At 71.2% G+C, this 56415-nt stretch carries 53 protein-coding genes (2 of these 53 only partly in view); 31 read left to right on the plus strand and 22 right to left on the minus strand.

Translation table 11 applies throughout. The features are described 5' to 3' along the window. Positions 1-302, plus strand: the final stretch of a protein-coding gene (locus tag ACPPVT_RS01385) for a hypothetical protein (protein WP_426564752.1). 427 nt of this gene lie to the left of the window's left edge; the window shows 302 of its 729 coding nt (coding positions 428-729); the start codon falls outside the window, past its left edge; the stop codon is at positions 300-302. A 19-nt stretch (positions 303-321) separates the two neighbouring features. Here the strand turns inward: ACPPVT_RS01385 and ACPPVT_RS01390 are convergent, their stop codons facing one another. Together ACPPVT_RS01390 and ACPPVT_RS01395 are read right to left on the minus strand one after the other, a co-directional pair. Continuing rightward, positions 322-921 carry a class I SAM-dependent DNA methyltransferase gene (locus tag ACPPVT_RS01390; protein WP_426564754.1) on the minus strand — a complete coding sequence of 200 codons (600 nt, stop codon included), beginning with the start codon at positions 919-921 and terminating at the stop codon, positions 322-324. Positions 922-931: 10 nt separating this feature from the next. Continuing rightward, on the minus strand, positions 932-1414 hold the full coding sequence (locus ACPPVT_RS01395; RefSeq protein WP_426564756.1) for a hypothetical protein: 483 nt from the start codon (positions 1412-1414) through the stop codon (positions 932-934). A 326-nt stretch (positions 1415-1740) separates the two neighbouring features. Between ACPPVT_RS01395 and ACPPVT_RS01400 the strand changes: the two genes are divergently transcribed. Beyond that, the gene (locus ACPPVT_RS01400; RefSeq protein WP_426564758.1) at positions 1741-2148 is read left to right on the plus strand and encodes a hypothetical protein; all 408 of its coding nucleotides are present in this window, start codon (positions 1741-1743) and stop codon (positions 2146-2148) included. 120 nt (positions 2149-2268) lie between these two features. Continuing rightward, positions 2269-2892 carry a LemA family protein gene (locus ACPPVT_RS01405; protein ID WP_426564760.1) on the plus strand — a complete coding sequence of 208 codons (624 nt, stop codon included), beginning with the start codon at positions 2269-2271 and terminating at the stop codon, positions 2890-2892. Positions 2893-2896: 4 nt separating this feature from the next. Here the strand turns inward: ACPPVT_RS01405 and ACPPVT_RS01410 are convergent, their stop codons facing one another. Together ACPPVT_RS01410 and ACPPVT_RS01415 are read right to left on the minus strand one after the other, a co-directional pair. Beyond that, positions 2897-3538 (minus strand): DedA family protein, encoded by a 642-nt coding sequence (locus ACPPVT_RS01410; protein ID WP_426564762.1) that lies wholly within the window; start codon positions 3536-3538, stop codon positions 2897-2899. A 4-nt stretch (positions 3539-3542) separates the two neighbouring features. Further along, positions 3543-4139: an ArsR/SmtB family transcription factor gene (locus ACPPVT_RS01415; RefSeq protein ID WP_426564764.1), complete on the minus strand. Its 597-nt coding sequence runs from the start codon at positions 4137-4139 to the stop codon at positions 3543-3545. A gap of 53 nt (positions 4140-4192) precedes the next feature. Between ACPPVT_RS01415 and ACPPVT_RS01420 the strand changes: the two genes are divergently transcribed. Together ACPPVT_RS01420 and ACPPVT_RS01425 are read left to right on the plus strand one after the other, a co-directional pair. Beyond that, positions 4193-5473, plus strand: coding sequence for an MFS transporter (locus ACPPVT_RS01420; protein ID WP_426564766.1), 1281 nt, complete (start codon positions 4193-4195; stop codon positions 5471-5473). A 161-nt stretch (positions 5474-5634) separates the two neighbouring features. Then, entirely contained in the window at positions 5635-6834 is a 1200-nt protein-coding gene (locus ACPPVT_RS01425; protein ID WP_426564768.1) for an LCP family protein, read from the plus strand. Here ACPPVT_RS01425 and ACPPVT_RS01430 read toward each other — a convergent pair. Both ACPPVT_RS01430 and ACPPVT_RS01435 read right to left on the minus strand, forming a co-directional pair. Further along, positions 6831-6986 (minus strand): hypothetical protein, encoded by a 156-nt coding sequence (locus ACPPVT_RS01430; protein WP_426564770.1) that lies wholly within the window; start codon positions 6984-6986, stop codon positions 6831-6833. The two genes, ACPPVT_RS01425 and ACPPVT_RS01430, sit on opposite strands and share 4 nt — an antisense overlap. Positions 6987-7087: 101 nt before the next feature. Continuing rightward, complete coding sequence (locus ACPPVT_RS01435; RefSeq protein ID WP_426567024.1) at positions 7088-7714, minus strand: DedA family protein; 627 nt, start codon at positions 7712-7714, stop codon at positions 7088-7090. A gap of 50 nt (positions 7715-7764) precedes the next feature. Between ACPPVT_RS01435 and ACPPVT_RS01440 the strand changes: the two genes are divergently transcribed. Continuing rightward, a complete protein-coding gene (locus ACPPVT_RS01440; RefSeq protein WP_426564772.1) occupies positions 7765-8373 on the plus strand; it encodes a TrmH family RNA methyltransferase in 609 nt (202 codons plus the stop codon). Between the two features lie 105 nt (positions 8374-8478). On the opposite strand, the gene ACPPVT_RS01445 is transcribed toward ACPPVT_RS01440, so the two are convergent. From ACPPVT_RS01445 to ACPPVT_RS01460, 4 genes are read right to left on the minus strand one after another with little or no spacing between them, the layout of a single operon-like run. Further along, entirely contained in the window at positions 8479-9438 is a 960-nt protein-coding gene (locus ACPPVT_RS01445) for a lysophospholipid acyltransferase family protein (protein ID WP_426564774.1), read from the minus strand. Next, complete coding sequence (locus ACPPVT_RS01450) at positions 9435-11015, minus strand: lactate racemase domain-containing protein (RefSeq protein ID WP_426564776.1); 1581 nt, start codon at positions 11013-11015, stop codon at positions 9435-9437. The genes ACPPVT_RS01445 and ACPPVT_RS01450 overlap by 4 nt, the downstream gene beginning before the upstream one ends. A gap of 37 nt (positions 11016-11052) precedes the next feature. Continuing rightward, positions 11053-12258, minus strand: a complete 1206-nt coding sequence (locus ACPPVT_RS01455; RefSeq protein ID WP_426567025.1) for a zinc-dependent alcohol dehydrogenase — start codon at positions 12256-12258, stop codon at positions 11053-11055. Then, the gene (locus tag ACPPVT_RS01460; protein WP_426564778.1) at positions 12258-14594 is read right to left on the minus strand and encodes an SDR family oxidoreductase; all 2337 of its coding nucleotides are present in this window, start codon (positions 14592-14594) and stop codon (positions 12258-12260) included. Before ACPPVT_RS01460 ends, ACPPVT_RS01455 begins: the two co-directional genes overlap by 1 nt. A 109-nt stretch (positions 14595-14703) precedes the next feature. Here ACPPVT_RS01460 and ACPPVT_RS01465 point away from each other — a divergent pair, with 109 nt between their 5' ends. Beyond that, positions 14704-15339, plus strand: a complete 636-nt coding sequence (locus tag ACPPVT_RS01465) for a class I SAM-dependent methyltransferase (RefSeq protein WP_426564780.1) — start codon at positions 14704-14706, stop codon at positions 15337-15339. Between the two features lie 40 nt (positions 15340-15379). On the opposite strand, the gene ACPPVT_RS01470 is transcribed toward ACPPVT_RS01465, so the two are convergent. Next, positions 15380-16180 carry an HAD-IIA family hydrolase gene (locus tag ACPPVT_RS01470; RefSeq protein WP_426564782.1) on the minus strand — a complete coding sequence of 267 codons (801 nt, stop codon included), beginning with the start codon at positions 16178-16180 and terminating at the stop codon, positions 15380-15382. 38 nt (positions 16181-16218) lie between these two features. On the opposite strand from ACPPVT_RS01470, the gene ACPPVT_RS01475 reads away from it, so the two are divergent. The 12 genes from ACPPVT_RS01475 to ACPPVT_RS01530 all read left to right on the plus strand — a co-directional run bounded on the left by ACPPVT_RS01475 (position 16219) and on the right by ACPPVT_RS01530 (position 32473). Beyond that, the gene (locus ACPPVT_RS01475) at positions 16219-17595 is read left to right on the plus strand and encodes an FAD-dependent oxidoreductase (protein WP_426564784.1); all 1377 of its coding nucleotides are present in this window, start codon (positions 16219-16221) and stop codon (positions 17593-17595) included. A gap of 85 nt (positions 17596-17680) precedes the next feature. Beyond that, on the plus strand, positions 17681-18712 hold the full coding sequence (fbaA, locus tag ACPPVT_RS01480) for a class II fructose-bisphosphate aldolase (protein ID WP_426564786.1): 1032 nt from the start codon (positions 17681-17683) through the stop codon (positions 18710-18712). A 34-nt stretch (positions 18713-18746) separates the two neighbouring features. Further along, positions 18747-19433 (plus strand): GAP family protein, encoded by a 687-nt coding sequence (locus tag ACPPVT_RS01485; protein WP_426564788.1) that lies wholly within the window; start codon positions 18747-18749, stop codon positions 19431-19433. Between the two features lie 207 nt (positions 19434-19640). After that, entirely contained in the window at positions 19641-20609 is a 969-nt protein-coding gene (locus ACPPVT_RS01490) for a type IV toxin-antitoxin system AbiEi family antitoxin domain-containing protein (RefSeq protein WP_426564790.1), read from the plus strand. A 152-nt stretch (positions 20610-20761) separates the two neighbouring features. Then, positions 20762-21169 carry a DUF3151 domain-containing protein gene (locus ACPPVT_RS01495; RefSeq protein ID WP_426564792.1) on the plus strand — a complete coding sequence of 136 codons (408 nt, stop codon included), beginning with the start codon at positions 20762-20764 and terminating at the stop codon, positions 21167-21169. Positions 21170-21507: 338 nt separating this feature from the next. Next, positions 21508-22491: a hypothetical protein gene (locus ACPPVT_RS01500; RefSeq protein ID WP_426564794.1), complete on the plus strand. Its 984-nt coding sequence runs from the start codon at positions 21508-21510 to the stop codon at positions 22489-22491. A gap of 69 nt (positions 22492-22560) precedes the next feature. Beyond that, positions 22561-23850: an adenylosuccinate synthase gene (locus ACPPVT_RS01505; protein ID WP_426564796.1), complete on the plus strand. Its 1290-nt coding sequence runs from the start codon at positions 22561-22563 to the stop codon at positions 23848-23850. A 6-nt stretch (positions 23851-23856) separates the two neighbouring features. Next, complete coding sequence (locus tag ACPPVT_RS01510; protein WP_426564798.1) at positions 23857-25236, plus strand: FAD-dependent oxidoreductase; 1380 nt, start codon at positions 23857-23859, stop codon at positions 25234-25236. A gap of 80 nt (positions 25237-25316) precedes the next feature. Continuing rightward, the gene (locus ACPPVT_RS01515; RefSeq protein ID WP_426564800.1) at positions 25317-25958 is read left to right on the plus strand and encodes a hypothetical protein; all 642 of its coding nucleotides are present in this window, start codon (positions 25317-25319) and stop codon (positions 25956-25958) included. An 89-nt stretch (positions 25959-26047) separates the two neighbouring features. Beyond that, complete coding sequence (locus ACPPVT_RS01520; protein ID WP_426564802.1) at positions 26048-26686, plus strand: GNAT family N-acetyltransferase; 639 nt, start codon at positions 26048-26050, stop codon at positions 26684-26686. A gap of 129 nt (positions 26687-26815) precedes the next feature. Continuing rightward, positions 26816-30649 (plus strand): choice-of-anchor D domain-containing protein, encoded by a 3834-nt coding sequence (locus tag ACPPVT_RS01525; protein WP_426564803.1) that lies wholly within the window; start codon positions 26816-26818, stop codon positions 30647-30649. A 33-nt stretch (positions 30650-30682) separates the two neighbouring features. Continuing rightward, positions 30683-32473, plus strand: coding sequence for a DEAD/DEAH box helicase (locus tag ACPPVT_RS01530; protein ID WP_426564805.1), 1791 nt, complete (start codon positions 30683-30685; stop codon positions 32471-32473). On the opposite strand, the gene ACPPVT_RS01535 is transcribed toward ACPPVT_RS01530, so the two are convergent. Next, positions 32470-33201 (minus strand): flavodoxin family protein, encoded by a 732-nt coding sequence (locus ACPPVT_RS01535; protein WP_426564807.1) that lies wholly within the window; start codon positions 33199-33201, stop codon positions 32470-32472. The genes ACPPVT_RS01530 and ACPPVT_RS01535 overlap by 4 nt on opposite strands. A 206-nt stretch (positions 33202-33407) precedes the next feature. Between ACPPVT_RS01535 and ACPPVT_RS01540 the strand changes: the two genes are divergently transcribed. The 4 genes from ACPPVT_RS01540 to ACPPVT_RS01555 all read left to right on the plus strand — a co-directional run bounded on the left by ACPPVT_RS01540 (position 33408) and on the right by ACPPVT_RS01555 (position 38588). Then, the gene (locus ACPPVT_RS01540) at positions 33408-34580 is read left to right on the plus strand and encodes an acyl-CoA dehydrogenase family protein (protein ID WP_426564808.1); all 1173 of its coding nucleotides are present in this window, start codon (positions 33408-33410) and stop codon (positions 34578-34580) included. Positions 34581-34734: 154 nt separating this feature from the next. Next, positions 34735-36141, plus strand: coding sequence for an aspartate aminotransferase family protein (locus tag ACPPVT_RS01545; RefSeq protein WP_426564810.1), 1407 nt, complete (start codon positions 34735-34737; stop codon positions 36139-36141). A 279-nt stretch (positions 36142-36420) separates the two neighbouring features. After that, positions 36421-37698: a phosphoribosylamine--glycine ligase gene (purD, locus tag ACPPVT_RS01550; protein WP_426564812.1), complete on the plus strand. Its 1278-nt coding sequence runs from the start codon at positions 36421-36423 to the stop codon at positions 37696-37698. Further along, complete coding sequence (locus ACPPVT_RS01555) at positions 37695-38588, plus strand: phosphoribosylaminoimidazolesuccinocarboxamide synthase (protein WP_426564814.1); 894 nt, start codon at positions 37695-37697, stop codon at positions 38586-38588. Before purD ends, ACPPVT_RS01555 begins: the two co-directional genes overlap by 4 nt. Before the next feature lie 27 nt (positions 38589-38615). On the opposite strand, the gene ACPPVT_RS01560 is transcribed toward ACPPVT_RS01555, so the two are convergent. From ACPPVT_RS01560 to ACPPVT_RS01595, 8 genes are read right to left on the minus strand one after another with little or no spacing between them, the layout of a single operon-like run. After that, positions 38616-39284, minus strand: coding sequence for an MBL fold metallo-hydrolase (locus ACPPVT_RS01560; RefSeq protein WP_426564816.1), 669 nt, complete (start codon positions 39282-39284; stop codon positions 38616-38618). 39 nt (positions 39285-39323) lie between these two features. Then, positions 39324-40817: a YfcC family protein gene (locus tag ACPPVT_RS01565; RefSeq protein WP_426564818.1), complete on the minus strand. Its 1494-nt coding sequence runs from the start codon at positions 40815-40817 to the stop codon at positions 39324-39326. A 19-nt stretch (positions 40818-40836) separates the two neighbouring features. Continuing rightward, on the minus strand, positions 40837-42381 hold the full coding sequence (locus ACPPVT_RS01570; RefSeq protein WP_426564820.1) for a Na+/H+ antiporter NhaC family protein: 1545 nt from the start codon (positions 42379-42381) through the stop codon (positions 40837-40839). 10 nt (positions 42382-42391) lie between these two features. Then, positions 42392-42544, minus strand: a complete 153-nt coding sequence (locus tag ACPPVT_RS01575) for a hypothetical protein (RefSeq protein WP_426564822.1) — start codon at positions 42542-42544, stop codon at positions 42392-42394. A gap of 11 nt (positions 42545-42555) precedes the next feature. Further along, a complete protein-coding gene (locus ACPPVT_RS01580; RefSeq protein WP_426564824.1) occupies positions 42556-43818 on the minus strand; it encodes an arginine deiminase in 1263 nt (420 codons plus the stop codon). A gap of 22 nt (positions 43819-43840) precedes the next feature. After that, positions 43841-44755: a carbamate kinase gene (gene arcC / locus ACPPVT_RS01585; RefSeq protein ID WP_426564826.1), complete on the minus strand. Its 915-nt coding sequence runs from the start codon at positions 44753-44755 to the stop codon at positions 43841-43843. A gap of 11 nt (positions 44756-44766) precedes the next feature. Next, on the minus strand, positions 44767-45768 hold the full coding sequence (gene argF, locus ACPPVT_RS01590) for an ornithine carbamoyltransferase (protein WP_426564827.1): 1002 nt from the start codon (positions 45766-45768) through the stop codon (positions 44767-44769). Positions 45769-45792: 24 nt separating this feature from the next. Then, a complete protein-coding gene (locus tag ACPPVT_RS01595; RefSeq protein WP_426564829.1) occupies positions 45793-48540 on the minus strand; it encodes a cation-translocating P-type ATPase in 2748 nt (915 codons plus the stop codon). A gap of 363 nt (positions 48541-48903) precedes the next feature. Here ACPPVT_RS01595 and ACPPVT_RS01600 point away from each other — a divergent pair, with 363 nt between their 5' ends. From ACPPVT_RS01600 to ACPPVT_RS01630, 7 genes are all read left to right on the plus strand, one after another. Further along, positions 48904-49188: a hypothetical protein gene (locus ACPPVT_RS01600; RefSeq protein ID WP_426564831.1), complete on the plus strand. Its 285-nt coding sequence runs from the start codon at positions 48904-48906 to the stop codon at positions 49186-49188. An 84-nt stretch (positions 49189-49272) separates the two neighbouring features. Further along, the gene (locus tag ACPPVT_RS01605) at positions 49273-49641 is read left to right on the plus strand and encodes a YciI family protein (protein ID WP_426564833.1); all 369 of its coding nucleotides are present in this window, start codon (positions 49273-49275) and stop codon (positions 49639-49641) included. A gap of 3 nt (positions 49642-49644) precedes the next feature. Further along, positions 49645-50880, plus strand: coding sequence for an RNA polymerase sigma factor (locus tag ACPPVT_RS01610; protein ID WP_426564835.1), 1236 nt, complete (start codon positions 49645-49647; stop codon positions 50878-50880). Positions 50881-51138: 258 nt separating this feature from the next. After that, complete coding sequence (gene purS / locus ACPPVT_RS01615) at positions 51139-51441, plus strand: phosphoribosylformylglycinamidine synthase subunit PurS (protein ID WP_426564837.1); 303 nt, start codon at positions 51139-51141, stop codon at positions 51439-51441. Further along, positions 51441-52142, plus strand: a complete 702-nt coding sequence (gene purQ, locus ACPPVT_RS01620) for a phosphoribosylformylglycinamidine synthase subunit PurQ (protein ID WP_426564839.1) — start codon at positions 51441-51443, stop codon at positions 52140-52142. Before purS ends, purQ begins: the two co-directional genes overlap by 1 nt. Next, on the plus strand, positions 52139-54424 hold the full coding sequence (gene purL / locus ACPPVT_RS01625) for a phosphoribosylformylglycinamidine synthase subunit PurL (protein WP_426564840.1): 2286 nt from the start codon (positions 52139-52141) through the stop codon (positions 54422-54424). Before purQ ends, purL begins: the two co-directional genes overlap by 4 nt. Beyond that, positions 54424-54996 (plus strand): ribonuclease H family protein, encoded by a 573-nt coding sequence (locus ACPPVT_RS01630; RefSeq protein WP_426564842.1) that lies wholly within the window; start codon positions 54424-54426, stop codon positions 54994-54996. The genes purL and ACPPVT_RS01630 overlap by 1 nt, the downstream gene beginning before the upstream one ends. A 94-nt stretch (positions 54997-55090) precedes the next feature. Here ACPPVT_RS01630 and ACPPVT_RS01635 read toward each other — a convergent pair whose 3' ends face one another. After that, positions 55091-55381, minus strand: a complete 291-nt coding sequence (locus ACPPVT_RS01635) for a hypothetical protein (protein ID WP_426564844.1) — start codon at positions 55379-55381, stop codon at positions 55091-55093. A gap of 3 nt (positions 55382-55384) precedes the next feature. Beyond that, positions 55385-56248, minus strand: a complete 864-nt coding sequence (locus tag ACPPVT_RS01640) for a thioesterase family protein (protein WP_426564846.1) — start codon at positions 56246-56248, stop codon at positions 55385-55387. Positions 56249-56306: 58 nt separating this feature from the next. Here ACPPVT_RS01640 and ACPPVT_RS01645 point away from each other — a divergent pair, with 58 nt between their 5' ends. After that, positions 56307-56415: the start of a sterol carrier family protein gene (locus tag ACPPVT_RS01645; RefSeq protein WP_426564848.1), read on the plus strand. 263 nt of this gene lie beyond the right edge of the window; the window shows 109 of its 372 coding nt (coding positions 1-109); the start codon lies at positions 56307-56309; its stop codon lies off the right edge, out of view.

Genomic DNA, 56415 nt, shown 5'->3' on the forward strand with positions numbered 1-56415 from the left:
TCGTGCGTGCCTTCGGCGGCCAGGACATCGAGATCGAGCACGCCGACTTCAACCGCCGCTACCGGGTGACGGCGGACGAGGCGAAACTCGCGGTCGACCTGCTCAACCCCCGAACGGTGCAACGCCTGCTCGCCCACCCGGACGCGTCGCTGCGGCTTGCCGACGGTTGGGCGGTCGTGACCCGGCCCGGTCAGCTGGAGTCGGCCTTCGTCGACGAGGGCCTGCGGCTGGTCGCGGACCTGCTGGCGGGCGTGCCGAGGTTCGTCTGGCTCGACCGCGGCTTCGACCCGCAGCAGGTCTGACCAGCGTCGGTCGGCGCCGCTAGTCGCCGGGACGACGCAGCACGGTCACCGCGAAGTCGGACGTCGGCGCGAACGGGCGTAGGTCCCAGGTCGCGAACCGGTGCTCCAGCGTGAACCCGGCCGCCGCGAGATCGGTGTCGAACTGGTCGAGCTCGTAGCCGCGACCGGTTCCGAACCCGACGACTGCGAACCCGTCCGGCTTCAGGTGCGCGTGCAGCCCGGTCAGCACCGCCCGCTCGGTTCCCTCGCCCAGGAACGTCATGACGTTGCCGGCCATCACACAGGCGTCGAACGGCTGCGGCTGCCCGAGCTCGGCCAGGCCCAGCGCGGCGAGGTCCGCGACCAGCCAGGTCGGCCCAGGTCGATGCTCCCCGGCCGAGGCGATCAGCCGGGGGTCGGCGTCGACCCCGACGACGTCGTGCCCGCGCGCTGCGAGCTCGCCGCCCACCCGGCCTTCGCCGCAGCCGGCGTCCAGCACCCGCGATCCGCGGGGGAGCATCGCGTCGACCAGCCGCGCCTCGCCGGCCAGGTCGACGCCGTCCGCGGCGAGCTTGCGGAACCGCTCGATGTACCACTGCGAGTGCTCGGGGTCGTCGGGCCAGCGCGACGGGACGGTCATGGTGCTGACGCTAGCCGGTGTGGTCGATCAGGACGTTGTGGGCGGTCAGGGCGGTGGTGGTGTTGGTCGCGGTGGTGGTGATGGGTTGTAGGGGGACGTCCAGGATGTTCTGCAGGGTGAAGGTGACCTGCCAGGTCAGGGTCAGGGTGGTCTGTTTGGTGCCGGCGGTGCGGTAGATGGTGTGCAGGTAGTGCTCGGGGTGCTGGGTGGGGCTGATGGCGGGGTCGTAGGGGGTGCCGGGGCCGTGGGCGGTGCTGGCGTCGGGGAAGTGCCAGGTGTAGGTGGGGGTGGCGGTGATCTGGCCGGGGACCGGGGTGGTGATCGGCAAGGTGATGGGGTCCAGGTCGGCGGCGGAGTACAGGGTGGGGATGTTGACCAGGGTGCGTCCCCCGGGTGGGGCCACGGTGATGGTGGGGCGGGTCAGGTGGCGGCGCAGGTGCTGGGCGGCCACCGCCTGCACCGCGGACGCCGGGACCACCGTCTGCGGGTACACGCACTCCGTGGTGGTGATGTCCGCCGGTCCGGGTACGGGTTGGCCGTCTGCTCCAAGACGGCGGCCGATGACGAGGTAGCGGTACCCACGCTGCTTCCCGCGTGTGCAGGTCGAGGCCGCCGCCGGGCAGCTCGCGTCATCGCCACAGCGGCCCTGTCGCTCCCACAGGTAGCGCACCTTCGGCTCGGGCGCAGCGCGCGGGAAGGACTGGCCCGGGTGTGCCGATCTGGCACATCGGTGCCGATCTGGCACGGGCCACCCGACCTTTCCCGTTTCGCCGCGCGCACGGCAGGGAACGGCGTGACGATCGACCCATGGGAGTGGCGATGGAGCTTCGTGATCTGCCGGGCCGCGTGGCGACCGGCGCCTACATCCTGCACGCGGGCATCGAGAAGTGGGCTCCCGATCCGGACCGCGCAAAGGGACTGCACGGCATGGCGTCCGGCGCCTTCCCGTTCCTGCGCACGATGCCCGCCGACCGCTTCATGAAGGCCCTGTCCATCAGCGAGCTGTCGGTCGGCGGCCTTCTGCTGGCGCCGTTCATCAGGCGTCGGATCGCGGGCTTGGCGCTCACGGCGTTCTCCGGCGGGCTCGTCACGATGTACCTGCGCACCCCGGGAGTGCGACAGGAGGGAAGCGTGTGGCCGACCCGCGACGGCATCGCCCTGAGCAAGGACGTCTGGATGCTGGGGATCGGCCTCGGTCTGCTCGCCCCGACCGGCACCGACGACTGAACGGACCCGAGGTCTCGAAAACGGGCCCGCGGTCTCGAAAACCCGATCGGGAACCGTGGCGCCGCACCGAGCGTCGCAGTGACGGGTAGCATCGCGCTGCGCCTTCGGGAGGGAACTGTCATGTCGGGTCTTATCGTCGCGCTGGTCGTCATCGCGATCGTCGTCGTCCTCGTACTGGTCTTCGTCGGCCTCTACAACGGGCTGATCAAGCTACGCAACGTCGTCCAGGAGTCCTGGCGGCAGATCGACGTCGAGCTCAACCGGCGGCACGACCTGATCCCCAACCTGGTCGAGACCGTCAAGGGCTACGCCGCGCACGAGCGGGGCACCCTCGACGAGGTGACCGCGGCGCGCGCCGCGGCTGCAGCGCCCGGTGCGTCGCCCGCCCAACAGGCGCAGCAGGAGAACGTCCTGACCCAGGCCCTGGGACGGCTGTTCGCCGTCGCCGAGGCTTACCCGGACCTGAAGGCCAACCAGAACTTCCTGCAGCTGCAGCGCGACCTCAGCGATACCGAGGACCGCGTCGCGGCGTCCCGGCGGTTCTACAACGCCAACGTGCGCGCGCTGAACACCAAGGTCGAGACCGTGCCGTCCAACATCGTGGCCGGCATGTTCGGCATCAAGACGGCCGAGTACTTCGAGGTCGAGGACGGGCAGGTTCGCCAGGCCCCGCAGGTTTCGTTCGGCACCACGACCACGACCACGCCGCCCGCCGCGCCGCAGCAGACCCCGCCGACCGCCTGACGGCTCAGCTGCCCGGCGGCGCGGGGGCCGCCGCCGGCCGGGTCGAGCGTCGACGGCGGACGACGAGCGGCCCGATGATCGAGGTCAGGATCGACGCCAGCGCGATCGCGTAGGCCGCGTAGCGAACCCACGGCACCGAGTAGGCGACATAGCCGGTCAGGACCAGGCCGGACCCCCACAGCAGCGCGCCCACCACGTTCGCGCCCAGGAATCTCGGGTACGGCATCGCGGCGGTGCCGGCCACGATCGGGGTGAACGTGCGCAACCACGGGATGAACCGGGCGACCACCACGGCCGACCAGCCCCACCGCTCGAAGAACGCCTCGGTCTGTGGCAGGTGCCGCGCCAAGCGTCCGGCTCGGCGCTCGACCCAGGGTCGCCCGAGGCGACGTCCGCACAAGTACGCGACGGCGTCACCGAGCACGGCAGCGGCCGCGACCCCAACCACCAGCGCTGGCAGCGACAGCGGCGAGCCCGGGTGCGCTGCCAGCAGTCCGGCGGTGAACAGCACCGTGTCGCCGGGCAGGAAGAACCCGACCAGCAGGCCGGTCTCGATGAAGATCAGCCCGAACAGGACGACGTACAGCCCGAACGCTGTGTAGCCGGCCAGGTCGGGGTGAAAGAGCGCGCTGAGCCACTCGCTCACGCGCTCAGCCCTCGCCGTCCGGCTCGCCCTCGACCAGCGGCGCGGTGGCGAAGAAGTAGGCGACGCGACGGCTGCGCTCGGGGTGGTGTGTCAGGTCGCGGCGGAAGTACGGCTCCAGCACTGTCTCGACCGCCTTGTTCACCTCCCGAAGCTCGTCCTCGGTGAGCCACGGGAAGCCGCGGCTCACCTGCGAGGTGTCCGCCCACTCGCCCTGCGCGGGCTCGGCGCGCCGCCAGGCAGCGAGGTCGCGACCCAGGCGCTCCAGGTAGAGGCCGACGACGACGTCCGTAGCGGCCTGGCCGGCATCGGGTCCGGACAGCGAGAACCCCTTGGCGGCCGCCTTCCACGGACGCTCGCGACCGTCAACCGACTCGGCGCGGACGACGATGCCCCACTTCTCCAGAGCGCGCAGGTGGTAGCTCATGGCGCTCGGCGTCAGGCCGGTCAGCTCGGCCAGCTGGCTCGAGGTGCTCACCTTGCCCTGGTAGAGCTCGTCCAGGACGGCGGTGCGTGCCGGGTGCGCCAGGGCGCGCAGCGCTCGCGGATCGGTCAGGACGATGCGGTCGCCTTCGCGCACCGGTGCGTGCGGGTCAGTGTCCACGGCCCAAGCCTACGGGGTTGCGATCGACGATGTGAAGCAATACCTTCAAATATATGAAGCGACTCTTTCAGAACCTGAGCACCTCGGTCTGGCGGCACCGCGACCTGCGCATCGCGGCCCCGGCCCGGGCCCTGAGCATCCTCGGCGACGAGATCGCCCTGGTCGCCCTGATGCTGCACGTGCACGACCTCGGTGCCGGCGCTCGCGGCGTCATGCTGCTGCTGATCAGCGCCGCCGTCCCGACCGTGCTACTCGCCCCGGTCGCCGGCGGGCTGGCCGACCGGGTCGACTCCCGGTTGCTGCTGGTGTCTGCGTCGCTGCTCCAGGTCGTGGTCTGCGTCGGACTCGCCTTCACCGCGCCGCTGTGGGGCGTGTATCTGCTGGTCATGGCGCTGCAGGCCGGGCAGGCGGTGGTCAACCCAACCTGGCAGGCGCTGGTGCCGCGGATCGTCGGCGAGGCCGAGCTCGGGCAGGCCATCGGTGCCACCCAGGCGCTGGCCACCCTGGCCGCGGGCGCGGGCGCCCCCATCGGTGGTCTGCTCAGCGGGATCGGCGGTCAGCGGCTGCCCCTGCTGGTGGACGCCGCGAGCTTCGTCGCGCTCGTCGTCGCTGCCCTCCTGGTGCGCACCCGCCGGGCCGGCCGGCACGACGCCGCACTGCGCACTGCCGAGCCGGCTCGGGCGCTGGACGGTCTGCGGGTGATCCGCGCCGACCGCCTGCTCTGGCCGATCTTCGTCGCGCTGTTCGCCTACGTCGTGGTCGGTGAGGCCACGAATGTCGTCGAGGTCTTCCTGATCCGCGACCATCTGCGCGGCTCGTCCGTGCAGTACGGCCTGATCGGTGCGGTGACCACCGCCGGCATTGTTGTCGGCTCGCTGCTGGCCGGTCGCATCCGGCGCACGCCTCGGCGGGTCGTGGTGATCGTGGTCGCCGCCGCCGTGCAAAGTGTGGGGCTGCTGCTCGCCGGCCTGGTGCCCTCGGTGGTGCTGCTCGGTGTCGTCTACAGCACGCTCGGTGTCGCCAACGGGGCGCTGAACACCAGCACCGGGACGCTGGTCTTCACGCGGGTGCCGGACGCCGTCCGAGGCCGGGTCGGTGCTGCGCTCAACGGCGGGTCCCGGGCCTGCTCCATCGTGGCGCTCGCCCTCGGTGGACTGGCCGGTACCGCGCTGGGGGCGGCGCCGTCGTTCGTCCTGTTCGGCTCCCTGGCGCTCGCAGTCGTCGGGTGGCTCGCCCTGCGGGTGCTGCCGCTGCGGGACGTCGCAGCCCCGGCTGCCACCGGTATGGTCGAGCCCGCAGAGCGTGCGGCGATGGGTGCGGCGAGCGGGTCGTGATCACGACGCGCTGGCCGCGCCCACGCCCACGCCCGCACCCGCGCCCGCACCCGCGCCCGCACCCGCGCCCGCACCCGCGCCCGCAGGGTCACCCCCGAGTCACCACGCTGCCTTCACATCGCTACGCGGGCGCCTGCTGGCCGATCGCCTAGCCTGTCGACATGGCGGACCAGCGACCCGGCGACGACCCGACCCGGGTGATCCGCAGCTCACCGGGCACGAGTGGTTCGCGCGCCCCCGACGCGCCGCCCGGTCACGGCGTCCAGGCTCCCGGCGCGCGCCCGCCCAGCGACCCGCCGTACGTCCGCCCAACCGCGCCGCGCACTCCGCGCGAGCCAGACGGCGCAGGTTCCGGCCTGCAGCCGTCGCCCAGGACCGACCGCAAGCGCCGGCGTATCGGCTGGAAGCCGATCGTGCTGGTCGTGGTGCTCGCGCTGATCGTCTACCCGATCGCCCTGTTCTTCGTCGCGTGGCGGCACCTGGGCCGGGTCGACGCCCTGCCCGCCAACACCGCGGCGACGCCGGGACGCACCTATCTCGTGGTCGGCTCCGACTCGCGCAAGGGGCTGACCAAGGCCCAGCGCAGAGCCCTGCACACCGGCGGCGACTTCGGCCAGCGCACCGACACGATCATGCTGCTGCACCTGCCGGCCAACGGCGGGCCGAACGTCCTGATGAGCATCCCGCGGGACAGCTACGTCTCGATCCCCGGGCACGGCATGAACAAGATCAACGCGGCGTACGCGTTCGGCGGCCCCAAGCTGCTCGCCGAGACGATCGAGAAGGCGACCGGCGTGCAGATCGACGACTACGCCGAGATCGGCCTCGGCGGGTTCGCCTCGATCGTGGACGCCGTCGGCGGCGTGCAGATCTGCCCCAAGCGCGACATGAAGGACAAGGACGCCGGCCTGAACATCAAGAAGGGCTGCCAGCAGGCGAACGGCGCGGTCGCACTCGGCTACGCGCGGGCTCGGCACTCTGACCCCCGCGGCGACCTGGGCCGGGTGGAGCGTCAGCGCGAGGTGCTCGGCGCGATCGTCGCCAAGTCCAGCAAGCCGACGACGCTGGTGAATCCGTTCGCGGCCTTCCCACTGGCTTCCAGCGGTGCCGCGACGCTGACCATCGACAAGCACACCGGCCCGGTCGCGCTGCTGCGCTTCCTGCTCGGCATGAAGTCCGCCGCCGGTGGTGACGGCCTCTCGCTGACCGTGCCGATCTCGGGCACCGCGAACCGACCCGGCGCCGGCTCGGTCGTGCTGTGGGACCAGGACCAGGCGGACATCGTGTTCAAGGCGTTGCGCGACAGCGATACCCGACCGATCATCCCGATCGCGGCCGAGCAGAAGAAGCTGACCGGCTAGGGCCGTCCGTCGCTGCGGATGTTGTACGGCGCGCCCAAGGCGTTGTCACCGGTGATGTTTATCCGCGAGGCGATGTCCCTGTGCCGGCGCTGGATCCTGCGCTCGCGACGGGCCGCCCGCGACTTCTTCGAGAGAGGGTTGTGGAGATGCATGATGGCCTCACCTTCCCTGCCGATGCAGATCAAGATAGAACTGCGCGGCCGCCGCGCCTAGGGCGCAAATCAGGTCAGGTGTCCGATTCAGTTGACCAGGCTCAACTGGTCGAGCCTGACCGCTCGCCACGTCGGTGGCGCAGGTACTCGAGCCCGATCGGGACCACCGAGACCACCGCGATCAGCACGGCGATGGCCTCGATGTTGTTCGAGACGAAGTCGATGGTGCCCAGGAAGTACCCGGCCAACGTCATGATGACGACCCACAGTGCCGCGCCGATCGCGCTGTACGAGTAGAACTTTCGCCGGTCCAGCTGGCTGACCCCGGCGATCAGCGTGATGAAGGTGCGCACGATCGGCACGAACCGGCCGATGATCAGGGCCCGCGCGCCGTAGCGCTCGAAGAAGGCGTGCGTCTGGTCGACGTGTTTCTGCCTGATCAGCCGGGAGTTCTCCCCGACGATCCGCGGGCCGACGGCTCGGCCGATCTCGTACCCGCACATGCTGCCCGCGAAGGCCGCGACGAACAGCAGGGGCAGCACCACGACGAGCGACTTGTGCAGCGTGCCGTTGGAGATCAGCAGGCCGATGGTGAACAGCAGCGAGTCACCGGGCAGCAGGAAGAAGAAGAGCCCGCACTCGATGAACACCACCAGCAGCGTGCCGGGCAGGGCATAGGTGTCGATCAGGTGCTGGGGGTCGAGCCACGCCGGGCCGAGTGCATGCATCACGCGGACCAGCGTAGATGGCCGCACCCCGGCGCCCCTACGCTCACTGGGTGGAATCGGTGGAGATCGGGGTCGGACCCTGGGTGGGGCCGTGGCCGGACGACGAGCGGCTCGACCCTCAGCTGCTCACCGAGGGCGACGCCCGCAACGTCGTCGACCGCTACCGGTACTGGAAGGTCTCGGCGATCGTCGCGGACCTGGACTCGCGCCGGCACCCCTTCCACGTCGCGGTCGAGAACTGGCAGCATGACTTCAACATCGGCTCGGTGGTGCGCACCGCGAACGCGTTTCTGGCCGAGCAGGTGCACGTGGTCGGCCGTCGCCGCTGGAACCGGCGCGGCGCGATGGTCACCGACCGCTACCAGCACCTGACCCACCACGACGACGTCGCGGACCTGCTCGGCTGGGCGCACGAGCGGCGGCTGCCGTTGGTCGGCATCGACAACCTGCCCGGTGCCGTCCCGCTGGAGGGGTACCCCTTGCCCCGTGAGTGCGTGCTCCTGTTCGGTCAGGAAGGTCCCGGGCTGTCCGCGGCGGCTCACGCCGGCTGCGACGTCGTCCTGTCGATCGCGCAGTTCGGGTCCACCAGGTCGATCAACGCCGGGGCGGCGGCCGCGATCGCCATGCACACCTGGATCACCCGCCACGCAGTCGGCTGATGGCCACCCGTCACCTCCGAAAGGTGGCCCTGGGTGATGTCACGGCGTGCCGTTACTCCAATAGGTTCGTAGTGGCGTTGCGCCGCGACATAGAGCGCGGTCCAGTCAGCGGGACCAGACCTTGCGGTGCGAGCGGACGGCGGGTGCCGCGGTCTGCGTCCACACCCGGCGCCACCGGGCGGCGTCCGGACCGGAGGTGGCCGGCGACTCCCCGCGGGCCGCCCGCCGGGTGGCGTCCCACCAGGAGGTCTCGTCCTCGTCCATCAGCTGCGCCACGGCGCCTTCGATCCGAGCTCCGAGCTCACGGGGCCCCTCGCCGTCCACTGCGCGCAGCGGTGCGCCGAACCGCAGGGTCACCGGTGGTCGTCCTGGCACCGGCCACCCACGGCCGCGGGGCATCGCGGCGAACGAGCCGCGGATCGCGATGGGCACCACCGGCACCCGGTGCTGTACCGACAGGAACGCTGCGCCGTGCCGGAACTGGCGCGTCCAGCCGTCCGGTGAGCGGGTACCCTCGGGGAACACGACGACCGACCAGCCGTCGTCCAGCAGGTCGCCCGGCGTCGAGGACAGCGAGCCTGAGCGACGCTCGATCGGAAACGTGTTGAACACCATCGCCGAACTCGTTGCGCGCCACCACGTGTCGAAGAAGTAGTCGGCCGCCGCGGCCACCGCGGTGCGACGCCGCCAGCGGTCCGGCAGCGAGCAGAGGATCAGCGGGGTGTCCAGGTGGGAGGTGTGGTTGGCCACGAAGATCACCGGGCCAGCCATCCGGTCCAGCACGTCGAGCCCGTGCACGGTGGGGGTGATCTCGCGACGCAGCAGAGGTGCCAGGGCGAGCTTCTGGATGCCCTCTCGCGCAACGACTGCGGCCGGCGTCCGCGCCCATGCAGTCGGGAACGGCTCGCTCTGCTGCGGCGGTACGAACGGTTCGGCGGAGCGCGGCACCATCGAGCGTCGTCCCCACCGCCACCCGCGCGAGACCATCTTCAGGTCCTGCCGGGCGCCGCGCAGCAGCTGCCCGGACAGCACGTGCCGGGTGACGTGCAGCACCGGCCCGGTCATCGCACGTCCGCGATCAGGTGCGGTGGGTTGCGCAGGTAGGTGATGGACGGCGACCGGCCCACGGTGCCGGACGCCATCTCGAGCGCATCCTGCAGCGAGGACGCCGCCCGGAACCCCATCCGCTCGACGGCGCGCCGGTTGGCGCCGACCCAGATCACGTCGCCGACGTGGTCCATCGCGTGCGCCGCCCAGTACCACATGTAGAACGGGTGGACGCCGTGGTAGGCGTGCGAGGTTCGGTACAGGTGGATGTACCAGGGGTCGGTGGCGTACTGCTCCTCGAACTTCGCCTCGATCACCGACGGTTCGGTGGACGTGGTCAGCACCTCTTCGTAGAAGTCCACGTACGACGGGTGGTGGAGCTGGTTGAAGTCCTCTTCGACCGGGTGGTACAGGATCACCGCGCCGCCCTTGCGGACGACGGGCTGGCCCCGGTAGCTGTTGAAGTAGTAGCCGAGCCCCATGCAGGTGGCCAGGATCGGGTTCATGATCGAGTTCACGTTGTACGGGCCGAGGTAGGGCACGCCCAGCACGAGCACGTCGCTCTGGCCCTGCACCTCGACCATCTGCTGCTCGTGCACCCTCGCCACGGTCAGCTCGTGCACGGCCTCGGTCTCACCGGCGTTCACCCCGGTCAGCCCGTACGGCGCGCGCATTCCGTGGAACATGTTGTGCCGCACGCCCTTCGGGGCCACGGCCAAGCCACGTCGGGCGGCCAGCATCGAGGCCTGGTCCTTGATGCCCCATTCCCACTCGCGCTTCATCAGGAACTTGTAGCTGGAGGGGAAGACGTTGTTGTTCAGGGTGGTCTCGATGGTGAAGATCTTCAGGTGGTCGGCCAGCATCCGGCCCATTCGCCAGGCGCTGTGGTGCATCGCGGACTTGGTGTGGTCCATGAACGAGCGCGAGTGCACCATGGTGTGGCTGTTGTGGTGGTGCCGCAGCGACTTGTACGACGCCAGCCCGATCGGCACCGACTTGTGGCCGCCGTCCATCGCGACGAGGTTCACGTTGACGTAGATCAGCAGGTCCGACTCGGCCGCGCGGCGGTTGATCTCGACGTCCTCGCCGCGGTCGGTCTGCCCGACGTGCAGCAGGTTCGACTTGTCCTCGGCGTCGTGGTTGTACAGCGCGCCCTGCGGGAAGAACGAACGGAACACCCGCTCGCCGACGATGTCCTTCAGCTCGGCCGGGGTGAGCCTGCGGTGCAACGCGTTCGCCGAGATGATCTCGACGTCGTCCACGCCCGCCGCGGCGGCCATGGTGAGCACCTGCTCGATGATCCGTTGCCGGATGTCCGGCTTGACCATCGGCGGCAGCGGCAGCGAGATGTCGTCGAACGCGATGGTCAGCCGCATCCCGGCGTGCAGCAGCGTGGGCAGCGGGTCGCTGCCCACGGGCTCGAGCAGCGCGCGGCGGATCGCGCCGTCCACGTCCCGGATGCCCGGCATCGCCTCCGGCGGGTAGACGACGCGCGTACCGCGCGGGAAGGTCTCCAGCCGGAAGCCTTCTCCCTCGTGGACGACGAGCGGCGGGGTGCGGTCGTCGACCTCCAGGACGAAACCGGGGCGGGTCACGAGCTTCTCCTTGCCTGGGAACGGATCTGTCCAGAGCTCATGCGCGGCTCCGGACGTCGAAGCAGACCTTGACGGCACCGAGCCGGCCGGCCGACTGGGCGTGGTCCAGCGCCTCGCGCCAGCGGTGCAGCGGATACCGGCCCCCGACCACGCCGTCCATCGGTGCTCGGCCGGCCAGCCCGATGGCGACCTCGAACGCGTCACCGGCGGACGCGTACGTACCGGCCACCTCGAGCTCGCGGAACCACGCGGGGGACAGGTCCGCACCGGCCGGCATGCCGGACAGCACCACCCGCCCGCCGGCCTTGGTGGAGCGCAGCACGGTGTCCAAGGACGACGTCGACCCGACCGCGTCGATCGCGACGTCCACCCCGCCGAGCAGCATCTCGCTGGCGCTGCTGAGCCGCGCCGCAGGGGCCGGAAGTCCTTGCGGCGCAACGCGAAGCGCCCGTGTCGTGCGGCGGACTGCGCGCATCGCCTCGTCCGGCGCCGCGACGTCGCTGGCGCCGAACGCGCGCGCCAGCTCGGCCTGCCGACCGTGCTTGGCGATCACCGTGATCCGGCCCGCGTCGGTCAGCTCGCGCAGCGCCAGGACCGCGAACAGCCCCACCGCGCCCGCACCGGAGACCAGCACCGATCCACCGGCCGGCACCTGTGCCCGGCGGGCCAGCTGCACGGCGCAGGCCAGCGGCTCGACCAGCACCGCGCGCTCGTCGGACAGGGCGTCAGGCACGACGTGCAGCTGCGAGCGGTGCACGGTCAGCCGCTCACCCCAGCCGCCGCCGGTGTCCTGGCAGAAGCCGGTCTGCAGCCCGGGGGAGAGGTGGCCGACGGTCACGTGGTTGCACAGGTTCGTCCGGCCGGTCCGGCACGGCTCGCACGGCTCGACGCCGCGAGCCGCGCAGGCCAGCACCGGGTCGACGACCACCCGGGTCCCGCGGGGCAGGTCCTCGCAGTCCTGCGCGAGCTCGCCGACGATCTCGTGCCCGGGGACGAACGGCATCGAGACCAGCGCCGAGAAGTACAGCGAGGTCTGCCCGGTGATCGCGCCCAGGTCGGACCCGCAGATCCCGGACAGCAGCGGCCGCACCTGGGCCCACCCCGGACGTCGGACCGCCGGCTCGTCGCGGGTCACCAGCCGCAACGGCGCCATCGGCCCGACCAGCAGGCCGGGCATCCGTCCCCCGCTGACCTTGGCCGCCGCGAACCGCGGGATCGACCGGAACATCTCCAGCGCCAGCATCACGGCAGCCCCACCCCCGTCGTGTCGTGCTGGACGTCCGGCACCCGGCCGCGCGAGGTCGCGGACGGCGTCCGCCACGTCTCGACCGGCCAGCGCGCCGCCCGCGCGGCCCGGAACAGCGGGACGTCGGGCGAGACCGCCGTGGGACGCCCGACCGCGCGCAGCAACGGCAGGTCGGAGTGACTGTCCGCGTAGCCGAACGAGCGGGAGAGGTCGAAGCCGTTGACCTCGGCGTAGCGCACCAGCCAGGCCGCCCGGGACTCGCCGACCAGCGGTGGCGAGGCCAGGTAACCGGTCGCCCGCCCTCGCTCGTCCACCGCGAGCTCGGCGGCCACGATGTGGTCGAACAGCGGCGCCAACGGCCTGGTCAGCGGGCGGATCGCACCGGTGAGCAGCACCGTGTGGTGGCCGGCCGCCTGGTGCTCGCGAACGCGCCGTAGCGCCGCCCCGCTGACCCGCTCCAGCACGTGCGGCGCGATCACCTCGTCCACCAGGGAGTCCAGCTCGTGCAGGTCAGCGCCGGCGTACCTGCGGTAGACCGCGCGCAGGAAGCCGCCGCGGTCGCGGCGCTCGGCACCGACGTACGACGGCATCCGGCGCAGCAGCCGGCCGATCTCGCGAGCCCGCCCGGCGCCGTCCAGCTCGGGCAGCCGCAGCCACAGGTACGTCTCGATCACGTTGCTGGACAACAGGGTGCCGTCCATGTCGAAGACCGCGAGCACCCGCGCGCCCTCGACCCCGGCGTCGCCGTCGATCCGGCGGCGGCCGGGCTCGCCCTGCGCCTGCCGCTTGCGCCGGATCACGTCGTACTTGCGCATCGGCTCGGTGACGCTGGGGCAGTGCACGTCGCGGATGTAGTGCGTCCAGTCCACCACCGCGGTGTCGAAGCCGAACAGCTCCAGGTCGGCCGGGTCGAGCGCGCGGTGCAGCGCGAGCGTGCGGTCGTCGACGAACTGCAGCTCGACCTGGGTGTACGAGCGGTACAGGTCGAGGTAGCGGCGCAGGAACTCCAGCCGGCGCCGGGTGCGGTCCAGGTCGCGGGAGAACTCGCGCGCCCGGTCGCTGCGGGGCAGCAGTCCCAGCGCCCGGTCGGCCAGCCGGTGCACCGTCTCGCCCTGGCTGAGCAGCCGCTCCGCCTGGTGCGAGCCCGGGAAGCTCCAGGTGGCCAGCGGCACCGCGCCCCGCTCGCCGAGGTCGAACGGGTGCTTCTCGAAGTACTCGCGGACCAGCTCGTAGAGCCGGCGGAAGGTCAGCGGGTTGCGCGCGCCGGACGAGACGTGGAAGTACTCCGGCTTGCCCGGTTCCGGGTCGGTGGCGCAGACCGCGAGCAGCGCGTTGACCACGTGGTCGACCGGCACGATGTCGACGATCGAGTCCGGCGCGGCAGGGAGGTCGGGCAGCTCGCCACGGCCGTAGGCCAGGATGATCGGCTCGGCCATCTTGAAGCCCTCGATCCAGCCCGGGTGCGGCCAGACCAGCGCGGACTCGATGATCGAAGGCCGCACGATGCTCACCGGGATGGCCGGCGCGCCCGGCGCATCGACTGAGGCGCCGCTGGTCAGCTCCTCGACGACCCGCTCGCCCATCGCCTTGGTGAAGGTGTAGACGTCGGTCCAGCCCAGGCTGCGGGCGCGCTCGCCGCCGGCCTGCTGCTGGTGCTTCTTGACCCACTCGCGACGACGACGCTCGGCGTCCTGCGCGGCGGTGATCGGTCCGGCTCGGCCGTGCTCGGCCTCGGCCTCGCCGCTCAGCTTGCGCAGCACGCCGCCGCGACGGGAGTCGTCCTCGATCTGCTGGGCCAGCCGCAGCCCGGCGTCCCGCTCGGTCCGCCAGTCGACGTCGTGCGCGACCGAACGTTCGGGCACCGCGCCTCGGCGGCGGCCGCCCACGTAGGCGGTGGACACGTGCACGTAGTGCACCGGCTTGTCCGTGCTCGCCTCCAACACCCGCTGGAGCAGCGAATGGGTGCCGACCACGTTGGTGGTGAACGCCTCGTGGATCGGCGGGTCGAAGGAGACGTCGCCGGCGCAGTGCACGACCACGTCGAGGTCCTTGGGCAGGTCGGGCAAGTTGCGCAGGTCGCCCTCGATCACGCCGACCGTGTCGAGCAGGGCGTCGAGGCCGCCGGCGCGATCCACGGCGGCCTGGAAGGTCGGCTTGCCGAGCAGTGCCGCGATCCGGTCGCGTCCCGGCTGGCCTGCCTTGGGGCGGACCAGCACCACCGGGTGGGTCCCGGGCAGCTCGGTCAGCATCCGCTGGAGCAGCGCCTCACCGACGAAACCGGTCACACCGGTGATCAGGATCCGGCGGCCGTCGAGCTGGTCCTGCAGTCGCACTGACCCCTCCTCGCCCGGAACACCTCTCAACGTGGCATCCAACCACTTCGTTGCCCGGCGGCCCCGGATGGGTACGTATGGCGCAGGCGGGACGGCGTACGGTCGGCCGATGGATCCGAACGCGACGGACAGTGCCGACCTCGGCGACTGGTCGGGGTACGACTGGGGCGACTACTACGCCCGCCGCACCGACCGGCCGCCGCGCGAGCTTCTGCTGCGGGCGCACACGACCTACACGAAGGGTGGCCGCGGACCTGGTGAGGCTGTCGACCTGGGGTGCGGTGACGGCGCGGACACCGCCTGGCTGTTGCGCCACGGCTGGTCGGTGACGGCGGTCGACGCCTCAGCGGCGAGCGAGCGCCACGTGCGGGCCAACGCCGAGGGCTATCTCGACCGGCTCGACCTGATCATCGGGGACCTGGCGACGACGGAGCTGCCCGAGGCGGACCTGGTCGTGGCGTGCTTCAGCCTGCCGTACGTCCCGCCGGCCCGGTTCGGTGCGATGTGGGACGGCGTGCGCGCCGCGCTGCAGCCTGGGGCCGTGCTGGCGGTCACGCTGTTCGGCGAGCGCGACTCGTGGGCCGGCCGGTTCGCCGACATGACCTTCCACTCGCGGGCGCAGGTGGACGCGCGGTTCGCCGGGCTGGACGTCCTCGAGCTCACCGAGGACGAGCAGGACGGCACCAGCGACATCGGCCCGAAGCACTGGCACACGTTCGACGTGATCGCTCGCCGTCCTTGGTGAGCCTCTGGTGCGCGGTACCGGGTTGCGCCCCGCGGGCTGTTCAGTCGAGCGGCTGGAAGTGCTCCACCAACGCGACGACGTCCGCGATCGAGTCGACCACCCGCGTCGGCCGGTACGGGAACCGGTCCACCGCCTCGGCCTTGGTCGAGCCGGTCAGCACCAGGATCGTGCGGAGCCCGGCCTCCAGCCCGCTGACGACGTCGGTGTCCATCCGGTCGCCGATCATCACCGTGGACTCCGAGTGCGCGTCGATCCGGTTCAGCGCGCTGCGCATCATCAGCGGGTTCGGCTTGCCCACGTAGTACGGCTCGACGCCGGTCGCCCGGGTGATCAGTGCGGCGACCGAGCCGGTGGCCGGCAGCGAACCCTCGGTGGAGGGGCCGCTGGCGTCCGGGTTGGTGGCGATGAACCGGGCGCCGGCCTCGATCAGCCGGATCGCTCGGGTGATCCCCTCGAACGAGTAGGTGCGGGTCTCGCCGAGCACCACGTAGTCCGGGTCGCGCTCGGTCAGCGTGTACCCGATGTCGTGCAGCGCCGTGGTCAGTCCGGCCTCGCCGATCACGTACGCGCTGCCGCCCGGCCGCTGGCCGTCCAGGAACTGCGCGGTGGCCAGCGCCGACGTCCAGATGGACTCCTCGGGCAGGTCGATCCCGCTGCGTGACAACCGGGCCTTGAGGTCGCGGGGGGTGTAGATCGAGTTGTTCGTGAGCACCAGGAACCGCCGCCCGGACGCCTCCAACGCCGCGATGAACTCGGGTGCCCCGGGGATGACGTGCTCCTCGTGCACCAGCACGCCGTCCATGTCGGTGAGCCAGCACTCGACCGGCTTGGGGGTCGTCATGCGCCCATGGTGACAGCCCGGCCACTAGCGTCGCCTGCATGACGCGACGACTGGTGGTGATCGGTGCCGACGCCGCCGGGATGAGTGCCGCCAGCCAGGCGCTGCGGGTGGCCGCCCACCTCGGCCGCGACCTCGAGGTGATCGCCTTCGAGTCGACCGAGCACACCTCCTACAGCCAGTGCGGCATCCCCTACTGGGTGGCCGGAGACGTCGACGGTGCGGACGCGCTGGTCGCGCGGACGGCCGAGCAGCACCGCGCCAACGGCATCGACCTGCGGCTCGGCAGCGCGGTCACCTCGATAGACTTGGACGCCGGTCACGTGGTCGTCGACGGCGGGTCCGGCGAGCAGCGGGTCGGCTTCGACGAGCTGATGATCGGCACCGGCGCGGAGCCGATCCTGCCGGACTGGGCGCGCGAGGTCCCCAGTGTGCTGGCGATGAAGACGATGGACGACGGCGCCGCCTGGCGGCGGCTGCTCGCAGCCACCGACGGCCAGGCCCCCGAGTCGGTGCTGGTCGTCGGCGGTGGCTTCATCGGGGTCGAGGCGGCCGAGTCGTTCGCCAAGCGCGGCGTGCGCACCACCCTGGTGACCCGCAGCAGCGAGCCGATGGCGCACTCACTGGACCCGCAGATGGGCGCGCTGGTGCGGCGCGGGCTGGAAGACCTCGGGGTCGAGGTGGTCACCGGGGCCGAGGTGTCCGGGATCGAGTCCCGAGACGGCCTGATCGGCGCCGCGTGCGTGAGCGGCGTCGAGCACCGGGCCGACGCCGTGGCGCTCGCCATCGGCGTCCGGCCGCGGGTCGGCCTGGCGAGGGCGGCGGGCCTGCCGCTGGGTGACCACGGCGGTCTCGTGCCGGACGACCGGCAGCAGGTCGCCGACGGCATCTGGGCGGCCGGCGACTGCTGCGAGGTCTGGGACCGGTTGCTCGAGTCGCACTGGTACACCCCGCTCGGCACGCACGCGAACAAGGCCGGGAAGGTGGCCGGCACCAACATCGGCGGCGGGACGGCGCGGTTCGCAGGCTCGGTCGGCACCGCGATCACCCGTGCGGGCGCGGCCGAGGTCGCCCGCACCGGCCTGCTGCCGGCCTGGGCCGGCGAGCGCGGCCTGGACGCCGTCCAGGTGACCATCGAGTCCACCACCGCGGCCGGCTACATGCCCGAGGCGGACCCGGTGACGGTCAGCGTGGTCGGCGAGCGCGGGTCCGGCCGGCTGCTGGGCGGGCAGATCGTCGGCGGTCGCGGCGCGGGCAAGCGGATCGACGTCCTGGCCATGGCGCTCTGGTCCGGCCTGACGGCCGCTGACGTCGTGGACGCCGACCTGGCCTACTGCCCGCCGTTCTCACCGACGTGGGACCCGGTTCAGATCGCCTGCCGCAAGCTCGACACCGCTGTCCGGGATCCGGGCCGATGATGACGCCGTACCCCCCGCCCCCCTAGGTTTGGCACGCCGGACGTGCCACCCCGGCCACTACCAGCGACCGCTCCAGGAGTCATCGATGCCCATCGCAACGCCCGAGTCGTACGCCGACATGCTGGACCGCGCCAAGGCCGGCGCGTTCGCGTACCCGGCGATCAACGTGAGCTCGTCGCAGACGCTGATCGCGGCGATCCGCGGGTTCGCCGAGGCCGAGAGCGACGGGATCGTGCAGGTCTCCACCGGGGGAGCCGAGTACCTGTCGGGCTCGACGGTGAAGGACATGGTCACCGGCTCGGTGGCGCTCGCGCTGTACGCCCAGGAGGTCGCGAAGAACTACGACGTCCAGATCGCGCTGCACACCGACCACTGCCCGAAGGACAAGCTGGACGGCTTCGTCCGGCCGCTGCTGGCCATCTCCAAGGAGCGGGTGGACCGCGGCGAGCTGCCGCTGTTCCAGTCGCACATGTGGGACGGCTCGGCCGTCCCGGTGGAGGAGAACCTGCAGATCGCCCGCGAGCTGCTGCAGGCCTGCCACGCGGCGCGGGTTGTCCTGGAGATCGAGGTCGGTGTGGTCGGCGGCGAGGAGGACGGTGTCGTCGGCGCGATCGACGACAAGCTCTACTCGACCCCCGAGGACGCCATCGCGACCGTCGACGCGCTCGGGCTCGGCGAGCACGGCCGGTACCTGACGGCGCTGACCTTCGGCAACGTGCACGGCGTCTACAAGCCGGGCAACGTCAAGCTCCGCCCGGAGATCCTGCGCCAGGCGCAGGATGCGGTGGTGGCGGCCAAGGGGCTGGACGCCGGGTCCAAGCCGTTCGACCTGGTGTTCCACGGCGGATCGGGGTCGCTGCCGTCGGAGATCTCGGACGCCGTCGACTACGGCGTGGTGAAGATGAACGTGGACACCGACACCCAGTACGCCTTTACCCGCCCGGTCGCGGCGCACATGTTCGCCAACTACGACGGCGTGCTGAAGGTGGACGGCGAGGTCGGCAGCAAGAAGCTGTACGACCCGCGGGCGTGGGGCAAGGCGGGCGAGCAGGGCATGGCCGGACGCGTCCTGGAGGCGTGCCAGAACCTGCGCAGCGCCGGTCAGCGCGCTCGCTGAACCGGCCGGGCGGCGGGACGCGAGGGGAGGTGGCGTGTTCAGCCTGTGGAGCACACTGATCCCGCTGATCCTCGGCTGCGCGCTCGTCCCCGTGCAGAGTCTGGCGACGATCCTGCTGCTCCAGTCCGAGGACGGCCGGCGCAAGGCCACCGCCTGGGTGATCGGCATGACGTCGGCGCGGGTCGTGCAAGGCCTCCTGTTCGCGCTGCTGCTGCACACGAGTGCGGCGATCGCCCAGGACGTCGATGACGGGCCGGGCGCCGTGGCGTCGTTCGTGCTGCTGCTGGTCGCGATGACGATGCTGCTCTCCGCGCTCGGGGCGGCGCTCAGGCACGAGGACCCGGACGCCCCGCCACCGCGATGGCTCGGCGTGGTCGACCGCATCTCGCCAGCGAATGCGTTCGGCATCGGCACCGCCATGATCGTGCTGAGCGTGAAGTTCTGGGTGTTCACGGTCGGTGCGGTGACCGCAATCGCGGGCGCGGGCCTGCCGCTGCCCGAGCGAGTGCTCACGTTCGCGCTGTTCATCGTGCTGGGGGAGTCCACCCTGATCGCGCTGCTGGCGATCGGATTGGTCTCACCGGCGCGCGCCAAGCCGCTGCTCGATCGCATCGTGGCCTGGCTGACGGCCAAGAACCGGGTGCTGGTGATGACGCTCGGGACGGCGTTCGGAATCTGGTTCCTGGTCAAGGCCCTGCACGGTTTGGGCGTCCTGACCTGACCCCTCCGCCTCTGGCGGCCGCCCCGGCGTTGATCACGTTAAGTGTGTGGATGCCTGCATAACCAGGCGTAGAACCCTCGAGGAGTGGCTGTAAGCCTCGAGGTGCTGCGTGACGCGTCGGCCGTCCACAGGAGGACCGCCGGTCCCGTCGTCCACAGTTCCGGCCTGCGCCGCCCGCCAGGCGGCTGATAGCCGCACGGTTTCTGGATGACCGAACTCCTCGTCCCCCGACTCACCGGCCTCGTCAGCGCGCAACACGGCGTGTTCTCCACGGCTCAGGCTCTGGACGCCGGTGTACATCCTCGTGAGATCCAACGTGCAGTCACCACCGGTGAGTGGGTTCGGTTGCGCCGGGGGGTCTACGCCCCGGGCGGGATCGTCGCCCGGCTGGACGACGCGTCCCGGCACGTCCTGGATGCGCGCGCCGCGCAGCTCACGTTGCATGGTCCGAGGGTGTTCTCGCACATCACCGCGGCGATGGTGCATGGGCTCCCGGCGTACGACCTCGATCTCGGCGAGGTGCACGTCACGCGTCCGGGCCGATCGACGTCGGGGCGGCACGAGGCCGGCATCTGGCACCACGTCGGCGCTCTCCCGGAGGATCGCGTGACGGAGCTGGTTGGCCTGCCGGTATCGGACCTGTGCAGGACCGCGCTGGACGTGGCCCGGGTCGCCCAGCCGGCCAGCGCACTGGTCATCGCCGATGCCGCGTGCGCTCGCGGCGTCACGTCCGCGCAGCTCAGGTCGGACCTTGCCGCGTGCATGGACTGGCCCGGGGCACGCCGTGCCTCACGACTGCTGCCACTTGCCGATGGCCGAGCCGAGTCACCCGGCGAGAGCATCGCGCGCTGGGCCTTGCACGCGCTCGACCTGGCTCCCGACGAGCTTCAGCTGCCGGTGCGAACCGACTCGGGGGTCTTCCGGGTCGACTTCGCCTGGACGAGATGGCGACTGGTCGGTGAGTTCGACGGGAAGATCAAGTACGGGCGACTGGTCAAGTCCGGCGAGAGTCCCTCGGACGTCGCGTGGCGCGAACGGCAACGCGAGCTGGCGATCGAACGCAGCAGCTGGGGAATGGTGCGATTCGGTTGGGCCGACGTTCACGACCTCGGCCGGCTGCGTCACCTCGTCCTCGGCGCGAAGGCTCGCGTCGAGGTGCATCGACGGTCGGCCTAGCCTCACGTCTCGAGGCTTGTGCCCACTTCTCCAGGGTTATGCGCCCGGTTATGCAGGCGTAGACACACTTAACGTGATCAACAAGCGGGGGCGGGGCAGGGCCGGGCTGGGTGGGGCGACGGCGGCGGGACGTCGGCTGACAGGATGGCGGGATGGACAACCTGTTGGGCATCCCTGCGACGCGCCTCGCCGACGAGCCGGAGCTGACCGTGGCCCGCGAGCTGGCGGAGGGCAGGACGGCGACCGACCTGGCTGCCGAGCACCCGGCGTCCAGCCTGCCGTGGGCGGTGCTGGCCGAGCTGGCGCTCGCGGACGGGCGCACGATCGAGGGGTACGCGTACGCGCGCACCGGATACCACCGGGGGCTGGACGCGTTGCGCCGCAGCGGTTGGCGCGGGCAGGGCCCGGTGCCGTGGTCGCACGAGCCGAACCGTGGGTTCCTGCGCGCGCTGCACGCCCTCGGTGTGGCGTCCGGCCGGATCCACGAGGACCCCGAGCACGAGCGCTGCGTGAGCTTCCTGGCCGACTGCGACCCCGAGGCCGCGCGCGCACTCGCCTGACGCGCACTCGCCTGACGCGCGGAGCGCCGACCCCGGATATCCGGGGCCGGCGCTCCAGCGTCCCCAGATGGGACCCCTGACCGCGTCAGCCCCGGCGTCCCGGTCCCTGATGGTCGGCCCGGGACTGCCCGGTCCCGGCCGACCCCTAGGAGGCCTGCTGACTGCGATCCGAGTTCGCGGCCGACCCCTGCACCGGCCGCGCACTCGCCACGACGATGATGCATCCTCGGATGGCTTCTTGTCTGTCCCTTTCCTGCCAACGGCAGTAAGATGCCAAATATGACAATCGGTGGCTCGGGTGTCACGCCTAGCGATCATGTTGACCAGGGAGCGGCGCGATGAGCACCGTTCTGACGACGTTCGGCATCGGTGACGAGTCGGACCGGCTGTACCGCCGCGTGCTCAGGCAGGACGGTCTACGCGTCGAGCAGCACGCTGAGGCGCTCGACTGGCCGCTCGAAAGAGCCCGCTCGGCCCTGCTCCCGTTGATCGAGCTGAGGCTCGTCCGGCAGGACCTCGACGCCTCCCTGGTCGCCCCGCACCCGCGGGCGGCTCTCACCCGTCTGGTCGATCGGGAGAACGCCCGGCTCAACCTGCGCCGCCGCGAGCTGGAGGAGGTCGCCGCGGCCATGAGCGAGTTCTCCGCCGACCACCTGGCCGGACGCAGCGACATCCTCGACCCCACCTCGCTGGACGTCATCCCAGCCGACTCGCTGGCCGGCACCGTCGAGGAGATGCTGCGGACGACGACGGGTCCGATCCGCTCGTTCCACCTGGAGGTCGCCGCCGGCGCCGCCGCGGACTCCGGCGTCGACTCGCGGGCCCGCGAGGGCCTCGAGCACGGCCGTGAGCTGCGTTCGATCTACCCCGTCTCGGTGCTGGACGACCCGCAGCACCTGGCGTGGGTGCGCGAGTGGGCCGCACTCGGCGAGCGCCAGCGGGTGGTCGACAAGGTGCCCTCGGAGTACGCCGTGCTCGGCGACGCGTGCGTGATCTCGGCCCCGATCTGGGGCGGGTCCGCGTCGTCCGCCGTACTGATCCGGATGCCCCTGCTGGTCGCAGCGTTCACCGCGGTGTTCGACGACGCGTGGGCCAGCGGCATCGCCGTCCCGGACGAGGACATCGAGCAGGACGCCGACACCCGGCTGCTCTCCCTGCTGGCCAGCGGCTTCAAGGACGAGGCGATCGCGCGCTACCTCGGCATCGGGGTGCGCACGGTGCGCCGCCGGGTCGCCACCTTGATGGACGACCTGAGCGTGCACTCGCGGTTCCAGCTCGGCGTGGTGGCCGAGCGGCGCGGCCTGCTCGGCGGCCGCCGCTGACCTTCGGTAGCCTCGCTGCGTCCGTGCTGCCACCTCGCACGGGCGTCCCGTCAGGAAGTTGGTGTCAGCATGCCCGCGATCGTGCTCGTCGGTGCCCAGTGGGGCGACGAGGGCAAGGGCAAGGCCACGGACCTGCTCGGCAGCCGGGTCGACTACGTCGTCAAGTTCAACGGCGGGAACAACGCCGGCCACACCGTGGTCATCGACGACGAGAAGTACGCCCTGCACCTGCTCCCGTCCGGCATCCTCACGCCCAGCTGCACACCGGTAATCGGCAACGGTGTCGTGGTCGACCTGTCGGTGCTCTTCGACGAACTGGCCGGCCTGGACGCCCGCGGCATCGACACCAGCAAGCTGGTGATCAGCGCCGACGCCCACGTGATCGCGCCGTACAACCGGACGCTCGACAAGGTCACCGAGCGGTTCCTGGGCAGCCGGCGGATCGGCACCACCGGGCGCGGCATCGGCCCGACCTATGCGGACAAGATGAACCGGATCGGCATCCGCGTCCAGGACCTGTTCGACGAGGGCATCCTGCGGCAGAAGGTCGAGGGCGCACTGGAGCTGAAGAACCAGGTGCTGGCCAAGATCTACAACCGCCGCGCCGTCACCGTCGACGAGGTGGTCGAGGAGCTCATCGAGCACCGGGACGCGCTGCGCCCGATGGTCGCGGACACCGGCCTGCTGCTCAGCAAGGCGCTGGACGACGGCAAGACGGTGCTGCTCGAGGCCGGCCAGGCCACCCTGCTGGACGTCGACCACGGGACCTACCCGTTCGTCACGTCGTCCAGCGCGACCGCGGGCGGCGCGTGCACCGGCTCCGGCATCCCGCCGACCCGGATCGACCGGGTGGTCGCGATCCTCAAGGCGTACACCACGCGCGTCGGCGAGGGGCCGTTCCCGACCGAGCTGCTGGACGACATGGGCGAGCACCTGCGCAAGACCGGCGGCGAGTACGGCACGACCACCGGGCGTCCGCGCCGCTGCGGCTGGCTGGACGTGGTGATCGGGCGCTACGCGACCCGGGTCAACGGCGTCACCGACTTCGTGATCACCAAGCTGGACACCCTCAGCGGGCTGGACACGGTGAAGGTCTGCGTGGCCTACGATGTGGACGGCGTACGGCACGACGAGATGCCGATGACGCAGAGCGAGTTCCACCACGCCAAGCCGATCTACCAGGACCTGCCCGGCTGGTGGGAGGACATCAGCGGCTGCCGCACGTTCGAGGAGCTGCCGGTCAACGCGCAGCGCTACGTCGAGACCGTGGAGCAGATGATCGGTCAGCGGGTCTCCGCGGTCGGCGTCGGCCCGGGGCGCGACGAGATCATCAGCCGGCACGACCTGCTCGAGGAGTGACCCGCCATGGCGACGGTCGGCGCAGGCAGCAGCGCGGTCGTCGTCGGCGCGAGCGTCGCCGGGATGCTCGCCGCCCGCGCGCTCGCCGACCACGTCCAGGACGTGCTCGTCCTCGAGCGCGAGGTCCTGGACGACTCCGCCGAGCCGCGCGGCCACGTGCCGCAGGGACGCCACCTGCACCTCCTGCTGGCAGCCGGCCTGGACCGGCTCTGCGAGTGGTTCCCCGGCATCGACGCCGAGCTGGCGGCGGCCGGCGCGGTCCGGGTGGACGGCACCGGGGCCTGGGTCTTCCAGGCCGGCGCCTACCGGGCCCGCGGTGACTGGGGCGCCTCGGTGCTCAGCATGACCCGGCCGCTGCTGGAGCAGACGATCCGGCGACGGCTGCGCGCCCTGCCCAACGTGCGGATCGAGGACGGCGTCAAGGGCGAGCGGGTGCACCGCGACGGGCGGCGGGTGGTCGGCGTCGAGGTCGATGGCCAGGTCCGGGCGGCCGACCTGGTGGTGGACTGCTCGGGCCGCAGCTCGCGGATCGCCCACGAGCTGGAGGCGTCCGGGGTGCTGTCGCCGCCGGTCTCGCTGGTCAGCATCGACTGCGCCTATGCCTCTACCCTGCTGGCGCGTGCCCCGGACGACCTGGACGGCGGGTTCCTGGTCTGCGGGCCGACGCCGCCGACCAGCTTCCGGATCGGGGCAGTGCTGCCGGTCGAGGGTGGACGGTGGCAGGTGACGCTGGCCGGGGTGCACGGCGAGGTGCCGCCGACGGACGACGAGGGCTTCCTGGCGTTCGCCCGGAGCCTGCTCAGCCCAGCCGTCGCGCAGCTGGTCGAGCGATGCGAGCGGGTGGCGCCGATCGAGCACTACCGGTTCCCGGCCAGCCGCCGCCGGCACTACGAGAAGGTGCCCGCGCTGCTGCCCGGTCTGGTCGTGCTGGGCGACGCGGCCTGCAGCTTCGACCCGGTCTACGGCCAGGGCATGTCGTGCGCGGCGCTGCAGGCGGCGGCGCTGGGCGACCTGCTGGCGACGGTGCCCGCCGGTTCGCCGGACCTTCCCCGGCGGTTCCACCGGCGGGCAGCGACCATCCTGGACGCCCCGTGGTCGATCGCCGTCGGCGCGGACTTCCTGCACCCGATGACCGTCGGCCCGAAGGCGCGCGGCACCGACCTGGTCAACCGCTACGTCCTGCGCGTGCTGCAGGCCAGCCACACCGACGTCGCCGTCGCGCGGCGGTTCAACCTGGTGCTCCAGCTGGTCGACCCGACGTCCGCCCTGATGCGGCCGGCCACGATGGCTCGGGTGCTTCGTTCGGCCCGACGCTCGCCCGCCCGGACCGGTGCGGCGCTGGTCCACCCTCGGGTGGGCCCGGGGCAGCCTGCCGCCCAGCGCTGACTGCGACGTATCAGCGACCCCGGTCGGGCGCTCGGTTCAGGTGGAACACCGCCGACCCGAGCCGACCCGAGGAGCGCGCGATGCCTGTTCCGCCGATCCAGGTGGCCACGCCCGTGCAGACCGCGACGTATGCCGAGGGGGACCGTCCGCAGCAGTGGGCGCCGGGGGACTTCCTGCTCACCCGCGGGCACGGCCCCGTGAGCCGGATGATCCGGTTCGGCGAGCGGCTTCGGATCCACGGCGACGACCGGCACTACGCCTGGTTCAACCACGCGGCGCTGGTCGTCTCGACGGATGGCGACCTGGTCGAGGCGCTCGGCCGCGGCGTGGTCCGCAGCCACGCCGACAAGTACCTGGCCAAGGACTACGTGGTGGTCCGCACGCACGCCGCGCAGCACGACGTCCGACAGGTGCTGGCCTTCGCCGACTGGGTGGTCGAGCAGCGGGCCAAGTACGGGTTCCTCACCCTGCTCAGCCTCGCGATGACGATGCTCACCGGTTCGAAGCTGACGTTCTTCGTGGACGGCCGGTACATCTGCAGCGGTTTCGTCGCCCGCGCGATGGAGCGCACCGGCACCCTGTTCGACCGCGACCCGGTGCACATCACGCCCGCGGACCTCGCCAAGTGCTACGGCGCGTGCCCGCCGCCCCTGCAGGTCGTCGAGGCGGCCGAGCCCCGGCCGGACGGCGCGGCGGAGCTTCTCGACCGCCTGGCCTCCTAACCCGACTCGGGTCGAGCGTCCGTGAGGTACGCGAAGCCGGTGATCACCCCGGTCTCACGTACCCGATCGACACCCCTAGCGTGGGGCGCATGAGCGCGATCGCACCTGACGGCCGTCCCCTGGTCGGGCGCGTCGTCCGACTCGATCCCACCGTGCCGGACGACGACACCGCCCTGTTCGCAGCCCTGGACGACGAGCGCGTCTGGGCCGCGGGGTACGGCGGAGGGCCGGCCGGACGACCGGGCGACGCAGCCGGCATGCGGGTCACCACCGCCGCAGCGGTGCGCGATCGTGAGCTCGGGGCCGGCCACCCCTCGTACCGGATGGCGTACACGGTGCGGCTGGTCGCGGACTCCGAGCTGGGCACGGCCGGCACGGTGGTGGGGACGACGTCCGTCGGCGACATCTGGCTGGCCGACGAGAAGGCACACCTGGGCTGGACCGGCTACGGACCGCGCTGGTGGGCCACCGACGTGAACCCTGAGTGCAAGCTGCTGCTGCTCGGTCATGCCTTCGACGACTGCGGGCTGGGGCGGGTCAAGCTGCAGACCGACCTGATCAACACCCGGTCGCAGGCGGCCATCGCCAAGCTCGGCGCGACCCGCGAGGGCGTGCTGCGACGGCACAAGGCCCGCGCGGACGGCACGTTCCGGGACACCGTGGTGTTCTCGATCCTGCGCGAGGACTGGCCCGACGTGCGGGAGGGGCTGCTGGCCCGGCTGGGCTGAGCGTCCCGCGCGACAGCGGGCCGAGCCGGTCGTGTGGCACCGCTCACAGTCGGTCAAGGTTGCGCCCCTTGCGCCGATGTGACGACGGAAGGCTGCCCAGGTCTTCACCACGAAACGCCTGGAGTCTTCGTGCTTTCTGCTCGTCCCCGGCTAGCCCTGGCCGTCGTCACGGTGGTGGCGGTCACGACGCTGGTCCCGCTGTCGGCTGCTCCGACCGCCTCCGCCGCTGCCCTTCCGGCCGACACCGGCTTCAGTGTCGGCTCGACGGTGCGGAGTACGACGACGTCCAGCATCGACACGGTCTCCTTCGCGACGAACGGCCGCCTGGACATCTGGTCTAACGACGCCACCCGTCGAGGTCTGCAGCTCATGCCGCCCACCGGCAAGCGCTTCGCGGCCGGCGACGTCCTGCCCACCGCGTGGACCACCCCGACGGGCGACGCAGCCATGCTGCAGCTGGTGAACGGCGGATGCACGGGTCCCCAGCCCGGGCGGCTGATCGTGCAACGAGCCGACTACGCCGCGGACGGTTCGCTGGAGACGCTGGCCGCGACCTTCCGCGTCCCGTGCACCTTCCAGAGCACGGTCGTCGTCGGTGAGGTCCGGCTGCGCGACTCCGCCCCTATGGCGGCGGCAAAGCTGGTTCCGACGGATGGGGTGTCCACGCGCCCGCTGGACCTCGGTCAGAGCACGACGATGCCGATGACCCTGACCAACGTCGGAGGGGTCGACCTTCCGCTCACGACGGTGACCACCGTGGCGTCGCCGGGGTTGCACGTCTCGGTCCTGGACGACGGCTGCTCGGACACGGTCCTGGCCGTCGGTGCCTCCTGCGACGTCTCCCTGAGCGCGACTCCGTCGTCCCGGGGAACGTTGACAGCCGCTGTGACGCTCAGCTCGTCCGCGCTGCCCGGCAGCGCTGACGACGGCTACGGGGGGTCCGTCACGGGGAAGAGCTCGCTGTCCGTCGAGGCACGGCCCGCCGCGCCCACCGATCTCGACCTCAAGGCTGGCGTCGACGCTCTCGCACTCACCTTCGCGGCTGGCGCGGTCGATGCAGGGGCCGGCCCGGCGACGTCCTACGAGGTAGAGCGGATCGTCGACGGCGAGAGCCAGCGCACTTGGTCCGTCCAGCCCCCGGTGTCCGGCACCACCGCCTTCGTGATGGACTCCGACGCTCCGGTGGGCGGGTTGGTCACCTATCGCGTGCGCGGTACGAACCGGGTCGGCGCCGGGGACTGGTCACAGCCCTCCGCCGCGGTCACGCGGCCGCCATGGGAAGGTCCCTACGACCCAGCCAGGTTCGCGTTGAGCCTCGTCTGGGATGACGCGTCGTACGGGATCACGACCTGGGACACCGGAACGACCCAGCTGCTGGCGAGCTCCAACGCGACGAGTCAGACGTACGACGGGGACTACCGCAGCTACCTCTATCTACCGCGTGACCTGGCCGACGGCACCTACCAGGTCGGCACCGACGTCGGACAGCTGCCGGTGTCGGTGCGCTCCGGTGAGGTGTGCGAGAGCCCGACCGGCACCGCTGTCGTCAGCCGGTGGGCGCGGAGCGTGACCGGCGGCGTGGCGTCGCTGTCGGTGGACCTCGACCTCAGCTGCGCCAGCGGTCACCGCCTGCTCGGAGAACTGCGGGTCCGCACGCCGGACCCCGTCCACCGCCTGGACGTCCCGCCCCTCGACGACCTGGTGTTCGGTGCGATCACCGGGCACCAGCAGGACCGCGACATGACGGTCACGAACACCGGTGGGGCAACCGTGCGGGTCGTCGACGCGCGGGTGCTCGGCCGCGACAACCAGTCGTTCTCGGTCGTGGGCACGACGTGTGCGGACGCCACGCTGGAGGCGGGGCAGACCTGCACGGTCACCGTCCGCTACGCGCCGGTGACCTACGACTGGCGCAACGAGTACGCGGACGTCGTCATGGACACCGACGCCGGCCAGATGGTCGTCGGGCTGGTGGTCGGCCAGCAGATCTCAGCCTTCGCCGCGCCGACCTGGAACACGGTCACGGCCGGACCGGGCCGGGTCGACGTCAGCTGGTTCGACTCCTCGGGGACGGACGGCGAGCAGGTCGAGTACCGGGTCGAGCAGCGCGTCGCGGGTGGCAGCTGGACGACGGCCGCCGCCTCCTCGTCAGCACGGTCCGCCACCTTCACCCCAGCAGCAAGCACCCTCGACGTCCGGGTCGTGGCCAGGCTCGCCTCCGGCCGTGAGCTGGCAGGCGAGACGCGGACCGTCACGATGCCGACCCGATGGCTGGTCACCAGCGGCTACGGCGGACCGGAGGCAGCTGCCCCCGATGCGGACGGTACCGACGGCTCCGCGCTCAACGGCGTGCCCACCTACTCGGTGGCGGCGTCGCCGAGCCGCAGCCTGCTGGTCACCTCCGAGCAGGAGAGCGGGTACTTCCGCCTGGTCGTGCGCAGCCCCATGGGGGCACTGGTGCGCGTGCTGACCGACGGGGAAGCCGTCGACGACATCGAGCCGGCCGTGAGCCCGGACGGTCGGACGGTCATGTTCACCCGGTGGTCCGGGGAGACCAGCCACCTGATGACGGTGCCGGTGGCGGGTGGCCAGGTCTACGAGATGCCGGACAGCAGCGACCTCGGCCACCCCTCGTGGCTGCCGGACGGCACCGGTGTGGTGGCGGCCGACCAGCGGGTCGTGGTCAGCGGCCCGCAGTTCGGGCTCGTCCGCTGGACCACCGCCACGGGCCGGCGCTCGGCCATCGCCGGCACCGCTGGGGCCTACGCGCCGGTGGTGTCCCGGACCGGAACCCTGGTGTACCTGCTCACGAACGAGGTCAGCGGACGCGACGAGGTGCACAGCACCACGCTGTCCGGCGGCGCGGGGACGGTCATCGCCGGCTCGGACTGGCTGGACGACGTCGCCTGGGATCCCACCGGTCGGTGGCTGGCGCTCTCGTCGTTCGCGCCGTGGGCGGACCACGGGACGTCGCTGGTCTACGACACCGCTGCCACCCCGAAGTTCGTCCGGTCGGTGCACGGCGACCTGAGCGCGGCCTGGTACGTGGCGGCGTCCGCAGCGCCCACGGCCAGCCTCGAAGCGCCCGCCGTCTCGGGCAGTTCGGTAACGGCGACGATCGGTGCGGCCGACGTCGACGACGCGGCGGGCGGGCTGCAGCGTCAGTGCCGACTCGACGCCGGTCCGTGGCTCAACTGCGATGCGACCTGGGCTGCCACCGGACTGAGCGCGGGGACGCACACGCTGTCCGCTCGCGCGGTGGACCCCAGCGGCGCCACCAGCGCGACCGTGAGCCGCACGGTTGTCGTCGATCGCTCGGCGCCCACCGTGACGCTCGGTGCCCCGTCTGCCGTCCTGTCCTCGGCTTCGGTGACTCTGACCTGGTCCGGCAAGGACACCGGTGGCGCCGGTCTGCGCTCCTACGAGGTCCGTCGTCGGTATGCCTCGCCCTACGGTGCGCTGAACACCGCGAGCACCCCGAGCACGTGGTCCGCGCTGACCACCACGAAGCTCACCACGAGCCTCTCCGCCGGGCACGAGTACTGCTTCTCGGTCCGCGCCCGCGACGCCGTCGGCAACGTGGGCGCCTGGAGCACCGAACGCTGCACGACCGTCGTGCTGGACGACCGGTACCTGTCCGCGTCGTCCGGCTGGACCCGGGCGAAGTCGACCTCCGCGGCGTTCGGGACGTACACCTCGGCGAGCAGGACGGGGGTCAGCCTGACTCGTACCTCCGTGCAGGGCCGCAGGATCGCCGTGGTCGCCACGACGTGCTCCTCCTGCGGCAGCGTGGACGTGTACCAGGGCGGCGTGAAGCTCGGGCGGGTCAGCCTGGTCTCGGCCAGGACCACCTACCGGCACGTGCTCTGGCTGCCGCTGCGCAGCACGCACTCCGGCACGGTCGTCCTGAAGACGACCAGCAGTCGGTCGGTACGGGTCGACGGCATCGCCGTCCTGCACTGACCTCCGGGGCCGCCGGTAGGCCACGATGGGGGCGTGACCACCGACGACGCCAGCACCGACTCGAGCCCCCAGGACGGGAGCGAGGCCAGCAGCGACCCGGCCCGCACGTTCGCCGACCTCGGCCTGCGCCCCGAGCTGCTCGACGCGCTGGCCGGCCTCGGCTACGAGGAGCCGACGCCGATCCAGTGGGCCGCTGTGCCGAAGCTCGTCGAGGGCCACGACCTGCTCGGTCAGGCGGCCACCGGCACCGGCAAGACCGCTGCCTTCGCGCTGCCGATCCTGCAGCAGCTGGGCAGCGGGGATCGGGGCAAGGCGCCGAGCGCGATGGTGCTGGTGCCGACCCGCGAGCTGTGCATGCAGGTCTCGGAGGCGTTGCACCGCTACGGTCGCGGGCTCGGGGCTCGGGTGCTGCCGATCTACGGCGGCCAGCCGATCGGACGCCAGCTGCGCGAGCTGGACCGCGGCGTGGACGTCGTGGTCGCCACCCCCGGCCGCGCCATCGACCACATCAACCGCGGCACGCTCGACCTGACCGCGATCAACGTGGTGGTGCTCGACGAGGCCGACGAGATGCTCGACATGGGCTTCGCCGAGGACCTCGAGACGATCCTGGCGGCCACCCCCGCGACGCGGCAGACCGTGCTGTTCTCGGCGACCATGCCGTCCCGGATCAACGGCATCGCCCGCCGGCACCTGCGCGAACCGGTGCGCATCGAGATTGAGCGCGCGGTGCCGTCGTCCGGGCAGGCGCTGGTGCGCCAGACGGCGTACGTCGTCGCGCGGGCGCACAAGCCCGCCGCTCTCGGCCGGGTCTTGGACGTCGAGTCGCCCACCGCGGCGATCGTGTTCTGCCGCACTCGCGAGCAGGTCGACGAGCTCACCGAGACCTTGAACGGCCGCGGCTACCGAGCAGAGGCGTTGCACGGCGGGATGAACCAGGAGCAGCGGGACCGCGTGATGGGCCGGCTGCGCGCGCAGACCGCGGACCTGCTGGTCGCCACCGACGTGGCCGCCCGTGGCCTGGACATCGACCACCTCACGCACGTCGTGAACTACGAGGTGCCCGCTGCCGCTGAGTCCTACGTGCACCGCATCGGGCGGGTCGGCCGAGGAGGGCGCGAGGGCGTCGCGATCACGCTGGCCGAGCCGCGCGAGCACCGGATGCTCAAGACCATCGAGCGGGTCACCCGGCAGAAGATCGCGATGGAGAAGGTGCCGACCACCGCCGACCTGCGCGCCCGCCGGCTGGAGATGACCCGGGCTGCGCTCTACGAGAGCCTGCTGGAGGACGACCTCGACCGGTTCCGGGTCGTCGTCGAGACGCTGACCGACGACTTCGACGTCATGCAGGTCGCCCTGGCCGCGGTGAAGCTGGCGCACGAGGCGACGACCGGCGGCGGGGACGACGACCAGGCCGAGATCCCGGAGGCGACGGCCCCGGTGGGCGACGGCGGACGTCGCCCGGCCGGCCGGGCCGCAGCGGCGGGCGGTGCCGACGGGTCCGGCGGGCCTGGTGGCCGCACCGGCCCCGCCGAGGGCAGGACCAGGCTCTACATCTCGCTCGGGCGGGCCGCCGGGATCCGTCCGGCCGACCTGGTGGGCGCCATCGCGGGAGAGTCCCGGCTGACCGGCCGGGACGTCGGCTCGATCGAGATCACCGAGCGGTTCTCGTTGGTGGAGGTTCCCTCCGGCGCGGCCGAGGAGGTGCTGCAGGCGTTGCGCGCCACCAGGATCAAGGGCCGCAAGGTCACTGCCCGACGCGACCGGGACGCTCCCGGCGGCGTGCGCTCGGCGGGCCGACCCTCCCGCAAGCCGCGCGACTAGCGGTACTCGGGGTTGGTGAACCCGAACCGCTCGCCCTCGAACCACTTCGGGCGCTGGTTGCCGTAGGCCGGGATGCCACCGGCGTCCTTGAGCATCCGCGCCAGGTGCAACAGGTTCCACGTCATGAACGTCGTGTTGCGGTTGGTGAAGTCGTTGTCGAAGCCGATCGGCGGGCCGCCGTCCTGGCTCGGGTCGCCGTAGCTGGCACCCGGCCCGACCTCGCCGATCCACCCGGCGTCCGCCTGTGGCGGGATCGTGTAACCCAGGTGCTGCAACGAGTACAGCAGGTTCATCGCGCAATGCTTGACGCCGTCCTCGTTGCCGGTGACCAGCACGCCGCCGACCCGGCCGTAGTACGCGTACTGGCCGCCTGCGGTCAGCTCGCCGGAGAAGCTGTACAGCCGCTCGACGATCCGGGTGGCCACGGACGACTTCTCGCCCAGCCAGATCGGCGTCCCGATCACCAGGATCTGCGCGTCCATCACCTGCCGCTGGATCGCCGGCCAGTCGTCCCGGTCGAAGCCGTGCTGGGTCATGTCCGGCTGCACACCCGGCGCGATCTCGTGGTCGACCGCGCGGACGTTCGTGACGCTCACCCCGACCGAGCGCATCAGCTCGATCGAGTTGTTCATCAGCGACTGGGTGTGCGAGTGACCCGGCGAGCGGGTGAGGGTGCAGTTGATGAACACGGCGGACAGGTCGTCGTAGCTGGCGGGTGGGTTCGACATGGCAAGGATCATGCTCCGGGTGGCGTTCGCAGGCCAGGGTCGAGGTGTCGGCGGGCGGCGTCGAACGATGATGGTCCGCCCGACAGGAGCGATCGAGCCGCACCTTCTCGGCTGAGCACGATCGCGCCGGCTGGTGCGTCACCGCTCCTGTCGGTGGGACCGATCTCCGTTTCAGCAGCCTGCGGCGAGGGTGCGAAGATGCCCGCATGAGCGCACGCATCGCACCGCTGGAGCTGCTGCACCTGTCCGAATTGCTCACCGAGGACGAGCGCGACATCGCCGCGTCGGTGCGGGCCATGGTCACCGAGCACGTGGCGCCGTACATCGCGCAGTGGTTCGAGCAGGGCACGCTGCCCGCCCGCGAGCTGGCGCTGGAGTTCGGCAAGCTCGGCGTCCTCGGCATGCACCTGGAGGGCTACGGCTGCGCCGGCCTGAACGCGACCGCGTACGGGGTGGCGGCGATGGAGATCGAGGCGGCCGACTCGGGCATCCGGTCGATGGTCTCGGTGCAGGGCAGCCTGGCGATGTTCGCGATCCACGCCTACGGCAGCGAGGAGCACAAGCAGGAGTGGCTGCCCCGGATGGCCGCCGGCGAGGCGATCGGCTGCTTCGGCCTGACCGAGCCGGACCACGGCTCCGACCCGGGCAACATGCGCACCCGGGCCCGCCGCGATGGCGAGGACTGGGTGCTGGACGGCGCGAAGATGTGGATCACCAACGGCTCGGTCGCCGACGTCGCGATCGTGTGGGCGAGCACGGACGAAGGGGTGCGCGGCTTCGTCGTGCCGACCGACTCGGCCGGCTTCAGCGCGCCGCTGATCAAGCACAAGCTGTCGATGCGCGCATCGGTCACCAGCGAGCTGGTGATGGACGGCGTCCGGCTGCCGTCCTCAGCCGTGCTGCCGGGGGTCAAGGGGCTGCGCGGTCCGCTGTCCTGCCTGAACGAGGCGCGGTTCGGCATCGTCTGGGGCGTCATCGGGTCGGCGCGCGACTGCCTGGAGACGGCCATCGACTACGCGGTGAACCGGGTGCAGTTCGGCAAGCCGATCGCGGGCTTCCAGCTGACCCAGGAGAAGCTGGCCAACATGGCGCTCGAGCTGGACAAGGCGTTCCTGCTGGCGCACCACCTCGGCCGGGCGAAGGAGGCCGGCACGGCGACGCCGCAGATGGTCAGCATGGCCAAGCTGAACAACGTGCGCGAGGCCATCAAGATCGCCCGCGAGTGCCGCACCATCCTCGGCGCGAACGGCATCTCGCTGGAGTACCCGGTGCTGCGGCACGCGAACAACCTCGAGTCGGTGCTCACGTACGAGGGCACGTCCGAGGTGCACACGCTGGTCGTCGGCCAGGCGCTGACCGGTATCGACGCCTTCCGCTGACCCCCGCTTGCTCCCCTCCGCCCGGTTTGCTCCACCCAACCCGCTCGCGACGGCGTGCCGAGCGGTCTGAATGGAGCAAGGTGACGGGCCCGGGCAGCGATCGGCGTACAGAGTGTTGGGACCGGACGCCGCCCGCCGACCTAGGCTGGACGCCATGAGCACCGTGACCGTCGAGTCCCTCGCCCCCGCCGCCCCGCCGCTCGACCTGGACGGCGCCCAGCGCACGCACGACCTCGACCGCGCGCACGTCTTCCACTCCTGGTCGGCCCAGGGTGCGCTGGACCCGATGGTCGTCACCGGCGCGCAGGGCAGCTGGCTGTGGGACGGCGCGGGCCGGCCGTTCCTGGACTTCAGCAGCCAGCTGGTCAACACCAACATCGGCCACCAGCACCCGGCCGTGGTGCGCGGCATCCAGGAGCAGGCGGCCAAGCTGTGCACCATCGCCCCGCAGCACGCCAACGACGCGCGCAGCGAGGCGGCCCGGCTGGTCATCGAGCGGTCGCCCGGCGAGCTCAGCCACGTCTTCTTCACCAACGGCGGCGCCGAGGCGATCGAGAACGCCGTCCGGATGGCCCGCCTGCACACCGGCCGCCGCAAGGTGCTGACCCGCTACCGCAGCTACCACGGGCACACCCAGACCGCTATCCACATGACCGGCGACCCGCGCCGTTGGCCCAACGACACCGGCGCCGAGGGCATCGTGCACTTCTTCGGCCCGTACACCTACCGGTCGGTGTTCCATGCGCAGACCGACGACGAGGAGTGTGCCCGCGCGCTGGCCCACCTCGAGCAGGTCGTGCAGATGGAGGGTCCGGCGACCATCGCGGCGATCGTGCTGGAGACCATCCCGGGAACCGCCGGGATCATGGTGCCGCCGCCCGCGTACCTGGCTGGGGTGCGGGACATCTGCGACCGGTACGGCATCTGCTGGATCGCCGACGAGGTGATGGCGGGCTTTGGCCGCAGCGGCGCCTGGTTCGCCGTCGACCACTTCTCGACCGCGGACGGCGGTCCCGTCGTCCCCGACCTGATCACCTTCGCCAAGGGCGTCAACTCCGGCTACGTGCCGCTGGGCGGGGTGATCCTCGGCGACGCGATCTACGACACGTTCCGCGAGCGCCCCTATCCCGGTGGCCTGACCTACTCCGGCCACCCACTGGCCTGCGCTGCCGCGGTCGCGACGATCAATGCGATGACCGACGAGGGCATCGTGCAGAACGCGGCCCGGATCGGCGCCGAGGTGATTGGCCCTCGGCTGGCCGAGCTGGCACAGGCCCACCCGGTGATCGGCGAGGTACGCGGGCTGGGCGTCTTCTGGGCCCTCGAGCTGGTGCGTGACCGCGAGACCCGCGAGCCCTTGGTGCCCTACAACGCCTCCGGCGCGGCGGCCGCTCCGATGAACGCGCTGGTCGCGGCGTGCAAGAAGCGCGGCCTGCTGCCGTTCGTGAACATGAACCGGCTGCACGTCGTCCCGCCATGCAACGTGACAGAGGGTGAGGCGCGGCTTGGGTTGGACCTTCTCGACGAGGCCCTGGGCGAGCTCGAATCAAGCCTTACGTAGCGTTTCTGCGACTCAGCGTAGTCGGGCGAATTCGGACATTGGATATTTGTTCTCAGGGTCTGGCGCGTCGGCGCTTGATCTGACAATCTCTGGCGAGCCGGGTTACCCGGCCCGAGTACGGCGCCGTCACCACCCCCCCACGACGGTGCGGTCTCGGAACCGCGAAGCCCCCGTGAGAAACCCCCCTGCCTCCCGGGGGCTTCGTGGTGCCTGGGCCATCCAGAGGTTCCCCAGGCCCGCGCGCCAGTCGCCGCCGTCCGCTCGCTACGCTCGCGGCCCATGAAGGTCCTCGTGCTCGGAACCGGTGCCCGTGAGCACGCACTGCTGGAGGCGCTGGCCCGCGACGGCGACGTGACCGCGCTGGCCGCCGCCCCTGGCAACCCGGGCATGGCGAGCGTCGCGGACCTGATCGAGGTTGACGCGATGGACGGCGCGGCGGTGGCTCGATGTGCCCGCGACTGGGGCGCCGACCTGGTGGTGGTCGGGCCGGAGGCGCCGCTCGTCGCCGGGGTCGCGGACGCCGTCCGGGCGGTGGGCATCGACTGCTTCGGGCCGTCCCGGGAGGCTGCCGCACTGGAGGGCAGCAAGGCCTTCGCGAAGGACGTGATGGCGCAGGCCGGGGTGCCGACCGCGCTGGCGCACGTGTGCCGCACCGTCGAGGAGGTCGCGGCGGCCCTGGACGCGCTGGGCGCCCCGCACGTAGTCAAGGACGACGGCCTGGCGGCCGGCAAGGGTGTCGTGGTGACCGACGACCGGGCCGAGGCCCTGGCGCACGCGCAGACCTGCTTGGCCCGCGGCGGCGACGCCCAGGTCGTGGTCGAGGAGTTCCTGGACGGGCCCGAGGTCTCGTTGTTCTGCCTCAGCGACGGCACCTGCGTCGTCCCGCTCGAGCCCGCGCAGGACTTCAAGCGGCTGCAGGACGGCGACGCCGGCCCGAACACCGGCGGCATGGGTGCCTACACGCCGCTGCCGTGGGCGCCGCCCGGCCTGGTCGCGGAGGTGGTCGAGCGGGTCGCCCAGCCGACCGTGGACGCGATGGCTCGCCGCGGCACGCCCTTCGCCGGGCTGCTCTACGTCGGGCTGGCGATGACCTCCCGCGGCCCGCGGGTCGTCGAGTTCAACGCCCGGTTCGGCGACCCGGAGACCCAGGTGGTGCTGGCCCGGCTGCAGTCCCCGCTGGCCGGCCTGTTGCGGGCGGCCGCGACCGGCATCCTGGCAGGGCACCCGCCGCTGCGCTGGTCGGACGACGCCGCGGTGACCGTGGTCCTGGCCAGCCCCGGCTACCCGGCGTCCCCGACGACCGGCGGGGTGCTGCACGGGCTGGCCGCGGCGGACGCGGTCGAGGGCGCGCACGTTTTGCACGCCGGCACCGCTCGCCGCGGCGACGAGATCGTCTCGGCCGGCGGCCGAGTGCTCAGCGTGGTCGGCACCGGCCCGGATCTGGACGCCGCCCGCGCCGTCGCGTACGACGCGCTGGCCCGGATCGAGCTGGACGGTGGCCAGCACCGCACGGACATCGCCGCGTCCGCCGCCCGGGACGCGCGGGTGACGGCGTGACCGCGAACATCCCGGCCGCGCCGGAGCTGTCCGGGTACCGGCACCTGTACTCGGGCAAGGTGCGCGACCTGTACGAGCCGGCGGACGGCACGCCGCACCTGCTCGTGGTCGCCAGCGACCGCATCTCGGCCTACGACCACGTGCTGTCCAGCACGATCCCGGACAAGGGCAAGATCCTCACGGCCATGTCGTCGTGGTGGTTCGACCAGCTCGCCGACCTGGTGCCGAACCACCTGGTCACCGGCCCGGTGCCGGCCGAGGTCGCGGGCCGCGCGGTGCTCGCCCAGCGGCTGGACATGTTCCCGGTCGAGTGCGTGGCCCGCGGCTACCTGACCGGGTCGGGTCTGGTGGAGTACCGCGCGGGGCATGCCGTGTGCGGCGTCCCGCTGCCGCCCGGCCTCGAGGACGGTTCGGCTCTGCCCCAGCCGATCTTCACGCCGGCGACCAAGGCCGAGCTCGGCGAGCACGACGAGAACGTCACGTTCGAGCGGGTAGCGCAGACGGTGGGCGCGGACGCCGCGGCGACCCTGCGCGAGCTCACGCTCGCGGTCTACGCCCGGTCCGAGGGCATCGCCCGCGAGCGCGGCGTCGTGCTGGCCGACACCAAGCTGGAGTTCGGCCGCGACGCCGCCGGGACCGTGGTGCTGGCCGACGAGGTGCTGACCCCGGACTCCTCGCGGTTCTGGCCCCTGGAGCTGTGGTCGCCGGGAGGGTCGCAGCCGTCGTTCGACAAGCAGCTGGTGCGGGACTGGCTCACGTCGCCGGCGTCCGGCTGGAACCGTGCGGGTGACGTCCCGCCGCCCGCCCTGCCCGCCGAGGTGGTCGAGCGGACCCGGGACGCCTACCTGGAGGCGTTCCGCCGGCTCACCGGCACCGCGTTCGCCGGCTGACGCGCGCCGCAGGCGGGTCCGGACCTCTCAGGTCAGGACGTCGAGCGGCTGGCCGCCGTTGAAGTCGACGACTGACGTCCCCGGCGGAGCGAGCCGGGTGCAGTGCCCCAGGTACATGGCGCGGGCCGGCGGCAGCAGCAGGGCGTCGTGGATCGGGACCGCCACGCTCGGGCTCACCGCGCGCAGGTAGTCGATCGTCTCGGACACCTTGGCCCACGGCGCGTTCAGCGGCAGCGCCAGCACGTCGACGTCCCCCGGCACGACGTCGTACGCGTCACCGGGGTGCAGCAGGAGCCCGTCCCCGCCGTCCGCGCGTGAGGTGCCGACCAGCATCCCGACGTTGCCGACCCGCGGGATCTCGGGGTGGATCACTGCGTGCCGTCCGCCGGCGCCGCGCAGGGTGGTGCCGGCCACCTCGAGGGTGTCGCCGGCATGCAGCGGCTCGGCCTCGATCCCGGCCTGGCGCAGCTCCGCGGCGGTCTCCGGCTCGGCGACCAGCCGGGCGCCGTCGTTGGCCTCCAGCAGCGTCGGCAGCCGCTCGACGTCCACGTGGTCCGCGTGCTGGTGGGTGATCAGCACGGCGTCCAGATCGGTGAGCTCCTCGAAGCCCCGGCTGAACACGCCGGGGTCCAGCAGCAGGCGTGCACCGTCGACCTCGACGAGCAGGCAGGAGTGTCCGAGATGCGTGATCAGCATGAGCCAACCCTGGCACCCCCGGCGCGTTTTGGCGACGCCTCAGCTGGCTAGCGCACCGACCGACAGCACGAGGATGGACAGCACGCACAGCATGCCGAGCAATGGCCAGACCCATCTCAGGTAGCTCCCGTACGGAACCCGGGCGATGGCCAGACCGCCCATCACGACGGCCGACGTGGGGATGAACAGGTTCATCACGCCGGACGCGGACTGGAACGCGGTGACGATGAGATGCGCCTCGACACCGACGAAGGCCGTCAGCGGCGCCATGATCGGCATCGACACCGTGGCCAGGCCGGACGAGGACGGGATCAGGAACGACAGCGGCAGGAACAGCAAGAACACGACGATGACGAACGCCACCGGCCCCAGGCCGTCGACGGCCTGCTCGGCCCAGTGCAGGACGGTGTCGGTGATCCCTCCGTTGTTCATGATCACGGTGATGCCACGGGCGATGCCGATGATCAGCGCCACGCCGAGCAGGTCGCGCGCCCCGGCCACGAACGCATCGGTGAGTTCGATCTCCTTCAGCCGCCCGATCAGCCCGATGATCACCGAGAACAGGATGAACAGGGCGGTCATCTCGGGGAACCACCACCACAGCGTGGGGATGTTGATCCCCATGTCCTCCCAGGGGATGACGCCGTACATCATCAGACCGAAGGCGAGACCGAAGACGACCAGGATGAGCTTGTGCTGGCCGGTCATCACGGCCTCGTCGGCGTCGCCCTGGACGCTGAAGTGGGTCTCGTTGGCCTCCTTCATGTGGTGCACCACCGACCTGGTGGGGTCCTTCTTGACGCGTTCGGCGTAGCGCATCACGAAGAAGATGCCCATGGCGAGACCCACGACCAGGATGATCAACCGGGACAGCAGTCCCTCGCTGATGGAGATGCCGGCGAAGCCGGAGGCGATGCCGGTCGCGAACGGGTTGATGGTCGACCCCAGAGTGCCTATGCCGCAACCAATCAGGACGATCGCCGCTCCGGTCAGCGAGTCGTAGCCGGCCGCGATCATGACCGCGATGACCAGGGTGTAGAAGGCCAGGCTCTCCTCAGCCATGCCGTAGGTCGTGCCGCCGAGCGCGAAGACGCACATCAGGATCGGGATCATCCAGCGCTCGCGGCCCTGCAGCCGTGCCACCAGGCCGCTGATCCCGGTCTGGATCGCGCCGGTCCGCATGGTCACTCCGAGGAAGCCGCCGATCACGATGATAAACAACGCGACGTCGATCGCGCCGAACAGCGTCCCGCTGTTGTAGTAGCTGATCTTGCCGTCGGCGTCCTCGATCCCGTACAGGCCGTTGATCGGGGCGGTCAACGAGTCGATCAGGATGCGCGCCGGATGGCTCGGTACCTCGGAGTAAGTGCCCGGGATCGGCGCGCCGTCCTTGTCCAGCTTGTAGGCGCCGGCGGGGATGATCCAGGTGGCGACGGCCATCACGACGATGAGTGCGAACAGGATCGTGTACGCCGAGGGGAGCGTGAACCGGTGCTTGCTCTCGGCCGTTGCGGGAGTGGACGTCTCGCTCATCGCGTTCTCCTGAGGTTCGTCACCCGGGTGCTGGCTGCGCAGGTGGTGCGGTGGGCTCCACGTCTCCCCAGGGTTCGGTCGCCTTCGGCACCTTGAACCCCAGGAACCCGTAGGTCATGTCGAGCAGCGGACTGAGCAGGTTGAAGAAGCAGAACGGCAGATAGCTGGCGGTGGCGACACCGAGGACGCCGGAGATGTAGGCCCCGCAGGTGTTCCACGGAACCAGGACCGACGTCACCGTGCCCGAGTCCTCCACCGCCCGGGAGAGCACCTGCGGAGCGAGCCCGCGCTCGGCGAACTCGCCGCGGAACATCCTGGATGGCAGCACGTCCGCGACGTACTGGTCACCGGCGATCACGTTCAGGCCGATGCCGCTGGCGTTGACCGCCGCGATCAACGACCCGCGGCGGCGCGTGTGGGACACGATCGGCAGCAGGAGCCGCTGCAGGAACCCGGCGTGCTCCATGACGGCTGCGAACGACAGGGCGCCGAGAACCAGCCAGATGGTCGTCAGCAGGCTCGCCATGCCGCCCCTGGTGAACAGGTCGTCGATCGGCGCGACGCCGGAGTGGCTGACGAACCCGGTCGCCATGGCGCTGAAGATCGCGTGGACCGACGTCGAGACTGGCCCGAGGCTCGGGTCATCCACGAACGCCTTCACCGCGTCCCACTGGGTGAACGGTGCGAGCACGCCGGCGAAGAGGGCGGAGCCCAGGATGGACAGGAACGGCGGATACCGCAGGATCGCGAACAGGACGAGCAGCAGCAGCGGCAGCAGGTTGACGAACGAGATGTTGAACGCTGCGGCCAGCGCCTCGCGAGCGGCGTCGGTGCTCAGGGCCGCGTCGGGGTCCGCGTTCAGCCCCAGGACGAGGAAGATCACCAGGCTGATTCCCAGCGCTGGTCCCGCCGTCCAGAACATGTTGCGGATGTGGGTGCCTACCGCCAGCCCGCCCCCCACCAGTTTGGGGACCAGGATGGTGGTCTCCGACAACGGCGTCATCTTGTCGCCGAAGTAGGCGCCGCAGATGACCGCGCCGGCGGCGATGGCGTCCGAGAGCCCCATCACCTTGGCCATCCCGACGAAGGCCACGCCGAGCGTGCCCGCGGTGGTCCACGAGCTGCCGGTGACCATGCCGACCAGCGCGCAGACCACGGCGGCCGTCAGGTAGAACCAGGACGGGCTCACCAGTCGGATCCCGTAGTCCACGATGGTCGGGATCGTGCCGGCCATGTTCCAGGTCCCGATCAGTGAACCCACGGCGAGCAGGATGAAGATCGCGCCCACCGCCGACGTGACGCCGCCGACGGCGGCGTCAGCGACGCCCGCCACGGTGTAGCCGTTCTTGAACGCGATCAGGCTGGCGAAGGCGGCGCTGAGCAGGAGCGCCACCTGCAACGGACCGTTGGTGGCGTCGATGCCGAACAGCGAGATGGTCAGCGCGAGCAGCGCGATCAGCACCACGATGGGGAGCAGCGCGTCGATCAGGGTGGGCGCCCGCGGAACGCGTTCGCTCGGGTGCGGGCCACCGAGTCTCGGCGGCGGGGGCTGGGGTTCGGGCATCGTCGGCTCGTCAGCTGCGCATCGGCTGCGAGAGCGACTGATGGATGCGCAGGGCGCCGACGTCCTCGCCGTGGTGATGGGTGGTCCCTCGGGCCCAGCCGATCATCGCGATGACGCACGCCACCAGGATGGCCACCAACGCCCACCGCAAGAGGTCAGGCATCGCGCACCTCCTCAGACCGGATCGCGGGTCAGCGGGCAGGTCATGCAGTGCCCGCCGCCGCGGCCCTTGCCCAGCTCGAAGCCTTCGATGGTGATGACCTCGACGCCCGCTTCGCGCATCTTGGCGATCGTGTACGTGTTGCGCTCGTACGCGACGACGACTCCGGGCTCCAACGCCACGACGTTGTTGCCGTCATCCCACTGCTCGCGCTCCTGCTGGTAGCTGTCGCCGCCGGTCTCCACGACCTGCATCCTGGGGACGCCCATCGCTTCGGCCACGGCGCCGAGGAAGGAGTCCTCCTGAGTGACGTGGAACCGGTTCCCGTTCGTGCCGGGCCGCAGGCTGATCGCCCGGATGCCCGCGACGACCTTCGGGTACGCCGTCACCTTGTCGCGGTCGAGCATCGTGAACACGGTGTCCAGATGCATGTGCGCGCGGTCCTTCGTCATCACAGCAGCGATGACCCGCTCGGCGCCTCCCGAGGCGAACAGCGACGCAGCGACCTGCTCGATCATGCGGGCCTGCGAGCGCTCGCTCATCCCGATCAGGACGGTGCCGTTGCCGATCGGCTGGACGTCGCCGCCCTCCAGCGACGCGCGGCCGAAGTCCTGCACCTCGAAGCGCTGGTCGTCGCCGAGCGGTGGGTACCAGAACTGGAAGTCCGCGTCGCGAAACATCGGGTGGTACCGGTAGATGGCTGCGACGTTGTAGGCCTCCAGTCGGCGGGCCGGCCAGAACATCGGGTTGATCGTGACCCCGCCGTAGATCCAGCAGGAGGAGTCGCGGGTGAACAAGGTGTTCGGCAGCGGCGGCAGGACGAACATGCTCTCGTCGTCGAGCGCGGCGGCCGGCAGCGAAGTGGTCCGGGACCGGCCCAGGTCAAGACCGGACTCGGCGACGGTGAGCCCGCCGATCAGGTGGATGGCCAGCTGCTCCGGCGCCAGCTCGGCGAGTCGGGCGCGGACGTCGTCAACCAGTGACAGACCGACCGTGTACTCGGAGGCGGCCACCTCGATCAACCGCTGACGCCCCTCCTCGCTGCCCGCGATCGCCTCGCCCAGCAGGTCCTGCAGCAGGAAGACCTCGACGCCGCGCTCGCGCATCCGGGCGACGAACTGGTCGTGCTCGTACTGCGCTCGCTCAACCCACAGGACGTCGTCGAACAGCAGGTCGTCATGATTCGACGGTGTCAGGCGCTTGAGGCTGAGCTCGGGCCGGTGCACCATCACCTGTCGCAGCCGGCCGACCTCTGAGTGAACCCCGAACGAGGTCATCGTTCCTCCTGTCGAATGTCCATCAGGCCGGGACCACCTGGGTTCCGGCCGTGCCGTCAACGATCTGGGTGATCTCGGCCAGGCTTCCGATCGCGGCACGCCGGCCGGTCTGCTCGACGAACCGCAGGGTGGCCTCCACCTTCGGGCCCATCGATCCCGCGGCGAACTGCTGCGCGCGCAGCTGCGACGGTGTCACGCGATCGAGCTTGCGCTGGTCGGCCGTGCCCCAGTCGGCGTAGACACCGTCCACGTCGGTGGCCAGGATGAGCAGCTCCGCGTCCACGTCCCGTGCCAACAGCTGGCTCGCGAGGTCCTTGTCGATCACCGCCTCCACACCGACCAGATCGCGGCCGCCAGCCGTGGAGAACATCGTCGGCACCCCGCCACCGCCGGCGCAGATCACCACGACGCCCTTGTCGAGCAGCCAGTTGATCGGGCGGATCTCGATGATGCGCTTCGGCTCGGGTGAGGGCACTACCCGGCGCCAGTAGTCGCCGTCCTGCTTGAACGTCCACGCCTTGGCCGCGCCGAGCTCGTCGGCCTTGTCCTGGGTGTACACCGGGCCGACGAACTTGCTGGGGTTGCCGAAGGCCGGGTCGTTCGGGTCCACCTCGATCATCGTCAACACCGAGGCTAGCGGGGCGTCCGGCGGCATCTCGTTGCCGAGCTCCTGCTCGAGGACGTACCCGATCATCCCCTCGGTCTGGGCGCCGAGGACGTCCAGCGGGTACGGCTCAACCTCCGTGTACGCCGCTGCCTGCAGCGCGAGCAGACCCACCTGGGGACCGTTTCCGTGCGACAGCACGAGCTGGTGCTCGGCAGCCACCGCGGCGAGCGCCGGAGCGGCCAGCCTGACGTTCGCCCGCTGGCGCTCGGCGGTCATCGGCTCGCCGCGTTTGAGCAGGGCGTTTCCACCCAGCGCCACGACCACGCGCATGCTTGTGATCCTCAGCTTCCGAGCGTGGCGACCATGACGGCCTTGATCGTGTGCAGCCGGTTCTCGGCCTGGTCGAACACGATCGAGGCCTCGGACTCGAACACGTCGTCGGTGACCTCCAGCCCGTCGAGCCCGTAGGTCTCGAAGATCTGCTGTCCCATGGTCGTCTCGCGGTTGTGGAACGCCGGCAGGCAGTGCAGGAACTTGACCTGCGGGTTGCCGGTCCGGCGCAGCACGTCGGCGTTCACCTGGTAGGGACGCAGCAGGTCGATCCGCTCCTGCCACACGCTCTTGTCCTCGCCCATCGACACCCAGACGTCGGTGTAGAGGTAGTCGGCCCCCTGCACGCCCTCGTCGACGTCCGCCGTGAGGGTGAGCCGGGCTCCGGTGCTGTCGGCGATCTCGCGGCACGTCTGTACGAGCTCGGCGGCCGGCCAGAGGTGCTCGGGCGCACAGAGCCGGACGTCCATGCCGAGCTTGCAGCCGCCGACCATCAGCGAGTTCCCCATGTTGTTGCGGGCGTCCCCGAGGTAGCAGTAGCCGATCTCGGTGAGGTGCTTGTCGCTGTGCTCGGTCATGGTGAGCATGTCCGCGAGGATCTGGGTGGGGTGGAACTCGTCGGTGAGCCCGTTCCAGACCGGCACCCCGGCGAACTCGGCGAGGATCTCCACGTTCGCCTGCGAGAAGCCGCGGTACTCGATCCCGTCGAAGGTCCGACCCAGCACCCGTGCGGTGTCCTTCATCGACTCCTTGTGGCCGATCTGCGAGCCGCTGGGCTCGAGATAGGTGACGTGGGCGCCCTGGTCCTTGGCGGCGACCTCGAACGCCGTCCGGGTTCGGGTCGAGGTCTTCTCGAAGATCAGGGCGATGTTCTTGCCCTGCAGCGTCGGCTGCTCGTAGCCGCCGTACTTGGCGGCCTTGAGCTGGGCCGACAGGCGCAGCAGGAACCTCAGCTCGTCGGGCGTGAAGTCAAGCTCCTTGAGGAAGCTGCGGTTGCGGAGGTTGAACGGCATGGCGATCCCTCGATCTCGGTGGAGTCAGGCGTGGGCGACGGCGACCGCTGGGGTGACGGCGGTCGCCGCGGCGTGCCCGCGGCGCCGCAGCACGAACTTGATGGCTTCCTCGATGACGAGCAGGCTCAGCGCAAGCGCGATGCAGGTTCCCCACTGGCCCCCAGTCAGGTCGCCGGTCCCGAAGATCTTCTCGAGCAGGGTGAGCGTCGTGATGAGCACAATGGCGAGCAGCGAGATGCCGTACCGGCGAAGCTGTTGCGGGCCAGGGACGGCGTCCCGGTCGAAGATGGTGTTCAGCTGGTCTCGGGACATCAGGCCGGCGACCACGTGGAACAGGGAGAGCGTGGTCAGCAGCATGGTCGCCGCCACGACGGCCCCGTCGTCGTGGCCGAGCTGGTAGGCCACCAGCGACCCCACCGTCATCACCGCGCCCTGGATGCACAGCCGGACCCAGTTCGAGCGCGACAGCACCGGTGCGCCCACGGGGCGCGGCCTGCGGGTCATCAGGCCCTGCGTCGGCTGGTCGAAGCCCAGGGCGATCGCGATCGGGATGTCGACGACCATGTTGAGCCAGAGGATCTGCAGCGGATTGAGCGGGACGCCGCCGGCGATGTCGAAGATGCCCGCCGCCAGGAAGATCGCGATGTACGCCACCAGCGTCGACATCTGGAACCGCAGGTACTTCACGAGGTTGTCGTAGAGCGTGCGGCCGTAGGACACCGCGTTGACGATGGTGGCGAAGTTGTCGTCGGTCAGGATCATCACCGCGGCCTCCTTGGAGACCTCCGTCCCGGTGATCCCCATCGCGACGCCGATGTCCGCGCCCTTCAGGGCGGGGGCGTCGTTCACGCCGTCCCCGGTCATCGCCACGACGTTGCCGGCCCGCTTCAGCAGCTGCACAAGGCGGATCTTGTCCTCGGGCGCGACCCGGGCGATGACCCCGATCTCGGGCAGCTGCTGCAGCAGCTCGTCGTCCGACATCGCCGCGAAAGTGGTGCCGGTGATGGCACGACCCTCGATACCCAGCTCCTTGGCGATGGCGCCTGCTGTGACGGCGTGGTCCCCGGTGATCATCCGGACCCGGATACCCGCGCTGTGGCACTCGGCGATGGCTGCCTTGGCCTCGGGCCGCGGGGGGTCCACGATGCCGATCATCGCGAGCAGGGTCAGGTCGGCGACCAGGCCGAGCAGGTCGCCGTCGGGCTGGAAGGTCGCGGGTTCGAAGTCGCGCTGGGCGACTACGAGCACCCGCTCGCCGGAGTTCGCCATGGCGTCGTTTGCCTCGAGCGCCAGATGCCGGTTGTCGTCGGTGATCGGCAGCCGGGTGCCGTCCGGCTCGCGGTAGAAGCCACCTCGCTCGATCAGGACGTCGGGTGCGCCCTTGACATAGCACCGGACTACCGGGCGCCCGTCCTCGCCGCTCATCTCGTGAAACGTCGCCATGAACTTGTACTCGGAGTCGAACGGCACCTCTGCCACGCGAGGGTACGTGCGCCGGGTCTCCTCGATGTCCAGGCCGCCCTTCGCGCCGAGCACGATCAGCGCGCCCTCGGTGGGGTCGCCGATCAGGCTTTCGCCGTCCAGAACCGCGTCGGCGCACAGCACCATCGGCAGCAGGTAGGCGTCCAGCGCGACCTCCTCGCCGCCGACGCGCTTGATCTCGCCCGTGATGCCGTAGCCCTCCCCGGAGACGGTGAACCGGTGCCGTCCGGGGATCGCGATCTCCCGGGCGGTCATCTTGTTCAGCGTCAGCGTGCCGGTCTTGTCGGAGCAGATCACCGAGGTGGCCCCGAGGGTCTCCACGGCTGGCAGCCGCTTGACGATCGCGCCCCGGTTGGCGATCTCGCGGGTGCCCATCGACAGCAGCGCGGTGACGACCGCGGGCAGGCCGGTCGGGATGGCCGCGACGGCGAGGGCCACGCCGGTGATGAACAGCGTGTCGAAGGACTCACCGCGCACCAGCCCGAGCACCACGACGAACACCAGGGCGATGCCCGCGATGATGGCGATGATCTTGGACAGGTCGTCGAGCTGCTTCTGCAGCGGCGTCTTGTCCGTCTCGGTGTTCGCCAGCAGGTCGGCGATGTGCCCGATCTCGGTGCCCATCCCGGTCGACGTCACCACGATCTCGCCGCGCCCGCGGGTGACGGCGGTGTTCATGTAGGCCATGCAGGTCCGGTCGCCGAGCGGGATGTCGTCCCCGGACACCGGCGCCGTCGACTTGCCGACCGGCAGGCTCTCGCCGGTCAGGGCCGCCTCCTCGATCTCCAGCGTCGCCGCCACGCAGATCCGGCCGTCGGCGGGCACCCGGTTGCCGGCCTCGACGAGGACGACGTCACCAGGCACGAGCTGCTCCGCGTCGATCTCGATCGGCTGGCCGTCCCGCCGCACCCGGGTGATGGTCCGCATCATCTGGGCGAGCGCCTTGACGCTCTCCTCCGCCTTCGACTCCTGGCGCAGGCCGATCACGGCGTTGAACAGGGTCAGGCCGGCCAGCACCAGCGACGTCCCGACGTCCCCGGTCACGACCAGGTTCACGATGGCGGCCACCAGCAGCACGATCTGCATGAAGTCCTTGTACTGCCGCACGAACGCCTGCAGAGCCGACTCCTTCTTGGTGCCGGTGAGGGCGTTGGGGCCGTGCTCCTGCAGGCGCTTGGCCGCCTCCGCCCCACTCAGGCCCTGGGCCACGTCGACGCCGAGCCGCTGCGCGACCTCGGCGGCCTCGGCCCCGGCTATCGGCTGGGTGTTGAGGACGTCTGCTTGAGACATTCTGCCTCCGACCAGATCGCGTGCCATACGAGCATTTCCGGCGCCTGTGGATAGAATCACGCGCCTCTCGAACGCTGGCCTCACCTGAATTGGGTGAGGCGTCGTCCCCCACCCAGGCACTGCCTGGAGGGAGCGAACGATGGACGGTGACCGATCTCGCACGACCCCTGCCCTGTCACCGTGGGTGTGGGTCGTCGTCGCAGTGTTCCTGCTGGTGATCGGGGTCCTGCTCAGCCGGCTGACGATCGGCACGGACGAGCTGCGCGACATCGCCGACGTCGATGCGGTCTGGGCGTACGTCACTGTCTTCCTGCTGGTGATGGCCGACGGGATCTGCGCCCTGTTCCCCACCCCGGTCATGCTGTGCCTGGTCCGGTACGCCCGGGGCTGCGGTTCGTCGTCAACGCGAGCTGCGGCCTCGCGTCGTACCCGTACCGGCGCTTTCTGCTCTGGTCGGCGATCGGCGGCACGATCTGGTCGGTGGTCACCTGCTCCGTCGAATACCTGGTGGCCAACGCGCTGGCTGGCTACCCGCTCGCGGCGATCATCGTGGCGAGCTGTGTGAGCACGGTGGCGGTCGCCGTCCTGTTCGTCGTCGTGCGCCTTCGGCGCCGAGCCGTCACCGCCGTGGCGGCGGCCGCGCAGTAGCGGCGGGAAAGTTTCGTGATCGGTGTCGAGAAGGTCTGGTCCCGTTCGTCATGGGGGTGTCAGTCTTCGACCGAGGAGGAACCCATGAAGTACGTCATCATGTTCACGACCGAGCCCGCTCTGCTGGCCGACGTCCCTGCCGAGCGCCTGGACGCCATCTACGGCGAGGTCTACACCTGGTTCGACAAGTACGGTCCGTCGTTCGCGGACGGCGGCGCCGAGCTGCAGCCGGTCAGCACGGCGACCACGGTCAAGGCGTCCCGGGACGGCGGAGAGCCGGTCGTCGTGGACGGCCCGTTCTCCGAGGCCAAGGAGGTCGTCGGGGGGTTCGCGATCCTGGACGTCGACGACCTGGACGCCGCGATCGCCATTGCCCGGACCTGGCCGTACCTGGTGCTGCCCGGGATCAGCGTGGAGGTCCGGCCGATCGTGGACCACTCCGGCGACATGTAGCCGATGACGGACGTCGGCGCCGACCTGGCGCTGGAGGCCGTCGTCCGGGCGGAGTCCGGGCGGCTCGTCGGTCTGCTGCACCGCAGCCTCGGTGACCTGGACGTCGCCGAGGAGGCGGTTGCAGACGCGGTCGCGGAGGCGCTGGGGGCCTGGCGACGCGACGGCATCCCGGACCGTCCGGCAGCCTGGCTGCACACGGCCGCCCGACGAAACGCGCTGGACCGCCTGCGCCGCGACGCCCGGCTGCGCGCCCGTCTCCCGTCGCTGGGCGACTGGGCGGCCGGGGCACGCGCGGTGCAGGCTGAGCCGGTCGACGGGGTCGTGCCCGGGGACGACGAGCGGCTGGCGCTGCTCTTCGGCTGCTGCCACCCGGCGCTCGCCCCGGCGTCCCGGCTCGTCCTGACCCTGCGCGCTGTGCTCGGGCTCACGACGGCCGAGATCGCCAGGGCCACCTTCGAGCCCGAGGCGACCGTCGCCCAGCGGATCAGCCGGGCTAAGCGCAAGATCGGCGCCGCCGCCATCCCGCTGCGGGTGCCGGCGGTCGCCGAGCTGCCCGAGCGGCTGGACGTCGTCCTCACCGTCGTCGCGACCGCCTACAACGAGGCGTACCTGGCCACCGGTGGGCCCGACCCGACCCGCCGCGACCTCGCCGACGACGCCACCTGGCTGGCCGGGGTGATCGCCACGGCCCTGCCGTCCGAACCCGAAGCTCTGGGCCTGTTCGTGCTGCTGCAGCTGCACCAGGCCCGCGCGGCAGCCCGTTTCGACGCCGATGGTCGGCTGGTGCTGCTCGCCGACCAGGACCGCTCGCTGTGGCGGCACGACGAGGTGGACGTCGCGGTGGCCCTGCTGGAGCGGGCCGCGGCGATGCGCCGTCCGGGCCGCTACCAGCTGCAGGCCGCCATCACCGCCTGCCACTGCGAGGCCAAGACATGGGACGAGACGGACTGGCTGCAGATCCTCACCCTTTACGACCTGCTCCTGCGCTACGACGGGTCGCCGGTGGTTCGGCTCAACCGGGCAGTGGCTACGGCCCGCGTGGAAGGCCCGGACGTGGCGCTCGCCGAGGTGGACGCAGTGGCCCAGCCGCTGCGCCGGTTCCACCTGCTGCACGCCACCCGGGCGCAGTTGCTGCGCGAGCTTGGTCGCCCGGATGAGGCGCGGGCCGCCGATCGGCTGGCGCTCGCGGCGACCGGGAACGTGGCCGAGCGTGCGCTGCTCACGGAGCGCCTCGCCTGACGCTGGCTGGCTTCTGATGTGTCGCGGCGCAACGCCACTCCAATAGGTGCGTAGTAGCGGGCCGCAGTCCCAACCTTGAAGCCCGCCGCGGAATGGCGAGGTACATGTCACTGCGTGCCGCCACTCCAATAGGTGCGTAGTGGCGTTGCGCCGCGACAAACATGCGGGCCCGGTGGCGGGGGGGTGGGCCGGAGGTAGGTACGCTGAGCGGACCGCTGCTCGCCCGGCCTCAAGGCCGCCGTCATCTGGAGCGCCTGCATGGGACGCGTCGTCGTCGACGTCATGCTCAAGCCCGAGATCCTCGACCCGCAGGGACAGGCCGTCGCCGGCGCCCTGCCCCGGCTCGGCTTCACCGGCTTCACGTCGGTGCGCCAGGGCAAGCGGTTCGAGCTCGAGGTCGAGGGGGAGGTGACGGACGACGTTCTCGCCGCCGCTCGGGACGCCGCCGCCACGCTGCTGTCCAACCCGGTGATCGAGGACGTCGTCCGGGTGGCCGCCGCCGACGACCACGATCGGGACCACAGCGACGACGACCCGGACGCCTCGGGCGCGGTGGCCTGATGCGGGTCGGGGTCGTCACCTTCCCTGGCTCGCTCGACGACAAGGACGCGGCCCGGGCGGCACGGCTCGGTGGGGCCGAGTCGGTGTCCCTGTGGCATGGCGACGCCGACCTCAAGGGGGTCGACGCGATCGTCATCCCCGGCGGCTTCTCGTACGGCGACTACCTGCGCTGCGGTGCCATCGCACGGTTCGCGCCGGTGATGGGCCCACTGGTGGACGCCGCCCGCGGCGGCATGCCGGTGCTGGGCATCTGCAACGGCTTCCAGGTGCTCTGCGAGGCGCACCTGCTGCCGGGCGCACTGGTCCGCAACGACCACCGCAAGTTCGTCTGCCGCGACCAGACCCTGTCCATCGAGCGCACCGACACCGCCTGGACGAACGCCTACCGGCCCGGACAGCAGATCGTCGTCCCGCTCAAGAACGGCGAGGGCGGCTTCGTCGCCGACGAGCGCACCCTGGACGAACTGGAGGGCGAGGGCCGGGTGGTGGCCCGCTACGTCGGCGACAACCCCAACGGGTCCTACCGCTCGATCGCCGGCATCTCGAACGCGGCCGGCAACGTCGTCGGCCTGATGCCGCACCCCGAGCACGCCACCGAGCCCGGCTACGGCCCCGACCGCCGCACCGGCACCGACGGGCTGGACGGGCTGGCCTTCTTCACCTCCGTGGTGGCGACCCTGGAGGGGTTGGTGCACGCGTGAGCGTCGACACGGTCACGGCCGCGCAGACCAGCCCGGATGTCGAGCAGCCCTGGGCCGAGCTCGGTCTCAAACCCGATGAGTACCAGCGGATCCGCGAGATCCTCGACCGGCGCCCGACGTCGTCCGAGCTGGCGATGTACTCGGTGATGTGGAGCGAGCACTGCTCCTACAAGTCGAGCAAGGTGCATCTGCGCCAGTTCGGCGACAAGACCACGGACGCCATGCGCGAGAAGCTGATGGTCGGCATCGGCGAGAACGCCGGCGTCGTCGACATCGGCGACGACTGGGCGGTCACCTTCAAGGTGGAGAGCCACAACCACCCGTCGTACGTCGAGCCGTACCAGGGTGCGGCGACCGGCGTCGGCGGCATCGTGCGCGACATCATGAGCATGGGTGCTCGTCCGATCGCGGTGATGGACCCGCTGCGGTTCGGTGCGATCGACCACCCGGACACCCACCGCGTCGTCCCGGGGATCGTTGCGGGAGTAGGCGGCTACGGCAACTGTCTCGGGCTGCCCAACATCGGCGGCGAGGTCGTGTTCGACCCGTGCTACCAGGGCAACCCGCTGGTCAACGCGTTGTGCGTCGGCTCGATGCGGCACGAGGACATCCACCTGGCCAACGCCTCTGGCGCCGGCAACCTGGTGATCCTGTTCGGCGCCAAGACCGGCGGTGACGGCATCGGCGGAGTCTCGGTGCTGGCCTCGGAGACGTTCGACTCGACCGGCCCGAGCAAGCGGCCGGCCGTGCAGGTCGGCGACCCGTTCGCCGAGAAGGTGCTCATCGAGTGCTGTCTGGACCTGTTCGCGGCCCGGGTGGTCGAGGGCATCCAGGACCTCGGCGGCGCCGGACTGTCCTGCGCGACCAGCGAGCTGGCCAGCAACGGGGACGGCGGCATGCAGGTCTGGCTGGACCGGGTCCCGTTGCGGGACAACACCTTGGCGCCCGAAGAGATCCTGATGAGCGAGTCGCAGGAGCGCATGATGGCGGTCGTCACGCCCGGGCACCTGGATGAGTTCATGGCGATCACCGACCGCTGGGACGTCGAGGCGACCGTGGTCGGCGAGGTGACGACGACCGGCCGGCTGGTGATCGACTGGCACGGCGAGACCGTGGTCGACGTCCCGCCGCGCACTGTCGCGCACGACGGGCCGGTGTACGAGCGCCCGTTCGCGCGTCCGGCGTCGCTGGACGCGCTGCAGGCCGACGTCCCGACCGCGCAGCGCCTGGCCCGCCCGACGTCCGGCGACCAGCTGCGGGCCACGCTGCTCCAGCTGGCGTCCTCGCCGAACCTGAGCAGCCGCGCCTGGGTCACCGACCAGTACGACCGCTACGTGATGGGCAACACCGCGCTGGCCATGCCGGACGACGCCGGCGTGGTCCGGGTGGACGAGGAGTCCGGCCTCGGAGTGGCGATCTCCACCGACTGCAACGCCCGGTTCGCCGCGCTCGACCCGTACGCCGGCGCGCAGCTGGCCCTGGCCGAGGCCTACCGCAACGTGGCCACCGCGGGCGCCGTCCCGCTGGCCGTCACCGATTGCCTGAACTTCGGCTCGCCCGAGGACCCGGGCGTGATGTGGCAGTTCGCCCAGGCCGTGACCGGGCTGGCCGACGGCTGCCAGGCGCTCGGCGTCCCGGTGACCGGCGGCAACGTGAGCCTGTACAACCAGACCGGCGACGTGGCGATCCACCCGACCCCGGTGGTCGGCGTCCTCGGCGTACTGGACGACGTGGCCCGCCGGACGCCGTCCGGATGGCGTGACGCCGGTCAGGTGATCTACCTGGTGGGGTCCACCCGCGACGAGTTCGGTGGGTCGTCATGGGCGGACGTCGTGCACGCCCACCTCGGCGGCCTGCCGCCGAGGGTCGACCTGGAGGCCGAGCGGGTGCTCGGCGAGATCCTGGTCGCGGCCTCGCGGGACGGCATGGTGGACGCCGCGCACGACCTGTCCGACGGCGGCCTGGCGATCGCGCTGGCCGAGGGGTGCCTGCGCTACGGCGTCGGCGCCCGGGTCTGGCTGGACGAGCTCTGCGAGCGGGACGGCATCGACCCGTTCGTGGCGCTGTTCAGCGAGTCGACCGCGCGGGCCATCGTGTCCGTGCCCCGGTCGGAGGAGGTCCGCTACACCGACATGTGCACCGCGCGAGGCGTGCCGCACCTGCGGATCGGCGTGGTGGACGACGAGAGCCAGGCGCTCGACGTCCAGGGCCAGTTCGTGCTTGAGCTGGACGAGCTGCGGGCCGCGCACGAGGCCACCCTGCCCGCCGTCTTCGAGCTCTGATGGACGACTGGTCAGCCGAGCAGTTCTCGCTGTTCGACGAGCCGCCCGCCCGGCGCGTTCCGGCTGAACCCGTTGCGGCGCAGGACGTCCAGCAGTACGAGGTGGCAGTTGATGGCTCGGCCGTCGGGTCGAACCCGGGCTTCGCCGGCTGGGGCTGGTACCTGAGCCCGCAGTGCTGGGCGGCCGGATCGCCTGAAGGTGGCGTCGACACGAACAACCGGATGGAGCTGATGGCGCTGCTGCGGTTCCTCGAGGTCACCGCGCACCGTCCGCACGACCGGGTGACGATCTTCCTGGACAGCCAGTACGCGCTGCAGTGCACCACGCTCTGGTGCCACAGCTGGGCGCGCAACGGGTGGAAGACCAAGGAGCGCACCGACGTCAAGAACGTCGACCTGATCAAACCGGTCGTCGAGCTGCTGCGCACGCGGACCGCGACGGAGCTGGTCTGGACGAAGGCGCACGTCGGTCACGTGCTCAACGAGGGCGCAGACACCGCTGCCCGCGGCGCCGCCGAGGCGACCAAGGTCGGGGCACCGGTCCCCACCGGCCCCGGCTGGACCCGCGACTGACCCTTGCTCCCCTCGCCCCGCATTACTCAGCTCAGACCGCCTCGAAGACCCGTCAGAGCGGTCTGAACGGAGCAAGGACGACCCCGACCGCGACCTACCAGGTGGCAGCAGGCTTCGCGTCGTACGCCGGGCTGCTGCCTTCGATGCTGCGCCAACCGCTGGGGGAGTAGGTCCGCAGCACCTCGCCACCGCGATGCACCCGGACGACCAGCACCCCCTGGTCGGTCATCAGGTACCCCACGCCGGCCCGGTCGCTGGACACCGAGAAGGTGACCACGTCACCGCTGGCGTCGGTCAGCACGACCTGGTCAGCGGCGACATCCGTGGGGGCCTGCTCGCTGCCGGTGAGCCCGTCGTCGGTGAGCGTCAGGTAGAGGTCAGCCATCGCCTACTCCTTGGGTCTGGGTCTGGGTCTGCGGTGCGGGATGCGGATACCGGCAAGCTGGTGGCCGGTGGCGACCAACCGGCCGCGAGAGTCCCAGATGTCGCAGGTCTCGTCGAACATCGACCCCTCGATGAGTCGGGCGCGCTGCCGGACGACGACCGGCCCCGGCGACGGAACCGCACGCACCCAGGTCGACAGCTGCATGGTCGGCACCCAGCCGCCCAACCCGAGGTCGAAGGTGGCCGGCGGCAGTGCGTCGACGCCCTGGAGCAGGGCGAGCGGGTCGAAGTGTCGACCGTCGGCGAACCCCAGGTAGCCGCGCAGCTCGCCCTGCCCCGACGGCTTGCCGTCCACCCAGCCCAGGCAGGACGGATCAAGCCGCTCGTCCAGCACCTCCATGATCGGCACCTGGAAGCCCGGCCCGTCGACGGTCAGCCGGACGCACCCGGTCATCGGCGGCAGCGTGGCGGCGAGAACCCCGTCGTGCACCGGCTCGGAGTCCGGGTCGAGCCGACCGCAGGTGACCAGCGCCTCGGCCCGCAGCTCGCCGTCCGGCGTGGTCAGGGTGACGCGGGCGGCGGTCTGGGTGCGCCCGGCACGCAGCACGCTGACCGCGAGGTGCACCTCGCCGACCGGGACCGGTGACAGGTAGCTGGCGCTGGCGGCGATCGGGTGCGGCAACGGCGGGCGGTCAACGGCCCGCCGGTCCGCACCGACCGCTTCGACCGCAGCGCGGCCGAGCAGCGCCAGCACGTAGCCGCCGTTAGTGCGCCCGGCGATCGACCACTGCGGGTCGATGGTGGCGGTCCAGCGGCTCGGGTCGTCGGTCGCGGTGACGGCCGTGACCTGGTCGAAGCGACTCGTCATGGCGCCCATCCTGCCGGGCCGCGACCGCACCGTCGGTACCGGGTGCGAGCATCGAGGCGTGCCAACCCGACGACGCCGAACCGATGTCGAGCAGGGCGCTGCGGCCGTCCGGGGCTGGGCCGCCGACCCGGCCGCGGCCGACCGCTCGACGGTGGGCACCGCCGTCC

The organism is Angustibacter sp. McL0619, assembly GCF_049994355.1.
Taxonomy (GTDB): domain Bacteria; phylum Actinomycetota; class Actinomycetes; order Actinomycetales; family Angustibacteraceae; genus Angustibacter.

Excerpts from the sequence above, each read along its gene's own strand:
- ACPPVT_RS01390 (WP_426564754.1), bottom strand. The coding sequence starts at position 921 with ATGACCGTCCCGTCGCGCTGGCCCGACGACCCCGAGCACTCGCAGTGG.
- ACPPVT_RS01400 (WP_426564758.1), top strand. The coding sequence starts at position 1,741 with ATGGAGCTTCGTGATCTGCCGGGCCGCGTGGCGACCGGCGCCTACATC.
- ACPPVT_RS01405 (WP_426564760.1), top strand. The coding sequence starts at position 2,269 with ATGTCGGGTCTTATCGTCGCGCTGGTCGTCATCGCGATCGTCGTCGTC.
- ACPPVT_RS01420 (WP_426564766.1), top strand. The coding sequence starts at position 4,193 with ATGAAGCGACTCTTTCAGAACCTGAGCACCTCGGTCTGGCGGCACCGC.
- ACPPVT_RS01425 (WP_426564768.1), top strand. The coding sequence starts at position 5,635 with ATGGCGGACCAGCGACCCGGCGACGACCCGACCCGGGTGATCCGCAGC.
- ACPPVT_RS01430 (WP_426564770.1), bottom strand. The coding sequence starts at position 6,986 with ATGCATCTCCACAACCCTCTCTCGAAGAAGTCGCGGGCGGCCCGTCGC.
- ACPPVT_RS01435 (WP_426567024.1), bottom strand. The coding sequence starts at position 7,714 with ATGCATGCACTCGGCCCGGCGTGGCTCGACCCCCAGCACCTGATCGAC.
- ACPPVT_RS01445 (WP_426564774.1), bottom strand. The coding sequence starts at position 9,438 with ATGACCGGGCCGGTGCTGCACGTCACCCGGCACGTGCTGTCCGGGCAG.
- ACPPVT_RS01455 (WP_426567025.1), bottom strand. The coding sequence starts at position 12,258 with ATGCTGGCGCTGGAGATGTTCCGGTCGATCCCGCGGTTCGCGGCGGCC.
- ACPPVT_RS01465 (WP_426564780.1), top strand. The coding sequence starts at position 14,704 with ATGGATCCGAACGCGACGGACAGTGCCGACCTCGGCGACTGGTCGGGG.
- ACPPVT_RS01470 (WP_426564782.1), bottom strand. The coding sequence starts at position 16,180 with ATGACGACCCCCAAGCCGGTCGAGTGCTGGCTCACCGACATGGACGGC.
- ACPPVT_RS01475 (WP_426564784.1), top strand. The coding sequence starts at position 16,219 with ATGACGCGACGACTGGTGGTGATCGGTGCCGACGCCGCCGGGATGAGT.
- fbaA (WP_426564786.1), top strand. The coding sequence starts at position 17,681 with ATGCCCATCGCAACGCCCGAGTCGTACGCCGACATGCTGGACCGCGCC.
- ACPPVT_RS01490 (WP_426564790.1), top strand. The coding sequence starts at position 19,641 with ATGACCGAACTCCTCGTCCCCCGACTCACCGGCCTCGTCAGCGCGCAA.
- ACPPVT_RS01495 (WP_426564792.1), top strand. The coding sequence starts at position 20,762 with ATGGACAACCTGTTGGGCATCCCTGCGACGCGCCTCGCCGACGAGCCG.
- ACPPVT_RS01500 (WP_426564794.1), top strand. The coding sequence starts at position 21,508 with ATGAGCACCGTTCTGACGACGTTCGGCATCGGTGACGAGTCGGACCGG.
- ACPPVT_RS01505 (WP_426564796.1), top strand. The coding sequence starts at position 22,561 with ATGCCCGCGATCGTGCTCGTCGGTGCCCAGTGGGGCGACGAGGGCAAG.
- ACPPVT_RS01510 (WP_426564798.1), top strand. The coding sequence starts at position 23,857 with ATGGCGACGGTCGGCGCAGGCAGCAGCGCGGTCGTCGTCGGCGCGAGC.
- ACPPVT_RS01515 (WP_426564800.1), top strand. The coding sequence starts at position 25,317 with ATGCCTGTTCCGCCGATCCAGGTGGCCACGCCCGTGCAGACCGCGACG.
- ACPPVT_RS01520 (WP_426564802.1), top strand. The coding sequence starts at position 26,048 with ATGAGCGCGATCGCACCTGACGGCCGTCCCCTGGTCGGGCGCGTCGTC.
- ACPPVT_RS01535 (WP_426564807.1), bottom strand. The coding sequence starts at position 33,201 with ATGTCGAACCCACCCGCCAGCTACGACGACCTGTCCGCCGTGTTCATC.
- ACPPVT_RS01540 (WP_426564808.1), top strand. The coding sequence starts at position 33,408 with ATGAGCGCACGCATCGCACCGCTGGAGCTGCTGCACCTGTCCGAATTG.
- ACPPVT_RS01545 (WP_426564810.1), top strand. The coding sequence starts at position 34,735 with ATGAGCACCGTGACCGTCGAGTCCCTCGCCCCCGCCGCCCCGCCGCTC.
- purD (WP_426564812.1), top strand. The coding sequence starts at position 36,421 with ATGAAGGTCCTCGTGCTCGGAACCGGTGCCCGTGAGCACGCACTGCTG.
- ACPPVT_RS01560 (WP_426564816.1), bottom strand. The coding sequence starts at position 39,284 with ATGCTGATCACGCATCTCGGACACTCCTGCCTGCTCGTCGAGGTCGAC.
- ACPPVT_RS01565 (WP_426564818.1), bottom strand. The coding sequence starts at position 40,817 with ATGAGCGAGACGTCCACTCCCGCAACGGCCGAGAGCAAGCACCGGTTC.
- ACPPVT_RS01570 (WP_426564820.1), bottom strand. The coding sequence starts at position 42,381 with ATGCCCGAACCCCAGCCCCCGCCGCCGAGACTCGGTGGCCCGCACCCG.
- ACPPVT_RS01575 (WP_426564822.1), bottom strand. The coding sequence starts at position 42,544 with ATGCCTGACCTCTTGCGGTGGGCGTTGGTGGCCATCCTGGTGGCGTGC.
- ACPPVT_RS01580 (WP_426564824.1), bottom strand. The coding sequence starts at position 43,818 with ATGACCTCGTTCGGGGTTCACTCAGAGGTCGGCCGGCTGCGACAGGTG.
- arcC (WP_426564826.1), bottom strand. The coding sequence starts at position 44,755 with ATGCGCGTGGTCGTGGCGCTGGGTGGAAACGCCCTGCTCAAACGCGGC.
- argF (WP_426564827.1), bottom strand. The coding sequence starts at position 45,768 with ATGCCGTTCAACCTCCGCAACCGCAGCTTCCTCAAGGAGCTTGACTTC.
- ACPPVT_RS01595 (WP_426564829.1), bottom strand. The coding sequence starts at position 48,540 with ATGTCTCAAGCAGACGTCCTCAACACCCAGCCGATAGCCGGGGCCGAG.
- ACPPVT_RS01605 (WP_426564833.1), top strand. The coding sequence starts at position 49,273 with ATGAAGTACGTCATCATGTTCACGACCGAGCCCGCTCTGCTGGCCGAC.
- ACPPVT_RS01610 (WP_426564835.1), top strand. The coding sequence starts at position 49,645 with ATGACGGACGTCGGCGCCGACCTGGCGCTGGAGGCCGTCGTCCGGGCG.
- purS (WP_426564837.1), top strand. The coding sequence starts at position 51,139 with ATGGGACGCGTCGTCGTCGACGTCATGCTCAAGCCCGAGATCCTCGAC.
- purQ (WP_426564839.1), top strand. The coding sequence starts at position 51,441 with ATGCGGGTCGGGGTCGTCACCTTCCCTGGCTCGCTCGACGACAAGGAC.
- ACPPVT_RS01630 (WP_426564842.1), top strand. The coding sequence starts at position 54,424 with ATGGACGACTGGTCAGCCGAGCAGTTCTCGCTGTTCGACGAGCCGCCC.
- ACPPVT_RS01635 (WP_426564844.1), bottom strand. The coding sequence starts at position 55,381 with ATGGCTGACCTCTACCTGACGCTCACCGACGACGGGCTCACCGGCAGC.
- ACPPVT_RS01640 (WP_426564846.1), bottom strand. The coding sequence starts at position 56,248 with ATGACGAGTCGCTTCGACCAGGTCACGGCCGTCACCGCGACCGACGAC.